The organism is Prevotella sp. C0026C3, assembly GCF_056590795.1.
Map to the genome: position 1 here is coordinate 57,672 of NZ_JBWPWW010000006.1, position 57,671 is coordinate 115,342.

At 45.3% G+C, this 57,671-nt stretch carries 45 protein-coding genes and 1 pseudogene (2 of these 46 cut by a window edge); 25 read left to right on the plus strand and 21 right to left on the minus strand.

Translation table 11 applies throughout. The features are described from left to right. The 5 genes from AC1EK4_RS05385 to AC1EK4_RS05405 all read right to left on the minus strand — a co-directional run. Positions 1 to 1,403: the 5' portion of a carboxypeptidase-like regulatory domain-containing protein gene (locus AC1EK4_RS05385; protein ID WP_036896338.1), read on the minus strand. The gene continues 1,273 nt to the left of window position 1, outside the view; the window shows 1,403 of its 2,676 coding nt (coding positions 1-1,403); it begins with the start codon at positions 1,401 to 1,403; the stop codon falls past the left edge of the window. A gap of 470 nt (positions 1,404 to 1,873) precedes the next feature. Continuing rightward, positions 1,874 to 2,917 carry a DUF4831 family protein gene (locus AC1EK4_RS05390; RefSeq protein ID WP_036896394.1) on the minus strand — a complete coding sequence of 348 codons (1,044 nt, stop codon included), beginning with the start codon at positions 2,915 to 2,917 and terminating at the stop codon, positions 1,874 to 1,876. 10 nt (positions 2,918 to 2,927) lie between these two features. After that, on the minus strand, positions 2,928 to 4,445 hold the full coding sequence (locus tag AC1EK4_RS05395; RefSeq protein WP_480357318.1) for an NAD(P)H-hydrate dehydratase: 1,518 nt from the start codon (positions 4,443 to 4,445) through the stop codon (positions 2,928 to 2,930). Positions 4,446 to 4,506: 61 nt separating this feature from the next. Further along, positions 4,507 to 4,731 (minus strand): hypothetical protein, encoded by a 225-nt coding sequence (locus AC1EK4_RS05400; RefSeq protein WP_036896336.1) that lies wholly within the window; start codon positions 4,729 to 4,731, stop codon positions 4,507 to 4,509. A gap of 42 nt (positions 4,732 to 4,773) precedes the next feature. Then, entirely contained in the window at positions 4,774 to 4,941 is a 168-nt protein-coding gene (locus AC1EK4_RS05405; protein ID WP_156431051.1) for a hypothetical protein, read from the minus strand. Positions 4,942 to 5,529: 588 nt separating this feature from the next. Here AC1EK4_RS05405 and hpt point away from each other — a divergent pair. From hpt to AC1EK4_RS05430, 5 genes are all read left to right on the plus strand, one after another. Further along, complete coding sequence (hpt, locus tag AC1EK4_RS05410; protein ID WP_036896333.1) at positions 5,530 to 6,066, plus strand: hypoxanthine phosphoribosyltransferase; 537 nt, start codon at positions 5,530 to 5,532, stop codon at positions 6,064 to 6,066. 29 nt (positions 6,067 to 6,095) lie between these two features. Beyond that, on the plus strand, positions 6,096 to 6,668 hold the full coding sequence (locus AC1EK4_RS05415; RefSeq protein WP_036896331.1) for an adenylate kinase: 573 nt from the start codon (positions 6,096 to 6,098) through the stop codon (positions 6,666 to 6,668). A 348-nt stretch (positions 6,669 to 7,016) separates the two neighbouring features. After that, positions 7,017 to 8,198, plus strand: coding sequence for a GTPase ObgE (gene obgE / locus AC1EK4_RS05420; protein WP_036896330.1), 1,182 nt, complete (start codon positions 7,017 to 7,019; stop codon positions 8,196 to 8,198). Between the two features lie 10 nt (positions 8,199 to 8,208). Further along, entirely contained in the window at positions 8,209 to 8,997 is a 789-nt protein-coding gene (gene pgeF / locus AC1EK4_RS05425) for a peptidoglycan editing factor PgeF (RefSeq protein ID WP_480357320.1), read from the plus strand. Between the two features lie 19 nt (positions 8,998 to 9,016). Further along, positions 9,017 to 10,204: a peptidoglycan DD-metalloendopeptidase family protein gene (locus tag AC1EK4_RS05430; protein WP_480357321.1), complete on the plus strand. Its 1,188-nt coding sequence runs from the start codon at positions 9,017 to 9,019 to the stop codon at positions 10,202 to 10,204. Between the two features lie 8 nt (positions 10,205 to 10,212). Here the strand turns inward: AC1EK4_RS05430 and AC1EK4_RS05435 are convergent, their stop codons facing one another. From AC1EK4_RS05435 to dnaE, 4 genes are all read right to left on the minus strand, one after another. Continuing rightward, positions 10,213 to 10,401 carry a hypothetical protein gene (locus tag AC1EK4_RS05435; protein WP_036896327.1) on the minus strand — a complete coding sequence of 63 codons (189 nt, stop codon included), beginning with the start codon at positions 10,399 to 10,401 and terminating at the stop codon, positions 10,213 to 10,215. A gap of 163 nt (positions 10,402 to 10,564) precedes the next feature. Then, positions 10,565 to 11,746 (minus strand): phosphoribosylaminoimidazolecarboxamide formyltransferase, encoded by a 1,182-nt coding sequence (locus AC1EK4_RS05440; protein WP_480357322.1) that lies wholly within the window; start codon positions 11,744 to 11,746, stop codon positions 10,565 to 10,567. A gap of 153 nt (positions 11,747 to 11,899) precedes the next feature. Continuing rightward, on the minus strand, positions 11,900 to 12,214 hold the full coding sequence (gene trxA, locus AC1EK4_RS05445) for a thioredoxin (protein WP_062433955.1): 315 nt from the start codon (positions 12,212 to 12,214) through the stop codon (positions 11,900 to 11,902). Between the two features lie 106 nt (positions 12,215 to 12,320). Continuing rightward, positions 12,321 to 16,028: a DNA polymerase III subunit alpha gene (gene dnaE / locus AC1EK4_RS05450; protein ID WP_062433957.1), complete on the minus strand. Its 3,708-nt coding sequence runs from the start codon at positions 16,026 to 16,028 to the stop codon at positions 12,321 to 12,323. Between the two features lie 205 nt (positions 16,029 to 16,233). Here dnaE and AC1EK4_RS05455 point away from each other — a divergent pair, with 205 nt between their 5' ends. Next, on the plus strand, positions 16,234 to 16,929 hold the full coding sequence (locus AC1EK4_RS05455; protein WP_480357323.1) for a phosphatidylserine decarboxylase family protein: 696 nt from the start codon (positions 16,234 to 16,236) through the stop codon (positions 16,927 to 16,929). A gap of 342 nt (positions 16,930 to 17,271) precedes the next feature. Here AC1EK4_RS05455 and AC1EK4_RS05460 read toward each other — a convergent pair whose 3' ends face one another. After that, positions 17,272 to 17,730 (minus strand): nucleoside deaminase, encoded by a 459-nt coding sequence (locus AC1EK4_RS05460; RefSeq protein WP_156431052.1) that lies wholly within the window; start codon positions 17,728 to 17,730, stop codon positions 17,272 to 17,274. A gap of 80 nt (positions 17,731 to 17,810) precedes the next feature. On the opposite strand from AC1EK4_RS05460, the gene AC1EK4_RS05465 reads away from it, so the two are divergent. From AC1EK4_RS05465 to pyrH, 4 genes are all read left to right on the plus strand, one after another. Then, positions 17,811 to 18,611, plus strand: a complete 801-nt coding sequence (locus AC1EK4_RS05465; protein ID WP_480357325.1) for a hypothetical protein — start codon at positions 17,811 to 17,813, stop codon at positions 18,609 to 18,611. A 3-nt stretch (positions 18,612 to 18,614) separates the two neighbouring features. Next, entirely contained in the window at positions 18,615 to 18,989 is a 375-nt protein-coding gene (locus AC1EK4_RS05470; RefSeq protein ID WP_036896321.1) for a YraN family protein, read from the plus strand. Positions 18,990 to 18,998: 9 nt separating this feature from the next. Further along, positions 18,999 to 19,730 (plus strand): biotin--[acetyl-CoA-carboxylase] ligase, encoded by a 732-nt coding sequence (locus AC1EK4_RS05475; RefSeq protein ID WP_480357327.1) that lies wholly within the window; start codon positions 18,999 to 19,001, stop codon positions 19,728 to 19,730. Positions 19,731 to 19,802: 72 nt separating this feature from the next. Continuing rightward, positions 19,803 to 20,513, plus strand: coding sequence for a UMP kinase (pyrH, locus tag AC1EK4_RS05480; protein ID WP_480357329.1), 711 nt, complete (start codon positions 19,803 to 19,805; stop codon positions 20,511 to 20,513). Between the two features lie 177 nt (positions 20,514 to 20,690). On the opposite strand, the gene AC1EK4_RS05485 is transcribed toward pyrH, so the two are convergent. After that, positions 20,691 to 20,972: a DUF4834 family protein gene (locus tag AC1EK4_RS05485; protein WP_062433972.1), complete on the minus strand. Its 282-nt coding sequence runs from the start codon at positions 20,970 to 20,972 to the stop codon at positions 20,691 to 20,693. Next, a complete protein-coding gene (gene pssA / locus AC1EK4_RS05490) occupies positions 20,973 to 21,686 on the minus strand; it encodes a CDP-diacylglycerol--serine O-phosphatidyltransferase (protein WP_480357330.1) in 714 nt (237 codons plus the stop codon). It lies immediately after the preceding gene. Positions 21,687 to 21,965: 279 nt separating this feature from the next. On the opposite strand from pssA, the gene AC1EK4_RS05495 reads away from it, so the two are divergent. The 10 genes and pseudogenes from AC1EK4_RS05495 to AC1EK4_RS05540 form a co-directional block, all read left to right on the plus strand. Then, positions 21,966 to 23,867 (plus strand): LptF/LptG family permease, encoded by a 1,902-nt coding sequence (locus tag AC1EK4_RS05495; protein ID WP_062433977.1) that lies wholly within the window; start codon positions 21,966 to 21,968, stop codon positions 23,865 to 23,867. 23 nt (positions 23,868 to 23,890) lie between these two features. Next, positions 23,891 to 25,102 carry a bifunctional 3,4-dihydroxy-2-butanone-4-phosphate synthase/GTP cyclohydrolase II gene (locus tag AC1EK4_RS05500; protein WP_062433981.1) on the plus strand — a complete coding sequence of 404 codons (1,212 nt, stop codon included), beginning with the start codon at positions 23,891 to 23,893 and terminating at the stop codon, positions 25,100 to 25,102. A 109-nt stretch (positions 25,103 to 25,211) separates the two neighbouring features. Continuing rightward, on the plus strand, positions 25,212 to 26,405 hold the full coding sequence (locus AC1EK4_RS05505) for a pyridoxal phosphate-dependent aminotransferase (RefSeq protein ID WP_480357332.1): 1,194 nt from the start codon (positions 25,212 to 25,214) through the stop codon (positions 26,403 to 26,405). Between the two features lie 302 nt (positions 26,406 to 26,707). Then, positions 26,708 to 27,544 (plus strand): MotA/TolQ/ExbB proton channel family protein, encoded by an 837-nt coding sequence (locus AC1EK4_RS05510; RefSeq protein ID WP_036896313.1) that lies wholly within the window; start codon positions 26,708 to 26,710, stop codon positions 27,542 to 27,544. A gap of 30 nt (positions 27,545 to 27,574) precedes the next feature. Further along, the gene (locus AC1EK4_RS05515; RefSeq protein WP_036896312.1) at positions 27,575 to 28,186 is read left to right on the plus strand and encodes an ExbD/TolR family protein; all 612 of its coding nucleotides are present in this window, start codon (positions 27,575 to 27,577) and stop codon (positions 28,184 to 28,186) included. A gap of 3 nt (positions 28,187 to 28,189) precedes the next feature. Further along, complete coding sequence (locus AC1EK4_RS05520) at positions 28,190 to 28,837, plus strand: ExbD/TolR family protein (RefSeq protein WP_036896311.1); 648 nt, start codon at positions 28,190 to 28,192, stop codon at positions 28,835 to 28,837. Between the two features lie 34 nt (positions 28,838 to 28,871). Then, positions 28,872 to 29,705: an energy transducer TonB gene (locus AC1EK4_RS05525; RefSeq protein ID WP_062433987.1), complete on the plus strand. Its 834-nt coding sequence runs from the start codon at positions 28,872 to 28,874 to the stop codon at positions 29,703 to 29,705. A 7-nt stretch (positions 29,706 to 29,712) separates the two neighbouring features. Further along, the gene (locus tag AC1EK4_RS05530) at positions 29,713 to 30,675 is read left to right on the plus strand and encodes a PstS family phosphate ABC transporter substrate-binding protein (RefSeq protein ID WP_036896308.1); all 963 of its coding nucleotides are present in this window, start codon (positions 29,713 to 29,715) and stop codon (positions 30,673 to 30,675) included. Positions 30,676 to 30,762: 87 nt separating this feature from the next. After that, a complete protein-coding gene (locus AC1EK4_RS05535) occupies positions 30,763 to 32,175 on the plus strand; it encodes a tetratricopeptide repeat protein (RefSeq protein WP_036896306.1) in 1,413 nt (470 codons plus the stop codon). A gap of 327 nt (positions 32,176 to 32,502) precedes the next feature. After that, positions 32,503 to 32,616: pseudogene (locus tag AC1EK4_RS05540) on the plus strand (IS982 family transposase); the annotation flags it as partial. A gap of 117 nt (positions 32,617 to 32,733) precedes the next feature. Here the strand turns inward: AC1EK4_RS05540 and AC1EK4_RS05545 are convergent. The 8 genes from AC1EK4_RS05545 to AC1EK4_RS05580 form a co-directional block, all read right to left on the minus strand. After that, a complete protein-coding gene (locus AC1EK4_RS05545; protein WP_062433990.1) occupies positions 32,734 to 33,066 on the minus strand; it encodes a DUF2149 domain-containing protein in 333 nt (110 codons plus the stop codon). Then, the gene (locus AC1EK4_RS05550; protein WP_480357334.1) at positions 33,063 to 33,665 is read right to left on the minus strand and encodes a MotA/TolQ/ExbB proton channel family protein; all 603 of its coding nucleotides are present in this window, start codon (positions 33,663 to 33,665) and stop codon (positions 33,063 to 33,065) included. Before AC1EK4_RS05550 ends, AC1EK4_RS05545 begins: the two co-directional genes overlap by 4 nt. Further along, positions 33,662 to 34,387: a hypothetical protein gene (locus AC1EK4_RS05555; protein ID WP_480357335.1), complete on the minus strand. Its 726-nt coding sequence runs from the start codon at positions 34,385 to 34,387 to the stop codon at positions 33,662 to 33,664. The genes AC1EK4_RS05550 and AC1EK4_RS05555 overlap by 4 nt, the downstream gene beginning before the upstream one ends. A gap of 6 nt (positions 34,388 to 34,393) precedes the next feature. Beyond that, positions 34,394 to 38,617, minus strand: a complete 4,224-nt coding sequence (locus AC1EK4_RS05560; RefSeq protein ID WP_480357336.1) for a cobaltochelatase subunit CobN — start codon at positions 38,615 to 38,617, stop codon at positions 34,394 to 34,396. Positions 38,618 to 38,645: 28 nt separating this feature from the next. Next, positions 38,646 to 40,874: a TonB-dependent receptor gene (locus AC1EK4_RS05565; RefSeq protein ID WP_480357337.1), complete on the minus strand. Its 2,229-nt coding sequence runs from the start codon at positions 40,872 to 40,874 to the stop codon at positions 38,646 to 38,648. A gap of 35 nt (positions 40,875 to 40,909) precedes the next feature. Next, positions 40,910 to 41,578, minus strand: a complete 669-nt coding sequence (locus AC1EK4_RS05570; protein WP_480357338.1) for an HmuY family protein — start codon at positions 41,576 to 41,578, stop codon at positions 40,910 to 40,912. Between the two features lie 570 nt (positions 41,579 to 42,148). After that, positions 42,149 to 44,326, minus strand: a complete 2,178-nt coding sequence (locus tag AC1EK4_RS05575) for a hypothetical protein (RefSeq protein ID WP_480357340.1) — start codon at positions 44,324 to 44,326, stop codon at positions 42,149 to 42,151. Next, the gene (locus AC1EK4_RS05580; protein ID WP_156431095.1) at positions 44,301 to 45,278 is read right to left on the minus strand and encodes a hypothetical protein; all 978 of its coding nucleotides are present in this window, start codon (positions 45,276 to 45,278) and stop codon (positions 44,301 to 44,303) included. Before AC1EK4_RS05580 ends, AC1EK4_RS05575 begins: the two co-directional genes overlap by 26 nt. Positions 45,279 to 45,617: 339 nt before the next feature. Between AC1EK4_RS05580 and AC1EK4_RS05585 the strand changes: the two genes are divergently transcribed. The 5 genes from AC1EK4_RS05585 (at position 45,618) to priA (ending at position 56,301) form a co-directional block, all read left to right on the plus strand. Further along, positions 45,618 to 45,884, plus strand: coding sequence for a hypothetical protein (locus AC1EK4_RS05585; RefSeq protein WP_480357342.1), 267 nt, complete (start codon positions 45,618 to 45,620; stop codon positions 45,882 to 45,884). A gap of 325 nt (positions 45,885 to 46,209) precedes the next feature. Continuing rightward, a complete protein-coding gene (locus AC1EK4_RS05590) occupies positions 46,210 to 48,780 on the plus strand; it encodes a zinc-dependent metalloprotease (protein WP_480357343.1) in 2,571 nt (856 codons plus the stop codon). Positions 48,781 to 48,784: 4 nt separating this feature from the next. Beyond that, positions 48,785 to 51,871 carry a SusC/RagA family TonB-linked outer membrane protein gene (locus tag AC1EK4_RS05595; protein ID WP_480357345.1) on the plus strand — a complete coding sequence of 1,029 codons (3,087 nt, stop codon included), beginning with the start codon at positions 48,785 to 48,787 and terminating at the stop codon, positions 51,869 to 51,871. Between the two features lie 28 nt (positions 51,872 to 51,899). Beyond that, a complete protein-coding gene (locus AC1EK4_RS05600) occupies positions 51,900 to 53,660 on the plus strand; it encodes a RagB/SusD family nutrient uptake outer membrane protein (protein WP_480357348.1) in 1,761 nt (586 codons plus the stop codon). Positions 53,661 to 54,033: 373 nt separating this feature from the next. Beyond that, positions 54,034 to 56,301 carry a replication restart helicase PriA gene (priA, locus tag AC1EK4_RS05605; RefSeq protein ID WP_480357349.1) on the plus strand — a complete coding sequence of 756 codons (2,268 nt, stop codon included), beginning with the start codon at positions 54,034 to 54,036 and terminating at the stop codon, positions 56,299 to 56,301. A gap of 130 nt (positions 56,302 to 56,431) precedes the next feature. Here priA and AC1EK4_RS05610 read toward each other — a convergent pair whose 3' ends face one another. Beyond that, positions 56,432 to 57,671: the 3' portion of an OmpP1/FadL family transporter gene (locus AC1EK4_RS05610; protein ID WP_036899547.1), read on the minus strand. Its footprint extends 437 nt past the window's final position; only the last 1,240 of its 1,677 coding nucleotides appear in the window; its start codon lies beyond the right edge, outside the window — the gene reads right to left on this strand; the stop codon is at positions 56,432 to 56,434.

Sequence of the window (57,671 nt, forward strand, 5' to 3'; positions counted from 1 at the left end):
TCGCTATAGGTGTAGTTCGACCTGTTATAAGAGTAAATACCAATGAAATTGGCGAAAAGTTTGTGCGAAAATTGGTATCGCCAAGCCACTGTGGCGTTGAAATTCCCCCATGTTAATTTCGATTTACTGATTTCCCGATCCCATTCGGTCAATATGGCTGAAGCCACATTGTTGTCTAATCGTAGCATATCGCGCCCCGAATAGAGGCTCAATGCCAATTTGCTTCGGTCGTTAAACTTATGTGTAACCTTCGCATTGACGTCATGGAAGATATAGTTGACAGTGGTCTTTTTGAATTCTTTACTATGACTGATAATCGAAGAGATAGGCTTGGAGAGCAGGTCTATCCATGAACGTCGGATGCCAATATTGAATGAAGTCTTGCCTTTCTTGATAGGTCCTTCGAGTTGGAACCGTCCGTCTATCAGTCCGATAGAGGCAGCTCCGTGTATTTGTTCCATATTTCCTTCGTTGGTACGGACGTCGATAACCGATGACAGTCGGCCACCGTAGCGTGCCGGAAAGCCGCTTTTATAGAAGTCTACATTGTTTACTATGTTTGTATTGAAGGCCGAGAAGATACCTAATGTGTGGTTTGAATGGTAGAGTGGGCTGCTATCCAGCAGGAATAGATTCTCATCATTGTTGCCACCATGTACGTAAAGTCCGGAGGCAATCTCTACACCTTCGGCCACACCGGAGACTCTTTGTAATGTCTTTACCACATCGGGCGAACTGAGTAGTGAGAACTCTGTCTGTAGATCTTTGCGTCCAAACGAACGTTTACCTGTCTGTGTGGTCAGCAAAGGTGAGTTCAAATCGCCCGTGACAACAATCTCCGAGAGGTGTGTATTCTCCTTGAGAATGATAGAACAATTGTGGTTGCGCTTGAGTTCAAAGCTTCTTATTTCATCAGAGAAACCTATGTAAGAAATGCGAATCGTATGTTGCCCACTTGGCAGTGTGAGACTATAGAAGCCGTATTCATTGGTCATGGTGCCTGCACCTGTATCTTTATCGTAGATGGTTGCATTGATAAGCACTTCTCCATGTTCGTCGTGTACGTATCCACTAATTGTATATAGGGTAGGTGGTTTGGGCTGGTTTTTGACGACTTGTAACTCTTTGGCTGTCAGTATTACGTATTGTCCTTGTATCGACCAAGCTATATGGGTATTGCCAAAGAGTTGTGTTAAAGCTTCAGAGAGTGTCAAGCCTTTTATAGAAGCCCCATTGTAAGCTTGATTGATGGGTAGTGAAGAGTCATAAATGAAGTGTACATGCCTATCTTTCTCAATGAGAGCCATTTGTTGTTTGATAGAGGTTAGATCTTTTCCAAGACTCTCCATCGAAACAAAACAAATAAGTGCTATTGTTATATATATGGTATGAATGAACTTCATTCTACAAAAATACGCAAAAGTTTGCGTATTTCTTATTCCATCAAATCTTTTTCTTAGAAAACATGAACAGAGAGGAGAGACTTTAAATCGTGTGAGTTGGCGTGTTTACCGCCATCGTAAAGTTGAGTGTCTAAATGTGTGTCCGTTATATGAAAGTATATTGCTCTCCTTCTGTTTCATGCATATATATGTCCAGTTGAGATTTCATGGCTAGCCGAGAATGTCTTTATTCCCTTGGTTGTCAATCACTTTACTGTCTTGTAGAGAGAGATTCTACTCGTTAATTCATCTATATGACGAGAAAAAAAAAAATCCCCCTATCCGCTTAAGATATTTTTTTATTTTCTTTTTCCAAATGATTGAAATAGAATATAGTCCTTGTTAGAAATCCATATAAAAGATATGCCATGCACGACTCGTTCAAAGTCCTGCATGACATATTATATAATAGTACGCGCGTGTGCGCGAGTTTACTGTGGTTGCATATTGATACTCTCCACGTTTCCTGTGATACCGTTCAATATAAGATTTGTATTGAACTTCTTACCAAATAATTCTCCGCTCATAGTTTCCATGCGTCCGAACTGCGCTGCATAAAGTTCAAAGCTCGCCCATTGTTCATCTGCCTTGAATAAGGTGAGGCGGATACGTCCCGGCAGATTGACATTCAGGCCTATATCATCCTTGGATTTCTTCTCTTTCTCGGTTCCCAGCTGAATCGTAGCGATGTCGTGCAAGTCCTCAACCTTTACAAGATAAGGTCTGCCGGCAAGATCGTCAATGTCTACCATGCCCAATTTTTGAGAGAAGCGGAATAGTAATTGTTTATCAACCTCTTTTTCTGGAACGAATGTTATCTCTGTCTCAACGGTGTCTTTTTGCGTTGTTCCTTCGAACACCTGCATCAGTGCACGCTCCTGTTTGTCTAGGTTCTCAAACATCAATTTGAGTTGTTCTCCATCTTTGGGCATAAAGTCGGCCTCTCCACGCGACAGTTGGTTGCGGCTATCGCGTATGTCGTATATCTCACGTGCAATGAGTTCGGCCATTTTCGCAGAACTTCCGGCAGCCAAAATGTCCTCAGTCATATAGTTGTGGGCGTCTATTGGAGTCGGTTTGCGAGCCGGTTTGAAAGCCTTATAAGGTCGTTGTTTCTTCGGTTGGGCGTTGACAGCCAGCAGCACGCCGTTCTCATCTCTGTTCACACTATAGATGACATGCTTCTTGTCCAGTTGCAATGTGAACTGCTTGGTAGAGTCGGGTAGACCCACCGAACGTGTACTTACGCTTACCAATCTGTATGTAGTGGTTGGTTTTTGCGGTACGTCGCGCATTCTCATATATTTGTCGGCATAGAGCGCCAGTTGCCCCGGAGTGGTGGTAGTCTTCTCTATGAGCACGTTGAACTTGATGGCCGTTTTAGGCAAGAAATACGTTGTTCCTTCCACAGGCTGTTGGGCTTGTAGATTCATGGCAGTCAGTATAAGGGCTGCCGGTAGCAAGATTTTCTTGATATTCATAGTTTCAGTCGTTTAAACGTTTAAAAGCTTGCGGCAGATACTCTATCAAATCGCTGGCTATGAGGCTCTCTATGCCTTTGTCGCGAACAGCGATGTCGCCGGCCAGTCCATGTAGATACATGCCTAATAGGCATGCTTCGCGCTGCTGATAACCACGAGCTAACAAACCTGTGATGATACCTGTGAGTACGTCACCGCTCCCCGCTGTGGCCATACCGGCATTTCCTGTACTGTTGAAGAGGATGTTACCATCGGGCAAGCAGAGTGCCGAGTAGTGTCCTTTTAGGATGATGTATGCCCCCAAATGCTCAGCTAAGTCGCGTGCTTTGGCCAATCGTTCGTAGTCTCCGTTACTTGCTCCGCCCGATAGACGGTCGAACTCTTTGGGATGTGGTGTCATGATGATACCCTTAGGCAACTGTTGCATCCATGCCCGGTGGTTGGCCAACATGTTCAAAGCGTCGGCATCGGCCACGATAGGGCACTGAGTACGACGTAATTGGGCAATCATAGCGATGGCTGTACTCTCCTGTAGCCCCATACCGGAACCTATACCTAGTACATCGAAGTCGGCAGTATCAACAGGTTCGGAGAAGAAAGTTTCGTCTTTATCTAGTTGCATCACGGCTTCCGGGACGCTGATTTGCATGATGTCGTAATTGCGTTTTGGCGTGTTTATGGTTACCTTTCCTGCTCCCGAACGCATACAAGCTTTGGCAGCGAGTATCGCTGCTCCCGACATACCGTAGCTTCCGGCAATGAGTAAAGCATTGCCCATGTTGCCCTTGTGTACGAAGTCACCACGATGTTTAAGCAGTTTTCTTACGTCGGTCTCATCAATAAGTGTGTAGGAAGCTTCTGTTTTTGCGATGTATTCGGATGACAATAGGATGTCGAGTACCTGTATTTCGCCGAGGTATAGTTGGTTATCGGGCAACAGCATCGACAGTTTTTTCTGCTGTAAGGTGAGGGTGACGTTGGCTCTTATGATGTTCATACGAACATTATAAGTATTGTCTTCGGTCATCAACCCCGACGGCATGTCAATGCTTACCACCTTGGCCGGTGACTGGTTGATGTATCTTACGAGCGAGGCAAAGCCCCCCGCCAGTGGCTTGTTGAGGCCAGAACCGAAAAGTCCGTCGACCACTAAGGTGTCGCTAGTGAGTTTGGGAGGATCAAAGTTGACGGATATTTCGTTGAACTCCTTGACACGTTTACAGTCAAGCAGTCGCTGTTTGTTGATGGTACAATCCTCGGATAGATAGTTGTGTACGTTGAATAAGTACACGTTTACTTGGTAATCGTGCTCGGCTAACATGCGTGCTACGGCCAATGCATCGCCTCCGTTGTTACCCGGGCCGGCAAAAACCATCACTTGCATACGGTTGGTCCACCGGTCGGTGATGGCTCTTGTGATGGCTTTAGCAGCACGTTCCATCAAGTCAATCGACTCGATGGGTTCGTGCTCTATAGTATATTTGTCGAGTTCTTTGATTTGAACTCCGGTAAAAATCTTCATATCCCTGCAAAAATACAAAAAATGGCGGATATGAGAGTGGTTTGTCCTACTTTTTATTTGGTTATTGTATGTTGGCTTTACCGGCAAACTCGCCCTTTCGCTTCTGTTCTCCGCCACGAATAGTCTGCTTCAAATTGAAACGAAGTTCTATATTTTCTTTGCCCACCCTCTTTACAAATACGGAGCTTGTAGGGTCAAGTAAATTGTCTTTGCCATTGGCTTTGATGTCTTTGCTATCTACAGTCCAGTCTCCATTTTTGCTGAGATCAATCTCTTTACCGTCCATATTGCTGGGTACGGTGAATGTGATGTCTGCTTCGGGAGCTTTTCATGTGCTGTATTTGAAGATGTATTTACCGTTGGCTTCTTTAAATGTGAGCATCTTGGAAAGTACATTCTTGTCGAACTCGTCGTCTTTGCTGCACGAGCTGAAAACAGTTGTTGATACTAAAGTAATTGCTGCTAAAAATAGAATCATCGAGATTCTTGAAATCATTTTCTTGTCCATATAGTTATAATCCTGATTAAAATAAAAACTTAAATAATTGGTGCAAAGTTATACATTTGTCTTGATAAAACTTTCAGTTTATACATTTTTTCAATGTTATTTTTGGTGTTTTGGGAAGTTGGATAGGGCGTTTTGAAGGCATGTGTAAGTGGCTGAGCCGACAACAACTACTCAATCAATGACCGATGGTTTCCCAAAAGGGAGGGAGAACAAAGAACTTATCAGCTTAAAACTCATGAACTAACAAGTTCACTCGATAACTCATCTACTCAAAAACTGATGAACTCAATTTGTTGCAGTAGTTTCTCAGTACTGCTGCCAAGCCCATTCAGCATTGCTGCAAGGGGGAGACAGCAAAAATGCCAAGACGCTGCAGTGGACTAGTTGACAAATTGACGAGTAGACAAGTAGACGAGAGGGGGAACTAGAAGTGAGGAGTTAGGAGTTAGAAGTGATGAGTTGGTGGGGGTGAAAGAGACAATTTAACGATGTTGACTACGTAATATCTATGTGGAAATGTACTATTATTCATTTCTTTTTCGTATTTTTGCAATCAAATTTTTTATTCCAAGTGCAATGGATAAAGTAACTATTAAGGACAAAACGTTTAGGACGTTTATCCCTGAAGCAAAGATTCTAGAACGTGTGAAAGCAGTGGCTGAAAGGCTCAATCGTGATATGGCTGGCAAGAATCCACTGTTGTTGGCTGTGCTCAATGGCTCGTTTATCTTTGCAGCTGATTTGATGCGCAACCTCACGATACCTTGTGAAATCTCATTTGTGAAGTTGGCTTCTTATCAAGGGACGACTTCTACGGGTACAATCACAGAGATTTTTGGTGTCAATGAAGATTTGACGGGGCGCACAGTTGTCATCGTTGAAGATATTGTGGATACCGGATTGACCATGAAGCGCATGGTGGAACAACTTGGAACGCGTAAGCCTGCGTCTATCCATATTTGTACGTTGCTGTTGAAACCCGGTAAGTTGCAGGTTCCACTCAATATAGAGTATGCTGCAATGGAGATTCCCAACGACTTTATTGTGGGCTATGGACTAGATTACGACCAGCAAGGTCGCGAGTTGAGAGACATTTACACGCTGGACAGCTGATAAGAGAGAAGAAAATAATAAGATAAAAAATGAAGAATATTGTAATTTTCGGTGCTCCCGGTGCTGGTAAAGGTACACAGAGCGATAAGTTGATTGAAAAGTACGGATTAGGTCATATCTCTACTGGTGATGTGCTCCGTAGCGAGATTAAGAACGGTACAGAACTTGGCAAGACTGCGAAGGGATATATTGATAACGGCCAGTTGATACCCGATGAATTGATGATTGACATCCTCGCCAGCGTATACGACGGCTTTGGAAAAGACCATGCAGGTGTGATTTTTGACGGTTTTCCCCGTACAACTCCACAAGCTGAGGCTTTGAAGAAGATGCTCTCTGAGCGTGGACATAAGGTGGCTGCCATGCTGGAACTATCTGTTCCGGAAGACGAATTGATGGCTCGACTCATCAACCGTGGTAAGGAAAGTGGCCGCTCCGATGATAATGAAGAGACTATCAAGAAGCGTTTGAATGTATATAACACACAGACAGCTCCGCTTATCGACTGGTATGAGCAGGAGGGTATCCATCATCATATCGAAGGACTTGGCACCGTTGACGAGATTTTTGCTCGTATAGCAACAGTAGTAGACGCTCTATAATAATATAAGGTGTTTAAGTTTCGCATGTATGCTCAACTTAGGAGTTATCGGGAATTAAAGGGAGTTAGCAGGAGTTATCGGACAAATGTCTGTTATCTTCCGCTATCTCCCGTTACCTCCTACTAACTTCTATCTATACATCAACTTGTAAAAGCAGAGTAAGGTATAGGAGTTAGTGGGAGTGGATGGAAGCGTGAGCCACGGGCTTATGACTTTGCTGAGAACTCGAATCCTACTAACTCTTGTTCGTTTTTAATAGATGGAGGTCTCTCCATGGATTTTTAGAAGGCATAAAGAATTGACTCCTAAACATCTGAACAAATTCCCCAACGTGTAATCTAACAATATATGGCCGATTCAAATTTCGTAGACTACGTAAAGATACATTGTCGCTCAGGTAAGGGCGGAAGAGGTTCTATGCACTTACGCCACGTGAAATACCAGCCCAATGGTGGACCCGATGGTGGTGACGGTGGGCGTGGCGGTAACATCTATCTGCGTGGTAACCACAATTACTGGACGCTATTGCACTTGAAATACCAGCGCCATATATTTGCAGAGCATGGTGGAAACGGTGGAAGAGACAAGTGTCATGGTACCGATGCTAAGGATGTGTACATTGATGTACCGTGTGGTACGGTGGTCTATAATGCTGAAACGGGTAAGTATATCTGTGATGTGATGGAAGACGGACAGGTGGTCATGCTGCTGAAAGGTGGTCGTGGCGGACTTGGAAACTTTCAGTTCCGCACCGCAACCAATCAGGCTCCACGCTTCGCACAGCCCGGAGAACCGATGGAAGAGCTCACCGTAGTGATGGAGTTGAAACTTTTGGCTGATGTGGGATTGGTGGGATTCCCCAACGCGGGTAAGTCTACGTTGCTTTCATCGTTGTCGAGTGCACGCCCGAAAATAGCCAACTATCCTTTCACAACGCTAGAACCGTCGCTTGGAATTGTGGGCTATCGCGATATGCAATCGTTTGTCATGGCCGATATTCCGGGAATTATTGAAGGGGCAAGTGAGGGTAGAGGACTCGGTTTGAGATTCCTTCGCCATATAGAACGAAACTCATTGTTGCTCTTTATGGTGCCCGGTGATACAGACGACATCAAGAAAGAGTATGAGATTTTGCTGCGCGAATTGGGTAATTTCAACCCTGATATGCTGGATAAGCATCGTGTATTGGCCGTAACGAAGTGTGACTTACTAGACGAAGAGTTGATGGAGATGCTGAAAGAGACGTTGCCCGACGACCTACCAGTGGTGTTTATCTCGTCGGTGACAGGGCAAGGACTCATGGAATTGAAGGATATTTTGTGGCGCGAACTGAACAGTGAGAGCAACAAACTGCAAGGAATCATGGCCGAAGATACACTCGTACATCGCGACAAAGACATGATACGCTTTGCCGACGAGATGCATGATGAAGGTGCCGATGAGGATGTTGAGGAACTGGAAGATGCTGATATCGAAGACTTCGACGAGTTGGATGACTTCGAATATGAGGATGAAGACGATATAGAATAATAACAAGCCCATGACAAAGCCTATACTCCATACTTATAAACTGGCCGAAGGTGTTGTGGCTTTTAGCACGACACGGCATGGCGGAGTGAGTAAAGGCGATTATGGAGAGTTTAATATCAACCCCTATTGTGGGGATGATGCGGAAGCGGTGGCTGATAATAGAGCCGCGCTTTGTGCGACATTAGGTATTGACGATGACAGGTTGTTGTTGCCGCATCAGGTACATGGTACGGAGAATCGGGTGGTATCGGCCGACTTCTTTACCTTGCCCACTGGTGAACGTCGCATTATTCTCGATGGTGCGGATAGCATCATGACCGATATTCCGGGTGTTTGTATCGGTGTGTCGACAGCCGATTGTATCCCGGTTTTGCTTTACGATCCTGTGCATCGTGCCGGTTGTGCTGTTCATGCCGGTTGGCGTGGCACTGTAAAGCGCATTGTATTGAAGAGTGTCGCCGAGATGGTTGCAGCCTATGATACCAAACCTTCTGACCTATTAGCAATCATTGGTCCCGGCATTTCACTGGAACATTTCGAAGTTGGACAGGAAGTTTACGATGAATTTGAGCAAGCATCGTTTGACATGTCTGCCATTACGCGAAAGTTAAATAAGTGGCATATCGACCTGCCGGAGTGTAATCGACTCCAGCTACTACAGGCAGGCGTGGCTTCACAGTGCATTCGCATGAGTGGGATATGCACGTATGCTCATTCCGATGAATTCTTTTCGGCTCGTCGACTGGGTGTCGAATCCGGCCGAATATTCACCGGGATACTTTTGACAGAGACTATATAACAATTAAAACCTAAACAAAATGAATACACGACTCAGACAGACTATCATGAGCCTGACGCTTATTGGTATTACAACGGGATTTATGCCTGCTAAAGATACATTTAGTGCGTCGGAACAACAACAAATCAGTATCAGCACACCGGGGCTGTTCAGTCGTTCCAATGCTTTCAGTGTAGACTTCAGTATACTTAAGAATAGCGATTATTCTTTCCCACTTCCGGTGGGAAAGGCAGAGGTGGTGAATCAACAAGAAGTGAAGATAACGACCACGCAGGGCGATGCTGTAAAGGCTATGTTTGAAGGAGTAGTCCGTTTATCGCGTTCGGTGAACCGCTTCGGAAATGTGGTTGTCATTCGCCATAATAATGGATTGGAGACTGTGTACAGTCATAATGCGCAGAATTTGGTACAGGTGGGGCAGCACGTTCAGGCCGGACAGACAATCGCTATTGTGGGGTATGACGGTGCACAAGCTTATACCTTGTTTTCCATTATGGTGAATGGAGCGCGTATTAATCCCGAAACAATTCTGGAAATAAAGTCACATCGATTGCGTAAACAGACTTTGTTGTGCAAACGTGTAGGCCAAAGAGTGAGTGTAACGGTATCGCAACCGGAGCCATCGAATGCAGGTTCACAGAGTTTGGCTATGGCTAATAAGGGTGGAACAAGCAATAGTATGAGCGGAGATGTGGACAAGAATCCGTTTGAAGGAGGCAATACGATTAGGCTGAATTTGTCTAATCTGTCGAAGATGGAGTGGTCTTATCCACTGTTAGGAAGTAAAGTGATAAGTCCGTATGGCGGAAAACGTCGCCATTCGGGTGTTGATTTGAAGACTAGACCGAACGACAATGTGCGTGCAGCATTTGATGGTGTGGTTACTCGTTCGGGGCCTTTCTCAGGCTATGGTAACTGTATCGTTATTAAGCATGCCAATGGCTTGGAGACACTTTATAGTCATCAATCAAAGAATCTAGTTAAGGCTGGGCAGCGAGTGAAAGCCGGAGAGGTGATAGGATTGACTGGTCGAACCGGTCGCGCCACCACGGAGCACTTACATTTTGAGGTGCATTTTCAAGGTCGAAAGGTGAATCCGGCTGTTGTCTTCGACCATGCCAACCGTTCTTTGCAGCAATGTACGCTCGTATTGTCAAAGAACGGGAATATCAAAAGCGAACGTAATTATTTCGCAGAGAAGAAGTAAGATGATGATTACTTGTGCCGCTTAGCTCGTTGTTGTCTGTATTTAGCCTTCTGACGAGCTGAGCCTGAGCCGTGAGCTCCGGTGATATATTTCTTCTTCTTAGCTTTGGTCTTTACTTTATCATCATTCTGCCCGCTCTTATTGGATGCGGCCTTAAAGACCATTCCTGTTTCTATTATCTCGTTGATGTCGTTCATTGTGGTTTGAGTTGACGAGTTAACAAGTAGACAAGTTAACAAGTTTATTTTTGAATAAATAATTAAGTAGGCAAGTGAACGAGTTTACAAGTAGATTAAAAGTTGTTGGTTGTGTTTTCTAACTAGTCTGCTTGTCAACTCGTTTACTTGTTAACTTTAACTCTTAGTGATGGAACAATCTCACTCCAGTGAATGCCATAGCAATGCCATATTTGTCGCATGTGTCGATAACATGGTCATCGCGGATGCTTCCACCGGCTTGTGCGATGAATTCAACGCCACTCTTATGGGCACGCTCGATGTTGTCTCCGAATGGGAAGAAAGCATCGCTACCGAGAGCAACTTTCGTGTTTTGGGCAATCCAAGCTTTCTTTTCTTCCATCGTAAGTACCTCCGGCTTCTCGGTAAAGAACTGCTGCCATACGCCATCTGCTAATACATCATCGTGCTCTTCGCTGATATAGACGTCTATGGTGTTGTCTCTGTCAGCGCGACGGATACCCGGTTTGAACGGAAGATTCATAACCTTGGGACATTGGCGCAACCACCATGTGTCGGCTTTGCTACCAGCTAAGCGCGTACAATGGATGCGACTTTGTTGTCCGGCACCTATTCCTATGGCCTGACCATCCTTGACATAGCATACGGAATTGCTTTGGGTGTACTTTAAAGTAATCAATGCGATGATGAGATCGCGACGAGCTTCGTCGGTGAAAGTCTTATTCTGAGTGGGGATATTCTCGAAAAGAGCAGGATCATCGAGCTTGATTTCATTGCGTCCCTGTTCAAATGTGATGCCGAATACTTGCTTATGTTCGATGGGATTCGGTCGATAGTTTGGATCAATCTTGATGACATTATAGGTGCCTTTACGCTTGTCTTTCAGGATTTCGATGGCTTCCGGCGTGTAATCGGGAGCAATAACTCCATCGCTAACCTCACGTTTTAAGAGGGTCGCGGTGACTGCGTCACAGGTGTCACTCAATGCAACGAAGTCGCCATACGAACACATTCGGTCGGCTCCTCTGGCACGAGCATAGGCACAAGCGAGCGGAGAAAGCGGTAGTTTAACGTCGTCTACAAAGTAGATTTTCTTGAGTGTATCGCTCAAGGGGAGTCCTACGGCAGCGCCGGCTGGGCTTACGTGCTTGAAACTTGCGGCTGCCGGAAGTCCTGTTGCTTCCTTTAATTCTTTCACAAGTTGCCAACTATTCAAGGCATCCATAAAGTTAATGTAGCCCGGGCGACCGTTAATGACTTCGATAGGTAGTTCGCCTTCTTCGATATAAATACGTGAAGGCTTCTGGTTCGGATTGCATCCGTACTTTAATGCGAGTTCTTTCATACAGCAGGATAAGTTGAATATCTTATGCAAAGATACTTGATTTTACACAAAAAGGGAAGAGATAAGGTCACATTTCCTATTCTTTGAGAATAAAAAAAGTGCAACGACATTCTGTCATGTCATTGCACTTGTATGTTTAAAACATTCTGTAGATTACAGAAGTACCTTGAATTTCTCTTCAATACGTTCTTTGCTTGCAGCACCAACAAACTTGTCAACCAGCTGACCTCCCTTGAAGAAGAGGATAGTTGGGATGTTGCGAACACCATACTCCATTGCGATTTCGTTGTTTTCCTCAACATCGCACTTGCCTACAACGATTTTGCCGTCGTAGTCGTTTGCCAACTCTGAGATGATAGGACCAACCATACGGCAAGGTCCACACCATGTTGCCCATAGGTCAACTACCAAAGGTAACTCTCCATTTTTGTAACTCTCAAAGTTCTCGTTTGTAATTTTAACTTCCATCTTTTCGTTCTTTAATATTCTATATGTATTTTATTATTCTTGTCACAATATTGTTATGAGCAAACTGTATGCCAAAAGTCGCGACCGATAGTAATTGCCATTTTTGTCAGTTCACGTGGTAACTCATGACTGGATTAGACTCTACATAGTTTACAAAGTCGCGAGTAAGGCCTATTTCATGAGCTCTTGAACGCAGTATTAAGTTTGAATTATGCTCTTTATCAACTACTTGTATGAAGAGCATTGTGTGTCCCGGACTGTCTGATACCAGTGTAGATATGTCGTTTACTATGGTCTCGTTGATGTCGTTGATGTCCATACTGATGGTGAATCTTTCGATGCGTGTGTCGCGAATAGTTTGCATATACTGGATGTCGGCAATCTTAAAGTCGACGTAGGTGCTTGTGGGATATCTCTTGCTACAGTTCGCTTTCATGAAGATGATGGCTCCCTGAATAAACATTCCGCTCCATCTGCCCCATTCGGCATCCATGATAAAGAGTTCACCACTGCCTTCGAAGTCTTCTAAAGTGACTACTCCATAGGGCTTACCTGATTTGGTGAAACCGGATTTTACGGCCGTTACCATACCGCCAATTGTTATCTCTTGCTTGCCAACGAGAGCTTCCTTGTCCTCTAATTCGGCACAATGTGTGTTGCACATAGAGTTCAAGATGATGCTGAATTCATCGAGAGGATGAGCCGACAGATAAATACCTACGAGGTCGCGCTCATGATTTAATTTCTCTATTGTGCTCCATTCTTCCACTTGAGGAATGGGAGGAGTGGCTATCTCTACGGCGTCTGAACCTCCAAACAAGGAGTTACGAGCCTCTGCCTGTTCCGCTTGATACAACTGACCATAGCGAACCAAGGTGTCCAAGAAGGCGTCACCTTTATTATTCTTGCCGAAATATTGCTCGCGTTTCAGCCCGAAACAATCAAATCCGCCACTCATGGCGAGCGATTCAAAGGCTTTCCTATTGACGTTAGAGAAATCTACTCGTTGTGCAAAGTCGAATATATCCTTGTATGGCCCATTCTCATTTCGCTCGTTGATGATAGCTTCTGCGGCCTGTTCGCCCATTCCTTTGATGGCTGCCAAACCAAATCTTATCTCGCCTTTTTGGTTTACACCGAAGTTACCATAGCTCTCGTTGACACTCGGTTCCAGCGTAGGAATACCCATAGACTTACATTCATCCATGAGTTTCGTGATTTCTTTGATGTCGCTTTTACGTCGTGTCATAATGGCAGCCATAAACTCTGCCGGGTAATGGGCTTTCATATAAGCCGTCTGGAAAGCCACCCAACTATAGCAAGCTGCATGAGACTTGTTGAAAGCATAGGATGCAAACTTCTTCCATTCTTCCCAGATATGATTCAAAGTCTTGTGGTCATGCCCGCGTGCTTCGCCTCCCTCGTAGAACAATTTCTCCAGTTTGTTCATCTGGTCAATCTTCTTTTTACCCATAGCTTTACGCAATGTGTCGCTCTGTCCACGCGTAAAGCCAGCCAATAAGCGGCTCAGAAGCATGACTTGCTCTTGATAAACGGTGATGCCATACGTATCTTTTAGATACTTTTCCATCTCAGGAATAGGGTAGGTGATAGGCTCTTTGCCAAGCTTACGGGCAATGAACGACGGAATATTGTCCATTGGTCCGGGGCGGTAGAGGGCGTTCATGGCAATGAGATCGCCAAATACCGTGGGATGAAGTTCGCGCAGATATTTTTGCATACCGGGCGATTCAAACTGGAAAGTACCAATCGTTCGTCCCTGTTGATAGAGCTGATAGGTAAGCTCATCGTCAATAGGTATGTTGTCAAGGTCTACTTCTACGCCCGTTGTCAGCTTTACATTCTTGACAGCTTCTTTCAACTCAGAGAGCGTCTTGAGTCCGAGGAAGTCCATCTTAATGAGTCCGGTAGACTCGATAACGTGCCCATCGTACTGCGTCACAGGCACTTTTAAGTCCTTAAAGTCGGGATCGTCGGCCGTTGAGATAGGCACCCAATCGCTGATAGGGTCGCGACAAATGATGAATCCGCAGGCATGGATACCCGTTCCGCGTACCGTTCCTTCAAGCATCTTTGCATACTTCATGGTGTTACGTTCGCGTGGGTCGATCGAAGCTTCCGCCTCGCGTAGCATGTCAACGCTCTTGATAGCGTTGGTAAGATTCATCTTCAAACCATTCGGCAGACGGTCGGGGATAGCTTTACAGAGTGCATTCGCTTTTTCCAACGGGAGTTTTTCTACACGTGCCACATCCTTGATGGAGTTTTTCGTAGCCATACTTCCGTAGGTAATGATATGCGCACAGTTCTCGTGACCATACTTATCCATCACCCATTGGAGCACGCGTCCACGTCCGTCATCGTCGAAGTCGGTATCAATATCGGGGAGAGAAATACGGTCGGGGTTGAGGAAACGCTCAAACAGCAAGTCGTATTTCAACGGGTCTATCTTCGTGATTCCTAAACAATAGGCAGCTACCGAACCCGCAGCAGAGCCACGGCCGGGACCTACCATCACTCCTAACTGCTCGCGAGCAGAGTTGATGAAGTCTTGTACAATGAGGAAGTAGCCGGGGAATCCCATTGTCTTCATCACGTGAAGTTCAAATCTGATGCGCTCTTCTACCTCTTTTGGCACCGGGTCTCCATATATTCTTTTGGCTCCTTGGAATGTCAATTCATCCAAATAGTCGGCTTCAAACTTGATTCGATAAATCTTGTCGTAACCACCAAGGTGTTTGATTCGCTTCTCTCCATCTTCGGCCGACATGGGATTTTCGCCATTCTCGTCGCTGCAAAATTCCTTATATAAGTCTTCTTCTGTGAATTTTTGACGCCACTGTTCTTCTGTTCCGAAGCTCTCCGGGATTGGGAAGAAAGGCATCACCGGGTCGTGGTCAATACTGTAGAATTCCACTTTGTCCAGAATCTCAAGCGTATTTCGCATGGCTTCCGGATGGTCGGGGAACACCTCGTTCATCTCTTCGCGCGTCTTAAACCACTCCTGTTTGCTGTAGCGCATGCGGTTCGGATCGTCCAGATCCTTTCCTGTGGCTAGGCAAAGCAGGTGGTCGTGCGCCTCGGCCGTCTCTTTATCTTCGAAGTGGCAGTCGTTGGTACAGACGAGTTTGATGCCCAATTCCTTGCTGAAGTCTTCCAATACAGCATTCACTTTCTGCTGTAAAGGATAGGCAGTACGATTGGCTAGCAGGGTAGGGTCGGTAACTTGATGGCGTTGTAACTCCAAATAAAAGTCGTCACCGAATAGATTCTTGTACCATAGACATGCTTCGCGTGCGCCGTCAAGATCGTCGGCCATAATCTTACGAGGTACCTCTCCGGCCAAGCAAGCTGTACAAATGATAAGTCCTTCGTGGTATTTCTCTAGGTCTTCGCGGTCAGTTCTCGGTCGGTAGTAGTAACCGTCTACCCACGAACGCGATACCAATTTAATAAGATTCTTGTATCCTTGATAGTTCTTGGCAAGTACAATGAGGTGATAACCCGAATTGTCACCATTCTCTTTCACCTTGTCTTCCTTGCGATGGCGGGCCACATACATCTCGCAACCCAATATGGGTTTGAAAGGTTCCAGTCCATCTGCCTTTCGTTTTTTGTTGACTTCGCTACAATAATCCCAAAATTCCTTAATGCCAAACATGACGCCATGGTCGGTAATGGCCATGCCTTTCATGCCGTTGCCAATGGCTTTATTGACCAAGTTTGAAATCTTGGACTGGCCATCTAGAATAGAATAATAGGTGTGAACGTGTAAATGAACGAAATCTTCCATGAAAAAACCACAATTAGGAGTTCAAAGTTACGGCTTATCCCCGACACAACAAAAGAAAAATAGTAATTTTTTGTGGAGCTAACAAAAAATCATTAACTTTGCAAATGGTAGGTAAAAGGCCTTCCCAGTATTATTGAGCATAAGTCAGAACAACCTTTGGCACCGGCTAACGCCTTGTTGAAATGTTCGCATATCCTTAGTTACTATGATTAAAAGAATCAATAAACTCAAAAAGATACGCATACACAGAGAAGGTACCGATACGCTTCTTTATGGTTTTATCGTAATGGCTTCCATTATATTATTATTATGGAGAGGCTTTGATACCAAGATCCCTTTTTGGGTGGTTTTGGTTGTTTTCTCAACAATCTATGGTATCGTACTGAACTTCTACCGCTGTCCCATTCGCTATTTCTCTGCCGAAGACAATACCGATAAGGTGGTTGTAGCTCCTGCCGATGGCCGAATCGTGGTTATAGAGGAAGTAGAAGAGAACGAATATTTCCACGACAAACGTCTTATGATTAGTATTTTCATGAGTCTGTGGAATGTCCATGCCAACTGGTTCCCTGTAGACGGTAAGGTGAAATTCGTATGCCATAAGGATGGAAACTATTATAAGGCATGGTTACCTAAGGCTAGTTCGGAGAACGAACATGCTGATGTGATGATTACTACACCCGATGGAGTGGACGTATTGTGCCGTCAGATAGCCGGCGCCATGGCTCGTCGCATTGTTACTTATGCCAAGGAGGGCGAAGATTGCTATATTGATGAGCATCTTGGTTTCATCAAGTTGGGTAGCCGTGTAGATGTATTCTTGCCTATAGGTACAGAAGTTTGTGTCAAGATGGGACAATCTACAACCGGTGACCAAACTATTATTGCGCGGTTGAAATAACCAACTCGGAAAATTATTCAATTTATTATATTCGATAAGTTGCTTCTCTTTATCTAAGAGGAGCAACTTTTTTTTATGCCGTAAATTTGACTTGTGATGTAGGGACGGATAGTATTTGCCCTATATTGGAAGTCTCTCTTGTCTTATAACTCAATAACTCGTCAACTTAAAAACGGCCAAACTTAATTTACTGCAAGGGTATGGCAACATTGCTGTTTCGCCCTTTCAGTAATGCTGCCAAGCCTAGGCAGCAATACTGGCAAGCCGTTGCATTTCGCTGATAGATAAGTTGACGAGTAGACAAGTTAACGAGTTGGGAGTGTGAAATGATGGGGATAGAAATTATCTTTTGCTTCTGAAGAACTCTTGCATCAAGGCTTTGCACTCCTCTTCCAGTATCCCTCCAACGATTGCTGCTTTGGGATGGAGGGCATGGGGAGCGTATTCCGTATATCCACGCTTCTCATCGGGTGCTCCATAGACGACACGACTCATTTGAGACCATCCCAAGGCGCCGGCACACATTACACAGGGTTCGACGGTGACATAGAGTGTACAATCTTGTAAATACTTCCCTCCGAGCGTGTTGGCAGCCGCAGTGATGGCTTGCATCTCGGCATGTGCTGTGACATCATTGAGCGTTTCGGTGAGGTTGTGCGCCCTGCTGATGATACGACCTCGGCATACCACGACTGCACCAATGGGTATCTCGCCCTCGTCTAAAGCCCGATGTGCTTCGTCTAGCGCTTTGAGCATGAATTGCTCATCTATCTTTTTTAGTTCTTCTTCCTTTGTTATCATGGCTGCAAAAATAAGGTATTTTATTGTAAGAATGGAAGAATTGTATTATTTTTGCAACTAATCAAACCCGATAGGAGGTCATGAAAAAGGTTAACGTTTTATTTTTCTTTCTGTTCATCATGGTCGGTCATCTCTATGCAACCGATGATTCTAAAAAGCCAATTCTAGGTGTCTTTACGCTAGGAATGACACCAGAAGTGTTTCAAACTCAATATCATGCGTTGCTGGAGAAATATGAGGTGGCACAGAAGGATGGCTATGAAAGTGTTTATCCGGTATCAATCGGTGGAGTATCGATGGATATGAAGAGTCTTGGCGAAAATATGTATGAGACAGATAAGATACTGAACGATTTATACAAGGTGTCTTTTCAAGGTGACGAACCTCTCTTTTTCTGTGGCTCTACCACCTTTTCCGAGAATAAACTAAGCGCTGTGACCATCATCGGATATGGCAATCAAGATGCTACCATATCTTATATTATAAGTAGAAATCCGCTGAAGATAGATGCCGAACCGGAGTTGGTGTGCTGTGACTATAAGGCTCATAACGACGTTTTGGAGGCTTGTAAATCGCTCACTGTTTTTCTTCAAGGAAAGTATGGGGTGCCTACAAAGACATACACTATACCGCAGATGCCCTCAAAACAAGAAGTGGGCGACCAACAGATACTCAAGGTGAAGTTCGTACAGGCGAATGTCTACGGTTCGGTTGTACCTTACGCTGAATGGAAGGTCGGAGATATGCAGGTGGTAGTAGGTATCAAGACGGCCGGGGCAGAACCGTTTATTATGTTCTACGATGCACATCGGCTCTCGCACTCATATCTTAACAATCTGTTGCAAGAAGAACCATTGCCGACAAAAGAACTCAATTGGTAGGCTATGGCTGCACACAACGATCTTGGTAAATGGGGCGAGGACTATGCCGCCGACTACTTAGTGCGTGAGGGATATGATATTATTGAGCGCGATTGGCGGTTGGGTGGAAAGGACATAGACATTGTTGCTCGGACACCGGATGGTACGACTGTGGTCTTTGTAGAGGTGAAGACGCGTCGCTCGGATGCCATCACCAAACCGGCTGATGCGGTGAATCGGCAGAAAATGCGGAATTTGGGACATGCTGCCAATGCCTATGTGAAGATGCATCTGCTGTGGGATGAACTGCGATTTGATGTGATTACAATTGTAGGATGTGATGAGGAAACGGTACGCATGGAACATATCAAGGATGCGTTCAACCCATTGCTACTTTAAAATACGGAAATGAAAAGAGAAATCATACGACTGAACGAGGTGGGCTCCACCAACGATTACTTACGTCAACATGGTGTTGTGGGCGATGAAGAAATGACGGTTGTTGTGGCCGATTATCAGACTTCGGGACGTGGGCAGGCTACAAATACGTGGGAAAGTGAGGCTGGGAAAAACCTGCTATTAAGCATCCTCGTGCATCCTTGGCACACCCCTACAGCCTATCAGTTTCTTTGGTCCATGGCCGGAGCGTTGGCATTGAAAGATACGCTTGATGCTTATACGGACGGAATTACGTTGAAGTGGCCGAACGATGTGTATTGGCACGACCGTAAGATTAGTGGTACGCTGATAGAAACATCGCTGAGTGGAGGTCGTTTGAAAGGGTGTATATACGGTATCGGACTGAATGTCAATCAACTGATGTTTGTGAGTGACGCGCCCAATCCGGTATCATTAGCCGGTATCGTAGGGCATGAAGTGGATCGAGAGCAAGTGTTGCAACGGTTGTTAGATAACTTTGAGAAACGCTATGAGCTTTTGGAACGAGGTGGAGCAGCCGATATTTCAGAAGAATACTATATGTCTCTTTACCGTCGTGATGGTTTCTATCCTTACGAAGATGCCGATGGACAGTTTGAAGCTAGCATCGTAGAGGTGGCGGATAACGGCACTATCGTTTTGAGAGACAAGGAGGGACGATTTAGGGAATATACATTTAAGGAAGTGAAATTTGCGAGGTAAGAGAATTTATACATACGACAATGATATTAAATCAAGTCTCTTTTAGGGGATGAGATTGCTACAAATAGAACTATGACAAAGTTTAAAAGAATACTGCTCAAATTGAGTGGTGAGAGTCTAATGGGCTCACAAAGTTTCGGTATCGACCCCGAACGTTTGGCAGATTATGCACGCCAAATTAAAGAAGTGCATGAGATGGGTGTACAAATCGGTATTGTTATCGGTGGCGGTAACATTTTCCGTGGTCTCAGTGGCAGTCAGAAAGGCTTTGACCGAGTAAAGGGTGACCAAATGGGAATGTGTGCTACGGTCATCAACTCGCTTGCATTAAGTTCAGCGTTGGGTGCTATTGGGGTGAAGACAAAAGTGCTTACGGCTATTCGTATGGAACCTATCGGTGAGTTTTATAGTAAGTGGAAAGCCATCGAATCAATGGAACAAGGATATGTTTGTATCTTCTCGGCCGGTACAGGCTCGCCTTATTTCACCACGGATACGGGAAGTTCGTTGCGTGGTATCGAGATTGAGGCCGACGTGATGTTAAAAGGTACGCGCGTGGACGGAATCTATACGTCAGATCCGGAGAAAGATCCTACAGCCACAAAGTTTACGGATATTACCTACGACGAGATTTATACACGCGGTCTTAAAGTCATGGATCTCACTGCAACTACGATGTGTAAGGAGAACAATCTACCTATCTATGTGTTCAACATGGATGTTGTAGGAAACTTGAAGAAGGTGATGGACGGCGAGCCTATCGGCACGTTGGTACATAATTAACGAAAAAGACGCACCTTTGAATAAAGGTGCGTCTTTTTTCATGATAAGGGATTAGGGGGAAAAGATGAGAAATTAAAAGTATACACTCTCTTTTGTTCTATTGTCCCCGGTTATGAATGGGAATCTCTTCAGGCTGTTTTAAGCTCACTCTCTTTGGAGAGGGGTATGGAGAGGTCTCTATTCCTCCTTAAAATCTACATATTCTCCCTCGTCTTTAGAGAATATTTTATGGTTGGCCTCGGCTGAAGTGCGATGGTCAACAACAGTTTCGCCTTTTTTGTTTGAATATGTTTGGCGTGTAGATGACGACGTTCTTGTTCCACTCGTATATCGCCCGTTCATTTGGTCTTGCATTCTTTTGGCAGACTCACGGAGCCGTCTAAAGAATGAATAAGCGATGAATACGAGGGCAAAAAGTCCTGCGACAAAAACGAAAAATATCAATTTGAGAATCACCATCTACTTCTTATTTTTAGCATTAATAATGGCCGACAAGATTACATACCACGCAATGATAACGGCAAAGGCCGATAATCGGAAGATAATCAGGATGGGTAGGCATGTGGCAAGGAAGATGTATTTTACTTCGTTACCTTTGTATTTCCACTGTTTGAACTTGAGTGCGAACATTGGAAGTTCTGCTATCAATAGCCAACTGCTCAAAGCTACCATGCCTAAAACGACGAATAGCATATACTGTGTAGACTCCAAGAAATTGCTCGCCCCTACTATCAGAGAGCCCCAGAAGAGGGCGTTGGCAGGCGTGGGTAGTCCGATGAATGAGGTGGTTTGCCGTTCATCCAAATTAAACTTGGCTAATCGTAGAGCCGAGAAAGCCGCCATGATATAGGCAGCATAAGGCAGCCAATCTCTTAAAGGTTCTAACCCTGCCGGATAGTCCATAATGTAGAGCTCATTGAAAACCATTGTAGCAGGAGCTACCCCAAATGTAATGTCATCGGCCAGTGAATCCAACTCTTTACCAATGGGAGAAGATACATGCAGTAGGCGAGCGCTCATACCATCGAAGAAATCGAAGACAGCTCCCATTACTATCCATGCCAGTGCCCATGTAGGCTGGCCGTCTAAAGCACATACGGTAGCGATGCAACCACAAATGAGGTTGCAACAGGTTATCGTATTCGGAATATTCCTTGTTATAATATTAGCCATAACTTATAATTGTCTTTTGCAAAGATAACGCAAATGAGTACAATGAAAACTAGTTTCCAAATTGTCGAGTGCAGATTATCTTATGCAAAGATAGTGGAAACGTGCATAAATGCAAAATTTATTCCATACTTTTGAGATGTAAGTAGTTTAATTGCAGAAAGCATTGAGATTTGGGCTTAGATGTGGCGTGAGGCATAAAAAAATGAAAAAGACGGAGATTCTAACAAATTTATACTAATTTTGTATTCAAATCAATATGGTCACGACGGACAGTCAGTAATGTTTCGCATCAAGAAATTAGATATATTCATTGCCAAGCAGTTTGGTATACTTTTTCTGGGTACTTTCTTTATCAGTCAATTTGTGCTGATGATGCAGTTCCTTTGGAGGTATATCGATGAATTAATAGGTAAGGGGTTGTCTATGGAAGTGATGGCTCAATTCTTTTGGTACATGGGCTTGATGCTTGTTCCGCAAGCTTTGCCGCTAGCCATTTTGTTGTCTTCGTTAATAACTTTTGGTAATCTTGGAGAAAGTAGTGAGTTGACTGCTATCAAAGCTGCGGGTATATCTCTGATGCAATCGTTCCGTTCGCTCATCTTTATTTCGGTATTGATTTGTATAGGTTCATTCTATTTCCAGAATAATGTGGGGCCAACGGCTAATATGAAGATTGCGCAGTTGTTGATTTCCATGAAGCAGAAGAGTCCGGAACTGGAAATCCCCGAAGGTGTATTCTATGATGGTATCCCTAATAGTAATCTCTTTGTGCAAAAGAAAAATATGGATACCGGTAAACTTTACGGCATTATGATTTATCGTATGACGGGAAGTTACGAAGATCAAGCTATCATCTTGGCCGACTCTGGGATGTTGCAGGCCACGGCAGAGAAGAAACATTTGCTGTTGACACTGTGGAGTGGGGAATGGTTTGAGAATATGCAGTCGGACGAATTTGGTAACTCCGCAGCTATACCTTATCGTCGGGAGAGTTTCATACAGAAACGTATCGTCATAGATTATAATGGTGATTTCAATATGACTGATGCTACAAGCCTTTCTAATAACGCGAGTAGTAAGAGTCTTTTGGAGATCAATCATGCTATGGATTCGCTGAACGCCAGATATGACAGTATCGGTAGGATGTACTATCGAGATGAAAAGCAAGGAGAATATGCGGCGATAACATTGTCGAAGAAGGATTCGCTTGCGGCTGTAAAACTAGCGACGACAGATAAAGTGGATATAGACACGGTGTTTAACAAGCTGTCTTTAGACAGAAAACAACAGGCTGTGTCGATGGCTTTGAGCAAAGTACAATCCAAAGTAAGCGATTTGAACTTTAAAAGTTTGGTGACAAGTGATGGTGATTACTTCATCAGACAGCACGAAATAGAAGCTATCAATAAGTTTACGTTGGCTCTTTCGTGTTTGATATTTTTCTTCATCGGTGCACCGCTTGGTGCCATTATCCGAAAAGGAGGATTGGGTATACCGGTCATCATATCGGTTTTGGTGTTCATTATTTACTATATCCTCGATAATTCGGGCTATCGTATGGCTCGTGGTGGAATGTGGGCTGTGTGGTTTGGTAAAGGATTGGCTCCCGCGGTCTTGACACCTGTGGCTGTGTTTGTGACATATAAGGCAAATAATGACTCAATGGTATTCAACTTGGATTTATACATAGAGTTCTTCAGGCGCTTGTTGGGTTTGCGTGTGAAACGGCATGTGTTTGCCAAAGAGGTAATCATTAATGACCCGGATTATGAAAAAGATAAAGAGCGACTTCGCCAAATTAGCCGAGATGCATCGCGTTATTCGTTGAATCATAATTTGCGTTCGGCTCCTCATGTGGTGAATGTGTTTTTCAAATACCAGTCTGATCATGAGATAGAACGTATCAGTGGGGAAATAGAAGAGGTGATAGAAGATTTGTCGAATACGAAAGATAAACATATTTTAGGGGCTATTAGTAGCTATCCGATTCTTTCAGTAAGGGCACATACGCGGCCTTTTGCAAGAAAATGGATGAATGCGGTTGCGGCCATTATATTCCCGGTGGGTATCGTTCTTTACCTGAGAATGTGGCGTTTCAGACTGCGTTTGTTGCGCGATTTGAAATTGATTATGAGAACGAATCAACTGGTGGTAAGCAGAATTAACGATTTGAAAAAGTAGAATCACATATACATATATATAATATGGAAGACTTCAAGCTGAGTAGCATTAAAGATGCTGTACAAGATTTCAAGGATGGCAAGTTTGTCATTGTTGTTGACGATGAAGATCGCGAAAATGAAGGCGACTTGATAATAGCCGCTGAAAAGATAACGCCTGAGAAGGTAAACTTCATGTTGAAGAATGCGCGTGGTGTGCTCTGTGCGCCTATTACGTTACAGCGTTGTGACGAGTTGGATTTGCCACGTCAGGTTGTAGATAATACATCGGTGTTGGGTACGCCTTTTACAGTGACCGTAGATAAACTGGAAGGATGCAGTACAGGCGTATCGACGCATGATAGAGCAGAAACTATCAAAGCCTTGGCCGATCCGAATTCGGCACCGCAAACATTTGGTCGTCCCGGTCATATCAACCCCTTATATGCGCAAGATAATGGGGTGTTGCGTCGTAGTGGACACACTGAGGCGGCTGTAGATCTGTGTAGATTGGCCGGACTGTATCCTGCCGGTGCGTTGATGGAAATCATGGAAGAAGATGGTACTATGGCTCGTATGCCCAGTTTGCAGCAGAAAGCTAAAGAATGGGGTATGAAGATCATTACTATCAAGGATTTAATAGCTTATCGACTAGAGAAAGAATCTAGTATTGAGGTGGGTGAAGAGGTTGATATGCCTACTGTTCATGGGCATTTCCGTTTGATACCGTTCCGCCAAACCAGTAATGGACTTGAGCATATGGCTTTGATTAAGGGAGAGTGGAAGGAAGACGAACCGGTATTGGTGCGCGTCCACTCTTCTTGTGCTACCGGTGATATTCTTGGTAGTCGTCGCTGTGATTGTGGAGAACAGTTGCACAAGTCTATGGAGATGATAGAAAAAGAAGGTAAAGGCGTGATAGTCTATATGCAGCAAGAGGGGCGCGGTATCGGTTTGATGAATAAGATTGCAGCCTATAAATTGCAGGAAGAAGGGTATGATACGGTAGACGCGAATATACACTTAGGTTTTAAACCCGATGAGCGCGATTATGGTTGTGGGGCTCAGATGCTGCGTCATCTAGGCATCCATAAGATGAGACTGATGACAAACAATCCTACCAAACGTGTTGGATTGGAAGCTTATGGGCTTGAAATAGTGGAAAATGTGCCTATCGAGATAGAACCCAATGAAAACGATTTGAAATATCTCAAAACCAAACGCGACAGAATGGGACATATACTCCATATAAAATAACAAATGACACAAAATCGAGATAAAAGTGTAAAAACTGTTACGAATTCTTCGCTGTAACAGATAATATGCGTACTTTTGCAGCCTAACGAATAAACTGTAGAATAAAATTATGGCACAATTATCTAATCGATTGAACCGTCTGGCACCATCGGCAACGCTTGCCATGTCGCAGAAGAGTAGTGAGATGAAGGCTCAGGGTGTTGATGTAATCAATATGAGCGTGGGTGAACCTGATTTCAATACGCCTGATCATATTAAAGATGCTGCAAAGAAAGCTATTGATGAGAACTACTCTCGATATTCTCCTGTTCCCGGATATGCTGACTTACGCAATGCTATCGTTGCTAAACTCAAGAATGAGAATAGATTGGATTATACTGTCAATGAAGTCTTGGTGAGCAATGGTGCTAAGCAGAGTGTCTGTAATACGCTGATGGCATTGGTCAATGATGGTGATGAGGTGATAATCCCTGCTCCTTATTGGGTGAGTTATCCGCAGATGGTGAAGTTGGCTGGAGGTAATCCTGTGATAGTGAATGCCGGCTTTGATCAGAATTTTAAGATGACTCCGGAGCAACTGGAGGCTGCCATTACCCCCAAGACACGTATGTTGATACTATGCTCTCCCAGTAATCCTACGGGAAGCGTGTATTCTCAGGAAGAATTAGAAGCCTTGGCAACTGTCATAAAGGAACATGAGGATTTGTTTGTGTTGGCTGATGAAATCTATGAGCATATTAATTATATAGGTGAACATGCCAGCATAGCGAAGGTAGATGGTATGAAAGAGCGTACCATCGTTGTGAATGGGGTGTCTAAGGCTTATGCTATGACTGGTTGGCGTATTGGATATATTGCTGCTCCGGAGTGGATAGTTAAAGGCTGCAATAAGTTGCAGGGACAGTATACATCGGGGCCATGTTCGGTGAGTCAGAAAGCTGCTGAGGCTGCTTATACGTTAGAACAGGGCTGCGTGGAAGATATGCGCAAGGCATTTGAGCGTCGCCGTGACTTGATTGTAGCATTGGCAAAGGATATTCCGGGTTTAGAGGTGAATGTTCCACAAGGAGCTTTTTATCTGTTCCCGAAGTGTAGTAGTTTCTATGGTAAGACGGATGGCGAGCGTACTATTCAGAATTCTACAGATTTAGCTATGTACTTACTTGAAGTCGGACATGTCGCAACAGTAGGTGGTGATGCTTTTGGTGACTCAGAATGTTTTCGTATGAGCTATGCTACTAGCGATGAGAATATTTGTGAAGCCATGAGAAGAATAAAAGGCGTGTTAGGTAAGTTGAAGTAATAATGCAATCTTGTTAAGAAATGTTGTAACGTAGAATATTCGTGCTCTATTCTTTATATATATAATGTGCTATTCAAGTGGAGTTTTAGACCAATTTGCTTTCGGCTTTGTATAAAGGGAGACATTTAATATACTATCTCGTTAAAACTTCTTAATTCGGTTTGTAGTTATTCATAAATGATTATCTTTGCGATACAAAAAATGGGTATTCCTACGTGGTTTTCCTACATTTGCTAACCATTGACACTAAATCGAACAAATATTATAAATTTTCAATAACTAAAAATTAATTTTTTAAAATTATGGCAACTACACAAAAAACAGCCACCCCTAAGAAGGGACAGGGCTTCCAAGGTATCAGAGCAGCATTCTGGATCATCGTAGCATGTTTCATTATTGCTATTTGTATCTTTAACTTTATTCTCGGTAATCCTGCAAACTTCGTAAATAACGATCCTTCAGGTGCCGTTCTTAATGGTAACTTGATGGGTACTATCTATAAGGGTGGTATGGTCGTTCCAATTATCCACACTTTGTTGCTTACCGTTCTTGCTCTTTCTGTAGAGCGTTGGTTGGCTCTTCGTACCGCTTTTGGTAAGGGCTCTTTGACCAAATTCGTTGCTAATATTAAGGCAGCTTTGAATGCTGGTGACTTCGCTAAGGCTCAGCAGGTTTGCGACAAGCAGAGAGGTTCTGTAGCTAATGTTGTTGCAGCTTCTTTGAATGCTTACAAGGAAATGGAAGCTACTAGTGGTATTAAGAAAGGTCAGAAGGTTGCTAAAATCCAGCAGGCTCACGAGGAAGCAACTCAGTTGGAGATGCCTACTCTTCAGATGAACCTTCCGATGATTGCTACTATCGTAACATTGGGTACATTGACAGGTCTTCTCGGTACTGTAACCGGTATGATCAAGTCGTTCGCCGCTCTTGCAGCAGGTGGTGGTGGTGACTCTCTTGCATTGTCAACTGGTATTTCTGAGGCCTTGATCAACACTGCATTCGGTATTTTGACATCTTGGTTTGCAGTAGTTTCTTATAACTTCTTCACAAACAAGATTGATAAGTTGACATACGCACTCGACGAAGTAGGTTACTCTATCGCTCAGACATACGAAGCAAACCACACAGAAGAGGCTTAATTTTTGCTAACCCTTTAAAATTTTATCGCTATGGGTAAAGTAAAAATTAAGAAGAGTGACGTTTGGATTGACATGACCCCTATGTCGGACGTGATGGTGCTCTTGCTGACTTTCTTCATGTTGACATCAACGTTTGTGAAGAATGAGCCAGTAAAGGTTGTAACCCCCGGTTCGGTATCAGAGATCAAAGTTCCAGAGAAGAACGTTCTGAATATCTTGGTTGATAAGACCGGTAAGATATTTATGAGTATGGACAACCAAACACAAATGATGGATGTACTTGCTGGTATGACCGGTCAGTTTGGTGTGTCATTGAATGGTGAACAGGAGAAAAAGTTCCAGAAAGATGCAATGTGGGGTGTTCCCATGGATAGATTGGGTGCTTATTTGAACTTAGAAACAAGTCAGATGGCTGCAGAACTTCCTAAGTTTGGTATTCCTACAGACAGTATCGAGGGCAAGAAGAGTGAGTTCCAGATGTGGGTAGAGCAGGCTCGTACTGCTAATCCTGATATCAAACTCGCTATCAAGGCCGATGAGAAGACTCCTTATAAGGTAATCAAGAAGGTAATGTCCGAACTTCAGGATATGAGTGAGAACCGTTACTATCTCATCACTTCTTATAAAAAGTTGGAGGACTAAGGCATGGCTAAAAAGAAAGAAAGTAGACAGAAGAAGATAAATATCCGTGTAGACTTTACGCCTATGGTGGATATGATGATGCTTCTTATCACATTCTTCATGCTCTGTACATCTTTGGCAAAACCACAGACGATGGAGTTGAGTATGCCAAGTAACGATAAGAACATTCAAGATGAAGACAAGTCGGTTACCAAGGCTTCACAGACGATTACTATCTATGTAGGTAGTGGCGACAAAATCTACTATGTAGAGGGTATGCCTAACTACAGCGATCCCAATACGTTGAAAGAAACCACATGGGGTGCAAAGGGTATTCGTAGTGTGCTCATCAATCATGAGACTGAAGACGGAACAATCCCTGTTCAGGCTATTATGCGTGCCAAGGCTAAACTCGACGCTAAAAAGTTGAACGAGCCTAATAAGTATACTCAGGAAGTTTACGACAAGGAACTTGCGAAGTTGAAAGCTGGTGAAGTTGATGGTGAGAAGATTCCTACTTTGACTATCATTATCCGCGCAACAGACGGTGCTTCTTATAAGAACTTGGTAGATGTTCTTGATGAAATGCAGATTTGCAGTATTGGTAAGTACGTAATCGACAAGATCAATCCTCAAGACAAGGAATTGCTTGACAAGAAGGGTGTGAAATAAGTCTTTTACGCAAATGATTTAAAACAAAAAGAAAATGTCAAAAATAGATTTAATATCTGGTGAATGGACCGATTTGGTCTTCGCTGGTAGAAACCAAGCTTACGGTGCATACAAGCTTCGTAAGGGGACTGCCAAGAGAAATCTTATCGCCATCGCTGCCGTTTTCGTTCTTGCCATCGTTGCTTTCTCTGCTATAGCTATTAAGAATATCGTAGATGAGAATGCTCGTAAGGTGGCTGCCACACAGGTAAACGAACTTTCTGCTTTGAATCAGCCTAAAAAACAGGCCGAGGTAAAGAAGAAGAAAATTGAAGTTGAACCTGAAAAGGTAGTTGAACGTGTAAAGAGTTCTATTAAGTTTACTCCTCCTGTAATCAAGAAAGACTCTGAGGTTAAGCCCGAAGAGGAATTAAAGACACAGGATCAGTTGATGCAGACCAAGACAGCTATTGGTTCGTTCGAGGTTAAAGGTAACGATGAAGCTGGTGGAGAGGTGTTGAAGGCTAAGGAAGTAATTGCTCAGCCTGAACCTCCAAAGCAGGAAGAGGAAAAAGTCTTTGAAGTCGTAGAGCAGATGCCTATGTTCCCCGGTGGACCTACCGCATTGCTTCAATACCTTAGCAGTAACGTGAAATATCCTGTAGTTGCACAGGAAAATGGTGTACAAGGACGTGTCGTTGTATCTTTCGTTGTTGAGAGAGACGGTTCTATCACAGATGTTCGTGTCGTACGTTCGGTAGATCCCTCACTTGATAAAGAAGCACAGCGTGTCGTACGTAGCATGCCTCGTTGGACCCCCGGTAAGCAGAATGGTTCAGCTGTGCGTGTGAAATACAATGTTCCTGTATCGTTCAAGTTGCAGAACTGATAAGTAAATGAAGAAAAGAGTATCTTACATATTCGTAGGATTAACACTACTGTCTGTCAGCCTTCTTGCTTCTTGTGGACAAAAGAAGCATAAAGGTGGCAGAACAGACACATATTCGTCAGGGGTGATTAGTTTCGCCTCTGACGAAAGTTTTAGTCCCATTATCGAGGAAGAGCGACAGATATTTGAGACTATTTATACTCAAGCAAAGGTAAAGCCCATTTATACTAACGAATCGGATGGTATGAATATGTTGCTGAAAAATAAGATTTGCTTGATGATTACAGCTCGTGACTATAAAGAGTCGGAATTAAAGAATTTAAGAGATCGCACTTTTATGCCGAAGGCTCTCAAGATTGCCTATGATGGTTTGGCTCTCATTGTCAACAAGGCAAATCCTGATACCTGCATAACTGTGAAAGACATAGCTCGTATCTTAAGTGGCAAAGTGACACAATGGAATCAGATTCATGCTGGTTCTAGGAGTGGGCAGATTACTGTTGTCTTTGATAATCGTAAATCTAGTGCCGTGCATTTTGCCGAAGATTCCATCTTAGGTGGTAAACCTATTGCCAGTCCGAATGTGTTTGCTACGCAGAAGACTGCTGATGTTATCAGCTATGTAGAGAAGACTCCCGGTGCTATTGGTATCATCGGAAGTAATTGGCTGAATGACAGTCGAGACACTACCAATCTTACTTTTAATAAGAATATTCGTTTAATGTCGGTAAGCCGTAAAGATAAAGCTACTCCTATGAATAGCTGGAAGCCTTACCAATATTATATATATAATGGAAATTATCCCCTTATCCGTACCGTTTATGCGTTGTTGAACGACCCTATTAACGGACTTCCATGGGGATTCGCTCATTTTTTGGCATCACCTAAAGGCCAGATGATTATTCTCAAGTCGGGTTTGCTACCTGTACAAGGGAATATTACCATTCGAGATGTTAATGTAAGCGAATAATAATGTGATGGATGTTACATTTAGTATTGTTATACGTCTAATAATTAGCATTCAATACTTGAATTAATAACAGTAAAAGAAGAAATTATGAAAGCAATTAAATACTTATTAGTCGGAGCATTGATGATAGGATTTGGTGCTCCTGTGATGGCTCAGAATGAGAAAGCTGCCATTGAGCAAGTGAATAAGATTCTTCAGTCTAACAGCCCTGATAAGGCTAAACAGATGAAGGACATTGTGAAGATGTACAAGAAGAATCCGGAGGTTCTTGTTGGTATTGGTCGTGCATATCTTGATATTCAAGACACGCTCAATGCTCAAGTCTATGCCGATATGGCTCTTAAACGTGACATGAAATATGGTCCAGCTTTCATTTTGAGTGGTGATATTCAGGTTATCAAGGACAATGGTGGTGCGGCTTCTTCTTGGTATGAGCAGGCTACATTCGTAGATCCGAAGAATCCCGAAGGTTATCGCAAGTATGCACAGATCAATAGTAAGGTTAGCCCTTCTTCTTCTGTGGCAATGTTGAATAAGCTTCATGAGAACCTACCCGATTATCCAGTAGATATTGTCTCTGCACAGATTTACGATAAGGCCGGTAATTTGAGCAAGGCTATTGAGTATTATGATAAGGTAGATAAGAACAAGATGGAAGCTACCGACTTGGTAAGTTACTCTTTGGATAACTTCCTTAAGGGTGACTTTGAGAAGAGTTTATCTATTTCTCAGTTCGGTAACAACAAGTTCCCACGTCATCCGGCTTTGAATCGTATCTCGTTCTTTAACCTTACCAACTTGAAGCGTTACCCAGAGGCTCTTACTTATGCTGACCGTTTGTTCAATCAGAGCGACTCTACTAAGATTACAGAGAGCGACTATCTCTATTATGGTTATGCTTATCAAGGTAACAAGGAGTATCAGAAAGCTATTGATATGTTTAGACAGTCTTTGGCAAATAACAAAGATAATGATGCCGATAAGTCTGACGCTTTGAAGAATATTGCAAGTGCTTACTCAGAGATGGGCGATATTGCTAATGCTACTAAGACTTATGACGAGTATCTCAAGACTTTGAAGCAGATTACAGCTATCGACTATAATGCGTTGGCTAACATGTATATGAATCAGGCTACCAAGACCACTGGTGCTGAACAGAAGGAAGCTTATGCTAATGCTGACCGAGTATTCGGTGAGATGGCAGAGAAGTTCCCAAGTGCAGCTGACTTCGCTACCTATCAGCGTGCTCATATCGGTTATGCTCTCGACCCTGAAACAAAGACCGGTGCGGCTAAACCTCATTATGAGAAGTTGATTGAAATCATTAAGAGTCATACCGAGAAAGGCGACCGTGACGATGCTCGTCTGTTGGAAGCTTACCAGTATCTAGGATACTATTATACGCTGAAGAGCGATAAGAGTACAGCAGATAGCTATTGGAACAAGATGTTAGAGATTGATCCTAACAATGAAACAGCTAAGCAAGCTCTTGGTAAGTAGTAAATTGAATTAATTCTTAAATAGATATATATCCTCAAAGGCAGCAATGCTTTTGGGGATTTTTTTGTCCATGTATGTGAGAGAACCGTTCGTCTCCCATGGCTTAATTTCTTGTATAAGGCTCGATGATGGGGAAGTCTTATCAGACTTTATCTCCGGTATATACTCATACCGGAGACTATCTTCGTTTAGCTCGACAGTTCCCGGCTATTCAAGGCTAGCCCTCCGGGCTATAAATCCCATTTGTTTGCGGATGTTGCATATTCCCTTTATGATGAAAAGAATTTCATAGGAAGCTATGCAAGGGTAGTTCTTTCAGTTTATAAATTTGATAATTTTATCGTCAATATGCTTGGAGCATTGGCTGCATATTGTTTGTTTCCAAAGAAGCCGTGCGTCAATGTACAAAGGACATTTGACACACAGCCTGCACTATTTTAAATTCGTCGAACTCACATTATTTTTCTACATTGCAATAACATTTAAGCAACATCTATCATATACCTATAACCTTACAACGCAAACCTGCTGGATTTGAATTAACGAAACAGGGACTGTTCATTCCTCGGGAATGTAGATAATCTCGCCATTCTCCAGTTGGTATGCCACACCCACGCGACGGCCTTTGTCGCCCTTGACATTCTGATTTTCCGACGGTGTGTAGCGATCTATCTGCTTGCCTTTCTTAGAGATGATTTCCATATTCTCCTTCCCAGGATTTTTCACCACGGTGAAATCCTCGGTGCTGAACATCTCGGTCATCTTGTAGTGGGTAACGAGTGCTACCATTAGTGCCACAGCAAAGACCATTGCTGCGTCGAAGAGGTTGCCCACTACGCTCATCGGGTCGTCGTCCTCGTCATGCCCAATTCTGATTGGTCGTCTTCTCATGATGGATTGTCGCTGTTTTCGTTCAACATATCGGCAATGTAGTTGAGCGCGCTCATGTCGCGTCTGTACCAGCGTTGCCTCACCGATTTGACCACGAAGCCTACTCCTCCTGCAAATAGTCCGATGACGGTAGTGGCAAACGCCACCTGCATATTGTATGCCATAGAGGCTATGTCGCCCGATGATAGTCCCACCAGTGCGGGACCCATTGGTATGAGTGTGCCCATGAGTCCTGTCATTGGCCCCATCTTGGCAAACATCTTAGAGGTTTCAAGTTCACGCTCCGCCATGCATTCGTATTCGTCGATTAGGTGGTTAATCTTGGCTGCGCTCCCTCGTTGCTCCACCATCTTTTCCATGTAGGTAACTATGGGTAGCCTTCCCTTCGGTAGGCGTTCGGGGAGCGTCATAAGATTATCAGCCGTGAGCGTTTTCATCTCTCTGTGTAGCATGACTCCGCTCTGTCGCATGGTGAGATACTGATTGAAGAATCCACCCAGCAATAGCAACGAGCGGAGGAAGAAGAATATGAGAATGAGGATAACGGGAACGAGGAGTCCCGACGAAATCCAATAGAGTATGTCTGTTATGTAATTCATTGTTTTATATCCGTTTGTTTTTTTCTATTCATTTGAATTATTTGTTGTTTGGTGCGCCACCGATACCACGCCATACCTGCCACTATCGATGTGGCTATAAGAACCAGCGTGCCGACGAGGGATTCGAGGTCGACGCTGTCGGTTCCCGTCACGGTTGTCTTGCCGTTAACCGTTGCCACGATGCCCATTAGCGCGATGAGCAGACTGCTGAGGAAGAGCAGTTCGAGGCGTAGGAAGGTTTCGGGCAGCAGGCGTTTCAGCGTATGTGTGAGCAACGGAATGGCTACGGCGAATACGCCACCCAGCGTCCATGCCACGAGCGAGAAGTCTTCGCCAGGAAATGCAAAGATGACTTTGACGAGAATCCCAAACATTGCCGGTACGACCATGATGCCGGGGAAGAAGCGTAGAAAGACGAGGAGCCAGTGTGCCCTACGACCCACCTGCCCCGATATTTCCATGTCGGTCGCCAGCAGGCAGAAGGCCATGGCTAACAATACATCGAGGTTGAGCAACACGGAGATGTCGCGCACCAGCTCGGTGTTGGTAAGCCAACCTGCAATCTGTGTAGACGACTGCAATATCGCGCCACGCCATGCCAGCCCAGTAAACAGCCATGCCGCCATCGCCGTGATGCCCATCTGCAACGGACGTACAAAAGTCTGTTTCAGCACGAAGCTGAAACAGACAAGTATGAAGAGTATGACAACTAAGGTTTCCATAGCGTCTTATCGTGTACGGTTTTTGCGGCGCATGCGGATGACGAACATCAGCAGAGCAAGGAGAATAAATATCGCACCGCCAGCGAGCATGCCTTCGCTGATCTTCTGTGTATGTTCTTCCGTCTGCGACATATCCTCGTGCTTCATCACCGTGCCCTTGCCCGTGTTTGTCGCCGCATTGCGCAGTCGGTCAATCTGTTGCTGGTATTCCTTGCCACGCTCAGCATCTACCTTTGAGGCGATGAAGTTGCACAGTTTGGCATTGTCGCCCACGAAGCCAGAGCCTGACGGTTTGTATTTCTTCACCATATCGACATGCAGTTTGGCAAGGTCGGCCACCTGCTGTGGTGTAGCATTCCACATTCCCTTTCGCACGGTTTCGAGCATTACAGCGGTAATCTGCTGCAATGCTGCAGGATTTTTCTGCTCGAAGAATGCCTGTGTGCCAAGGTTGTACTTGTCTTTTACGTACACATCGTAGATGTCGTCCCAAAGTTCCTTGTCTATCGCCTGTGGCTTCATCACGTTCCACCCGTAGGTGTTTTCCACGATTTCGGCAAAACCTCCTGCTGCGCTCGCGCCACCTTTCATCTTCTCCTTTATATATACGGGATTTAGAATAGTGGTGCGACTCTCCACACCTATTGCCTCTTTCACCTCCTGCATGCGCACGTTGTGGCGGTTGCGGTAGTCGCTCAGATAGGCATCGGGGTCTTTGCCCGTCACATGTCGTACGGCAAGGTTCAGTCCGCCCATAAACTCGTAGACATGGTCGAGGCTCAGTGCTCCCCATGTGTTGCTCTGGCGAGGCTGCACCACAACGTCGGTGCGGGTGAGGGCGGCCTCGAAAGCATGCTTGCTATACTGCTCCCAGTCTTTCTCGCTGCCGTAGAAAGCACCCATATTGTTGATGTAGGTGTTGGCAATCTCTTCACGCTTTTCCCAGCGGTCGCCACTCATCACCATGCCCTGTATGCCTGTGCCGTAGTTGCCGTTCATACCTCCGAAGATGCGTTGCGATGCCAGTTTGCGTGCCTCCTTGGGCGACACACCTTTCTCTGTGAGGTAACGTTCGGCCTCCTTCATGCCAATGGATACCTCGTTCTCGAAGGCATCGTCCTTGGCATTAGCTGCCATTTCCACCGCTCTGTTGATGAGGAAAAGGCGTGACGCTGCAAGGTCGCGGAGCTGTCCGGAGGTCTGCACCACTACATCGATACGCTTTCTTCCCAACTCTTTCGAGGGAATCAGGCGTAGGTCACTCACTCGGCCGAACGAGTCTCTGATAGGCTCAACACCCAGCATATAGAGCACCTGCGCTATCGTTGCACCCTCGGTCTCTATAAACTCGCCACTCCATAGCGTATAGCTCACCTTGTGTGGCATTTCGCCGTTGTGGCGACGCTGGTACATCTCGATGGTATTCTGTGCCAGTTGCTTTCCTTTCTCCCATGCTGCCTCGCTCGGTGTGGCCTCGGCATTGATACCGTAGAGGTTTCTACCCGTTGGCAGGGTATTCGGGTTTACAATCGGGTCGCCACCTGGCGATGGCGCTGTGTAGCCACCGTTCATAGCATTGAGCATGCTTTCCAGCTCGCACCGTGGACTTTCCGCAAGATATTGCCTGTACTTGTCGATGCTTTTCAGCGTGCGCTCAAGTTCTCGCACGGCAAAGGCAAAAGCTTTCTCCTCCCTGCTATATGATTTCTTTTCTTTTTTCATCATCGCAGACATAGCCGACATTCCTTTTGAAGGCATTCCTTTTTGAGGCATACCTGTCGACGGCTTTCCGTGCATGGCGTTGCCCATACCTTTCGGCATGCCACTCTTTGGTTTCTTGCCCGTTGCGCCCATGCCCATCATCATTTTCATCATATCCGACGGTGCTGTGAGGTCTTTATAGATACTGTGTGCACGTTGTAGGTCGGACGGTGAGAGTTGTCCAACTTTGCATACGAAGGCGTCGGTGACTGTTGCCGGACTATTGATGACCGACTGCACCAGCGATTTGGCAGGATAAAGATAACGACTGTTGAATTCGGAGCGACGTTTCAGCATTGCCTCGCTTGCTTTTCCTTTCACCTTGTCGAGCGTAAAGAGCGAGTAAGCCACGGGGTCGGTACACATTTCGAGTAGGCTACTGTTGATACGAGCCGGCTCGTAAGAAACGCCAAGGGTATAGAGCTGACCAGTAATCTTCTCGGTCGAGAGTTCTTCGGCAAAGTTGTCGATGCGCAGAATGTCTTCCTCTGTGTAAGGGCGTGATATTATGCTATCCAATCCCAAATCACGATGGAATCCCAAACGCACCACGAGTTTTTTGATGTCGAGCGAGGTGCGATGCAACAATGCTTTATCCTTGCCGATGTTCTGCGTGTAGAGTTTCAGTTTGGAAGAGAGTTCGCCGTATTTGCCACGCATTCCGCTTTCCATGAACGGTGGTGTGAGATACGACTGCAAGCCTGCATACGAGCGACGTTTGGCGATAAGACCTTCGCCTACGTTGCCGATGGTGTATAAGTAGAAGTGTGGTATTGCGCCCACCAGTCGGTCGGGCCAGTCGAGATTACTCAATGCCACCTGCTTCTTCGGTGTAAACTCAAGACTACCATGTGTGCCGAAATGTATCAGCACATCGGCTTTGAAACCGTGCTGTGCCCATAGGTAGGAAGCTATGTAGGTGTAGGGTGGGGTAGCTTCGGTGCCATGCACTATCTGGAATGAGTTGTCGCCCTTGCCTGCGGCATTCTGAGGAAGTAGCACAATATTACCAAACTGCACACGAGCCACGGCTAGCTTGCCGTCGGGTGTTGCCATATACTCACCTGGAAATTCACCGTTGGCTTTCACCACCTCCTTGTATTTTTCGGGGCGGAGTGTCTTTTTTACCCAGCTGTCGTATTCGGTCTTGCTGACGAGTGCAGGTTTTCCGTTTTTCATAAACTCGTCAAAAGCTCCTTTGGCATAAAGGCTGAACACTGCACCCTGCCGATGAATGGCTTTCTCCAGTCCTTCGGGCGATTCGGGCAGTCCTGCCACGTTGTAGCCCTCCTGCTTGAGGCGCACCAACAGGTTGTAGAGCGAAGGTCCAACCTCCATGCCACCTGCGGTCATGGCATTCTGCCCCGGACCTTTATAATAGTAGATGACCACACGCTTTTCGCTGTTTGGCTTGTGTTTTAAACCAATGTAGTTGTTCACTGTCTGCACAAACGTGCTGAGGCGTTCGGGCATCGCCGCCACATATTCCAGGTCGTCTTTACCAACGTAATGAGCGAAAAGGGCGAATGGTCGCAATGCACCGTCTATTTCGGGCGTTACCACGCTCTGCGACAGGAAACCACCATTCATTCCCATCTTATCGTCTTCCCATTTCTTTTCTAGCCTTCCCACGTTCAGCGGAGCAAAGAATGGTACGTTGACATGCTTCAAATAGTCCACGAAACCATCGCCGAGACGACCGTGCGCCATGTTGATGATGGCCGACACGTTGATGCTGTCGGCATGGTGTTCCTCCACGAATTTATGGATAGAGTTGACAGGGAACACCACATTGCCCGTCTTTTCCAATTCGGCAATAAGTTCCTCTGGTTCGCCCATCGAGCCTGTGATGACAATGGCAGGGGCCTTATCTTTCCACAAACCTTTTTCCATAAGGAATTTCTTGTATTCCGACACGGAGTTGAATTGTAGGTTTTCACCGTCAGCATGATCGGGGTCGGTATGGTAAAGCAGTCCGTATATGCGTTCTACGACCTCGCCTGGTTCGGGAGCATAGATAATTTTCCGGTCGATGTGCCTGCGCACATAAGAAAGCATATTGCAGTAGTTCTCGCGTCCGCCGTTGCCGATGTAGGCTTTCAGACGATTGGCTGTGGTGGTGTCTACCGAGCAGAAATCGTTGTCGGGATTAGTAATCATCGTACTCACCACGGGTGTTCCGCCCTGCATTGCCTTTTCCAACTTTTCGCGTTGCTCCTCGGTGAGACGCAGTCCCATAGCCTGCACGAAGACCATGTCGTAGTCGGTTGCATTCTTGATGTCGTCGGCACTAAGATTTTCTATCTTGATGAACGGATTATCATTAGCACGGGCTATCTGTCCGAGTGTGATTGTCTGATAATTCACAAAGGCTATCCTTGTAGTGGATAGCCATTTGTGCCATATGCCTATACCCATGAGTAGCAATGCTACCACGGCGGCTATGATTGATAATTTTCGTTTATTCATAATTTGGTTTTAAGGGTGTAAGGCATGATTACTTTCTTATCATGTCGGCAATGTTGATGCTGACTGTCGCCACATAACTGATACCGTTGAGCGGAAGCTGTACCGCTGAGTCGGCAGCCTTGTCCCGAAAGTTGAAAAGGTTGTCCATCATCAGTCCGAGGGTGATGCCTCTCGGTAGCTCCGAGCGGAGATTGATAGAGCAGACCGTACGCGGTTCAAACACGTAGCGCGTGTAGGCTTTGGCTGTGCTGTTGTACGAGTAGCGCGTGATGCGCGACATCCACTGGCAGTTGAATGCAATAGACTCGGTGGTCTTGCCGAACTTGTGCTTGTATATGGCGTTGAACTTTGCGCTGTGTGGACGTATCCACGACTGGTTGTAGCCGTCGCGCACATCGTAGTCGTTGATGTAGGTGTAGGCTCCCCTGAATTGGAGACCGCATGCCATACGGTAGTTGGCCGTAGCCTCAATACCCGTGGTCTTCACGTTCTCGGCATTGACATACCTCATATTATAGCTTTTACCAGGCTCCATATACTCGTATGAAATCTTGTTGCGGAAACGGTTGTGGTAGGCCGACACCGAAAGGTTGAAGCCTCCATAGTCATATTCTGCCGAAGCCGATAGCTGACTACCCTCTTCTGGTTTAAGGTCTTTATTGCCATACATCATGATTCCCATTCCGCCCATGTTGAATTCCTGATAGAGCTCTTTGAGTGTGGGAATGCGGTAGCCCTGTGAATAGCCGGCACGCAATGTGACATGCTTGAACGGACGATAGAGCATCGACACCTTAGGAGTGAGGTGGAAGCGGTAATGATAGCCTTTATCGCCACGCACGCCCACCACGAGGTTGAGGTTGTCGGTAATGCGCCAGTCTTCCTGAGCACAGAGCGAGAGTTGGGAGATGTCTACCGTACCCGTGTCTTTCATCATATAGTGTTTCAGGCTTTCGTGTATGCCCTCTATACCTGCACTGAAAGTATGGCGACCGAAGTTGCCCGTGTAGTAGAGACGCGTGCTGTGGTTGATGTTGCCATAAATCTTCTCAACGAGCTCCACACGGTCGAACACATCCTTCTTGACATAGTTGTCGAAGGTGTAAGAAAGGTCAAATCTGTTGTTGTCGTTTACCTGCCACTTCATCTTCGCGCCAGCTACGAGGTCTTCATATCGCTGATGCCACCGCTTGCCGTTCATTGTCGGACGTGTGTTGGTATAGAAGGTGCCGTATGCTTCAGCGCTGAGATGGTCATTGAAACGATACTTGAATCGCTGTCCGAAGTCCATGATACGGTAGCCATACATGATTAGGGAAGAGGGCTTGCTCTGCGACTTGCTAACACTGCCGTCGGGCTTGATCATCTCAACCTGCTTACCCTCCGTGTCTTTTACCGTATAATTGTCGCGATGGCGGAAGCCGAACGACGACTGCGAACTGAACTTGTTCTTGTTGATGCCCAATGACATGGCATAGTTCTCGCCGTTGTATCCTGCGTAGCGCATATTGACCCTAGCATCAAACGGTCTGATACTCTTCTTCGTGATGATGTTAATCACGCCACCTATGGCCCGACTGTCGTACAGTGTCGAAGCTGCGCCACGCACTATCTCGATACGCTCCACATTGTCGATGCTGATACGCGAGAAGTCTATATTATGGTCGGAGCCCTCGCCACTGATGCGCTCGCCGTCGAGCAGGAAGAGCACCGACTTGCTGTCCATGCCTTGATAGTTGAGCGTAGTGGTCTGGCTCATGCTGTTATAGTAGAACTGTACTCCGGGTAAGGTATATTCCAGCAATGTGTTCAGATCAACGGGGTTGACCATTCTTATTTCCTCCTGCGAGATAACACGCGTGATGACGGGCACGTCCTTTAGTGGCTTCTCCGTCCTCGCTCCTGTGACTACCACCTCGTCGAGCTTGGTGTGCGACTGTGTCATCTTGACCGTGAGCGACGGATGACCCGTGGCGGGTACATGCAATGTGCGGGCTACATAGCCCATATAGTTGACATGAATGGTATACACCTTGTTGTCCTGCACGTAAATGGTAAAGGCACCCTTGCCATCGGTGCCAGCTACAATATTCGTTCCCTCCACAGTAAGTCGCGCACCAGGCATTGCCGTCCCGTCACCGGCATCGACAACCTTTCCCGTGATGGCATATTTCTTTTCAAGTGGGGGATTGTTATTGGCACAAACGGTGGCAAAAGCCACCGTAAGCAATACTAATATGGAAAGTAGTCTTTTCATAATTGTATCTATCATCATGAAATGTGAAACTATAGTTATTTATTCATAACTCTATAGTCGAAACTCACGATTTTCTTCTTGCCTGTGGCATCAACATAGTCCTTAAACTTTAAGAGCATCATCTTGCCATTCTTAAACTTTACGGCAAACACCTTGTCGCTCACAATCTTCGGCTGGCCCATGCCCGTACTCTTGAGCCACTTCTGCAGTTCTTTATTAATCTGTGCCTTTGCATAACCGATGATACCCTTTCTCATTCGACTAATATCCACGGTGATGAGACCAGGTACGTTGCCCTTGTATTCTCCGCTAGGCATTTGGGTAAATTTCATGATGTCAGTCTCTTCGGTCATCAGCACCTCGCCGTCCTTCACGCATGGATTGTATACGTTGAAGGCGATGTCCCACTTCTGAGGCTTGTCCTTCTCCGTGCCTGTGGCAGGTTTCGTATCGATGACTTTGGATAAATCCTCACCTTTCTCGTTCTTCTCATATTTGCGGTATGTCCACTCGCCGAGTTCTTTCTGCACGGTGGTCTTCCCTGTCTCAAGGTCAATATACAGCCACGAATCGAATCCAGTTGCCGGAGCCTCGAAGTGCTTGGCCGTTGTATTAGGTTTTGGATCGGTGTCACCGGCGTTTTTATCGCATGACGTAAAAACACATAACATTAAACAAATAGTTGCGAATAATTTTGTCTTCATTTCTATAAAAAAAATAGGATTAATAAAATATTTTTCAACGCTTGCAAAATTAATACGAATTATAAGTGCCTACAATACCTAAATCTTGTGATTTAGAGAACCTGTTTATAAATGAATTTAGGCGTATTTTTTTTTATGTTCTGTGACAAAGCATAAGAGAATACCCTCAAATCCGCAACTAAGCCCTTGAACGTCCTTATTGCGTTTACACGGCGGTGTTTTGCCCCGTCCGCAGGCGCGGATTGCGTTTCGCGGCGGCGTCTTGCCCCATCCGCAGGTGCGGATTGCGTTTTGCGGCGGTGTCTTGCCCCGTCCGCAGGTGCGGATTGCATTTCGCGGCGGTGTTTTGCCCCGTCCGCAGGTGCGGATTGCGTTTCGCGGCGGTGTCTTGCCCCGTCAGGGTAGAGCTTGACCACCGCGCCGTCCGCCCACCACCATGAGAAGTGACGGCCTATCTGTAATATCTTGCAGAGGCCATCTTTAACGCCTGCGTTCCATCCGGGAAAGGGCAAGAAGAGGCAGCCCTTCTCGGTGACGGCAACCGTGCATTGGCGGAGTAGTCATCATGGGTCAAGTGGGAAAATCGCCTTGCATGAATCTTTGCAACACGTCGCAGCGTGTGATAATTGGGTCTAAGAAGAGCGTACTTTGTCGATAGAAGTCAGCCAACTGCGTGTAAGCGTCGTGCAGGTCGGGATATTTGAAGACACTTTCTATACCCTCCCAAAAGTAATTAGGCGATTGGCCATACACATTGAACAGCACAAAGGCCTTGGCATAGAGACATTGTTGTTTCATTTGAAAGTTGTCGTGGGCACTGCGTAGGCACTCGTCGAGCAGTCGAACGGTCTCTTTGGCAAAGTCTTGTTCGTAGCTTTTGGCACTGTCGTAGCAACTAAAGTCGTCGCGAGTGATATACCAACAATCTCCATAAGGCGATGCCTGATAGTAGCGTTTGGCCAGTTCGTAGCCGAAATAGCAACGGTCGGCATCGGTCCCAGCCAGCTTGTAACGGCTTTGTAGTTGCAGCATATCCTCACAGAATGCCACCTTATAATTCTTCGTCAAGGCCGGAACCTCGTAGCCGTCAAAATCATTACCGTTGCGTTGGCGTACAAACCAGCGTGGAGCGGTAAAGTCACGATGATATAATACATAATTACTTTCATCGCTATTGATATAGAGCATCGGTAGTTTTCGTAGATAGGGGAGTGCTTCGGCAAATCGTCCTTCGCGCAGAAACTTACTTCCTATTAAGTTGTTATAGTATTCCCGGTCGTGCGTCGTGTGCTTTGTCACATACCGAGCCAATGCATCTTCTGGTTTGGAATAAACAAACTTGGTATAGGCTATAGCTTCTTTTGCTGTAAGACTATCCATCTTCGAGCCCAACTCCCAACCCAAAGATTCTTTGACATTGTATGTGTAAAAAGGGAATGGATAGGCTTTTGTTGTTTGGTTGTCTATATCCATCAGGGCTGTCTCCATGTTTTTGTTACCCATAGTCTTATAACGAGGTACGAGCACGGTGTAGGCCAAGCGGTCTTTTACCCTCCAAAAGTAGTCGTCTTGCCAGTCGTAGGCAGTTTGGGGAGCTATCTTTCGATCGAGCCATTCCATTTCTTGAGCAATAAATTTTGTCCCGTTGCCATGGAGAGGTAATAGTTTGGCCCGTGCCATGAGTCTGATGGCTCGTGCCACATCGTGCGAACGCGGCATTCCACGCATCATCATTGCATGCTCAGCATCGTTGGCTGCTTGTCGGTAGTTGCCCATGATGTAGTGCAACATGGCATTGGCTGCCTGCCACAAGCACGGGTCTTTCACCTTGCCTTCGTGCAGTACGCTGTTCGATAGTGCTACGAATTGCTTCATTTCTGCTGGATATGTCGGTATATATCCCACCCATTCTATGGCTTCTTTGTTCCCTTGCGTGTCGGCAGTCTCTTGCGCTCCGTTCACAAACTCTTGTATCAGATAGATGAGTGAAGGTGAGTTGGGCGTCTCGGCATATATCTTTCGGATACCCGGTACATTCCTGTATTGTTGCAATCTCCATCTCACGCTCTGCAAATCTCCTTGTTCGGCATAGATGTCGAGTGCCATTTGTATGTGCTTCTGCGCCTGTTTGTCATTGGGTAAGTTGTATAATGCGTTGGCATAAATGTTTCGACACATGTCTCGATACACTCCTTTGGACAGCGAACACCCTGTCTTTTCCCATACCAGAATGTTGTTGGCATATCGCTTCAGCATCATGTTGGCACGCATCAGCAGCAGGCAATACTGTGCTTTAAGACGTCCATGGAGTCGTTGACCGGCCGTTGTGGCAATGATGGCGAGTGTTTTGTTGGTACGATCAATGTCCTCCGGCGTCGGATAACTCCATTGGTTATACAGGTCACCGCTCACTTTGCTGTAGTCGGCTATTTGCTTGATGTAGGTCAACATCTCTCTGTCGCCTTTCTTGCGAGCCACTTCCTTTAAAAAAGCACAGTCATCTCCGAAGAAGAGGTCATTATAACTGTATTTATTAGGGTAATGATTAGAGACTTCATTTTCCTCGCACGTTACCCCTGTATATTTCTTCCAATATTCAAACAGTTGGTAGTCGAATGTGAAATAATTATATTTCTGGTCGTACACATCAAACAGATAGTAGTTGTGTACAGGTGCCATCGGGCCGCAAGCTGAGGCTTTTCCTACAATAAATAGCAATAAACTAATGACTATAAATCTCTTCATCATGGCGGTTGTTACGTTTTAAGTCGAAGATAATTGTTTCGTTGTTGATGTCATTGCGCTTCTGTTCAAGGGCATGCTTGGTCTGTAATACCTGCTCAAGAGCAGAGTGCCTCGTAATCATCGTGTCGCCCGGCAACATCGGGTATTCATTCTCGTGGTGTACAATGCCCACGTATTTATCGCCGCGAAACAGTAGTCGGTAGGTAAAGTTGGGATAGGCGGCCGATAAGGGCAGCTTATAGCCGGCTATATAGCGCAGATATGGTTTCACGTCGCGGTAGTCCAAGATAGGATGCTCGTTGTGTATATTGGTGAAATCGCCCGTATTATATACCATCAACACACCACGGTCGGCCGGTGGGGGCGTCTGTGCCAGTTGGTGAAGGCGAATGGTTGATGACAAGTGAATGCCTTGCTTGCTCAATAGTTTTTGCATCTCTTGCATAAAAGCATAGTATGTTTTGCGGGTTGTTCGTGTCCAGTCGCAGTCTATCTGTATCTCTTTCAGTGCTGCGATACCATGTGTTTGGGTCATTTGCATGATGCGTTGCGCAACCTTTTCGGCCAGTCCGTCTACGCGATTTCGCATCACATCGTTGACAATGAATACCACCGGAATCACTTCCACCGTCTTTGGTGGAGTCTGTTTAAATGATATAGTGGCATTGGGCATGGCTTCTCCGTCGGCATTTTTTACCACATCGAAGTAGCGGATGTAGAGTTTTGAAATGTGGTGTCGATTGATATAGGCCGTATCTACCGCAAAGCTGGTACTCCAATAATAGGCCGAGCGAACTTTGACAGGTTTCGGTTGCTCGTGGCATGCGGTCAATGCTGAGTACAGCAATGCTATCAATGTTCCGATCATCCATGTCCTACGCAATGTCCTAGCGCTGCTGTAGTCATGGTATAGTCCTGTTATTGTTTGCATCACTCCTTTCATAGCTATCTTCATAGTGTTGTTGCAAACTTATCAATTTTATCTGAATCAGCGGAGGATTAGCTTTGAATTATCATTATTTTACATAAAAATTGGTCGTCAACCATACTTTCTTGTCTTGTACCAATTTCTTACTTGACTGATTGCAGTGGCTAGGCAGTGTCGCTGCCTCGACTTTTCAGCATTTCTGAATAGGCTTGGCAGCGATGCTGAATAGGCGCTGCAGAAGCCCCACCCCGCACCAATCATTTTAGTAAACAAGTGAACGAGTAAACAAGTAGACAAGATTTTAGGTTGACAAGTAGATGAGTTTAGGGGGCAGTTTGTAAGTTTTTGAGTTGATAAGTTTTTAAATTGTGGGACGGAAAAGGTTTATTTCTTGCTCCCGCTCCTTTTGGAGAACCATCGGTCATCGACCGAGTAGTCGCTGTCGGCTCAGCCGGTACGACTAAAAACGAGGGAGATAATGACTGGGGAGAGGCTTCTGTAGGGACGTGGCATGCCACGTCCGCGGGGAAGTCCACAGTCATATTTGCTCCTAGATTTACAGTGTATATACAGTTCTCGGACGCGACATGTCGCGTCCCTACGAGTCTTTCCATGTACTTATGTATTGTCTAGTGTAAACAAATAGCATTTATACCGTATGACAGACCACGTTTTTAAGCGATAAGTACAGAGGCTTTACTGACCTGTAGGGGCGAATTGAATTTGCCTTATAAGGTATAAAACAATGGTGAAATGTATGGGAAGTCTTTTAGACTAGGCTTTCCTTAGTGCAAACTTTTATGAACAATAAATAGAAATAAAAGTATTTTTGTCAAAAATATGCCATTATAAAAATAGTAAAAATGGTTGTTTTTTATTATATTTGCACATTCTTAAATTATAATTCCATGTTTCTATACGGGAAGTAATACTCAATATCATAACAAAATATAACTTTATGAATAGAATTCTGCTGATTTTGCTATTGGCAGGTGCTGTGAATTTGCAGCCCACAATGGCAAAGAAAAAGAGTAAGGCAAAAGTAGACTCGTTGCTGACGGCCAAAGATAAGCCGGGCAAGTCGTTGGTAGCTGATTTCAACAAGGCTGTGAAAGAGGCTAAACTTGTCAAAGGTATGTTTGATACATACTTCACTAAAGACGGAAAACTGTATTTTAGTATTGCCGATTCGGCTTTCTCACGCAGTTATATCCTCTCTAACCGCGTGTCGTCTACCAGCAATACCAATGATTATGTAGCCGGACAGATGGTAGATGCGCCTCGTTTGATTCGCTTCTCTACCGATAGCGTGCGTGTATACTTGCATTTAGTGCAGAATACCAACGTCGTAAAGAAGGGCGATCCGATTGCTGCTTCGTTTAAAACAAACTTTGCCGACCCCATCTTGAAGGCCTTTAAGATAGTGGGAAAGAAAGATGGTAAGGTGCTCATTGATATGACTTCGTTCTTCGGAGGCAACGAGAAGAGTTTGAGTCCGATGAAGCCTGACAACCCTCTGTCGGTGCTTTTTGGAGGTAGCCGCAACTTAAAAGGCTCGTTTATCTCGGATGCTTCGGGTATCACCGATGTGAAGTCATTCCCTCGCAACATCGAGATTATCAGTTCGTTGAGCTTCGACCTGTCAAAAGAAAACATCCCTTACACCGTAGTCATGCATCGTTCGCTCTTCATGGCGCCCGAGAAACCGATGGCTATGCGCCTACAAGACAACCGTGTGGGATTCTTCAGCACCGATAAGAAAATCTATTCTTCGACATCGGATCGTGTAGATAAGAAGACTTATATACACCGTTGGCGTCTAGAACCCAAGGATGAAGACCGCGATCGCTACTTCCGTGGCGAATTGGTAGAGCCCAAGAAACCTATTGTTTTCTATGTAGACTCAGCCTTCCCCGATAAGTGGCGTGGCACCGTAAAGCAAGGTATAGAAGACTGGAACAAGGCTTTTGAGGCTGCAGGATTCAAGAATGCTATCATGGCAAAGGATTATCCGAAGAACGATTCGACCTTCAACCCTGCCGACATGCGCTATAACTGCATCAAATATGCCGTTACCGAGACTGCCAATGCGATGGGTCCGAGCTATGTAGATCCTCGAACGGGCGAGATATTGACAGCAGATGTCATTTGGTATCACAACGTTATATCGCTCTTGCACAACTGGCGATTTGTCCAAACAGGTGCTGTTGATGCGCGAACTCATAAGGCTGTGTTCGACGACGACTTGATGAAAGAGTCTGTACGCTATGTGGCTGCCCACGAAGTAGGCCACACGCTGGGTTTGATGCACAACATGGGAGCTAGCTATTCGTTCCCTGTAGACTCGCTACGTAGTCCTTCGTTCACCCAGAAATATGGTACTACACCTAGTATCATGGACTATGCACGTAACAACTTCATCGCTCAGCCGGGCGATTTGGAGCGTGGTGTGAAGCTCACTCCGCCTATCTTGGGTGTTGAGGATATCTATGCTATCAACTGGGGTTATCGTCTTATCAAGGATGCTGATACTCCCGAAAAGGAGAAACCCACTCTCGATGCATGGATTAAAGCTAAGAGTGGCGACCCTATGTATGAGTTTGGAGTGCAGCAGTTCATGGGTGCCGTAGACCCGACCGACCAGTCTGAAGACTTGGGTAACGACCATATCAAAGCCGGTAACTACGCTATCAGCAACTTGAAGATTATCATGCGTAATCTAGAGAAGTGGACCTATAAGCCCGGTGATACTTATGAAGCTGTGAAAGATATGTACAAACAAGTCGTATCGCAGTACACTCGCCATCTCTTCCATGTGATGCCTTACATCGGAGGTGTGCGTTTCGAGGAAATCAGACAGGGTGATAACAAGGGCGCTGCACGCCATTATATCGACCGAGCTACCCAAAAGCGTGCCATGCAATGGCTTATCGGACAGGCTCGCAGCTACAATTCTTGGTTGTCACCACAATCACTTTTGAATAAACTAGACTTGCCTTCTAATGTTAATGAGAGGTTGCAGTCGTCGGTAGTAGGTGCACTTTATGCCGGTACTCGCTTGTTCCGCATCAGCGAAGGATACAAGATTAATCCTGCAAAGAATTATAGTCTTGATCAATATATGAATGATGTGTTCAACACATTATTTGCTCCTACGATGCAAGGTCGTGCTTTGAGCGAAGCCGATTTGAGTCTACAGTCGGGCGTTCTCTCTGTTTTCAAGATTACAAGTGGCTTGCAACTCAAGCAAGGGAAGAAGGGACTGCTGTTGACAGAGGCTGAATTGGCTGAAAATTTGGCAGCAGAGACTACCGAATTGGCATGTTGCAAGGCTCATCAGGGCGATTCATTCATGCGTATCAATTACGGTTTGCCATCATTACCCAGCGATGTGCTCTCTCCATTGATGTTGAGTCAGCTGAAGAAAGTACGCAATTTGTACATTCGGAAGCGTGCTACAGGCGATAGCAAGACACGCAACTTCTATGAGTATCAGATATTGATGATTGATAAACTCTTAAAGGAATAAATTTATGAGGAGACTTTTTTGTTTATTGACTTTGCTGTCTTGCCTCTTCTCTGTCAATGTTTTGGCACAGGATTTGAAAGTCAGTGGAAAGGTGGTTGACTCCACTGGTGAACCCGTTATTGGGGCTAATGTAAAGGTAGAAGGTGGAAAATTGGGTGTCATGACCGATAAGGATGGTAACTTTACTATCACGATGCCTAATGGAAAATCTACTTTGGTGGTGTCTTATATCGGTTATAAGGCATCTATAGTACGTGCTGTACTGGGCAAATGGTTGAACATCAAACTCGACGAAGACGCTCAGAACCTCGATGAACTCGTAGTTGTAGGTTACGGAACGCAGAAGAGATCGAACCTTACCTCGTCTATTGAGGTGGTGAAAGGTACCGATTTGGCTCGCGTCCCTACACCTAATTTGGATGAGGCTCTGAATGGTCAGGTGGCCGGTTTACAGGTTATGTCGGTGTCAGGTGACCCCGGTACGGCTCGCGAGGCAAATCTTCGAATCCGCGCTGTCACCGGTGCTTCATCGTCACCGTTGCTTGTTATTGATGGCGTTCCACGTTTCTCGGAGAACACAAGCGATGGAGAACAACGCTTATCCGACCTGAACCCCGATGATATTGAGAGTATCTCAATTCTCAAAGATGCTGCTGCCGCTGCCGTTTACGGTGTGCGTGCTGCCAACGGAGTCGTTTTGATTAAGACAAAGCGTTCAAAAGGCGACTCAAAACTACGCATCAACTATCGCGGTCAGTACAATATTCAGAAAGCAACCAAGTTCCCCAAGTTCTTGAACAGCTACGAATTTGCCAAGTTATACAACAAGGCTGTAGAGGGAGAAGCCAATGTGAATCCCTATACCGACGAGGAATTGGAGATGATTCGTACACAGTCCAATCCTAATAAGTTTGCCGATACCAATATCATCGACTATTTGAACAGCCATGGATATTCTACTACGCATAGCGTTTCGCTCTCTGGTGGTAATCAGTTCCTGCGTTATTATATCTCAGGTTCGTACACCAAGACGGCCGGTTTGTATAGTGGAGTAGGGCGCGATCGCTTCAACTATGCTGCCAAATTGGATGCTACGCTGGCCAAGGGACTTGTCCTTTCGCTCGATTTCAATGGTGTTCGTTCCGGTTATAAGAACACTAGCTTTACCACAGTAGACGCTGCTTACAGCTATTCTCCCGTTCAACCGTTCACTCTTACGAACGGTGAGCTGGCTAGTATCAATGGTGGTAATCCATTGATTAATATTCGTGGACTCGGCGGATATACTCGTAACCGTGTGAAGATGAACACTATCACGGCCAATTTGAATTGGGATATCCCTTGGGTAAAAGGTCTCTCGGTTTATGGTAAGGTGACGATGGACAACAACAACTCTATCCGTAACGAGTTTAATTCGCCTGTTGCGCTCTACACTTACGACGAAGCTAGCAAGGAAATCAAAGTAGATAAGACCACTGTGTATCCGAAAGCGAAGATTTCTATGTACCAGATGGATCAGTTTGTGGACAATACTTTGTTGGAAGCTGGTATCAATTACGCTCAGACTTTCAAGGAAAAGCACAGTGTAACAGGTATGATGGTTGCCAACTATCAGATGTATAAGAACAAATACATGGATGGTAGAAACAGCGATTTGCCCGGTGTTTATCCTGAATTTATCGGTAATACTGAAATTGGTTCGCTTCATGGAAAAGAAAGCGAGATACAACGTGCGTCGTTGATTGGCCGTGCTACCTACGCTTACGAGAATCGTTACTTCGCTGAGTTCAGCTTCCGTGTGGACGGTTCTGCCAAGTTCCATCCCGACCACAGATGGGGTTTCTTCCCCACAGTATCTGCTTCGTGGATGCTATCTAACGAAAAGTTCTTCAAGAACTGGAAACAGCGTGTCATCAGTAATGTGAAATTCCGTGGTTCAACTGGTATCCTCGGACGTGATGGTGGTGTACAAGACTACTCTTATTTATTGAGTTATATCTACTCACCTGTCAACGGTTACAATCTCGGTGGATTATTGAAGCCCGGTATTGTGGTGAATTCTGGTAACTATCCTAATGCTAGATTGAAGTGGGAAAAGAGTCGTGACTACAACTTCGGAATCGATCTTGGCTTCTGGAACAACCGTTTTGGCATCACTTACGAGTACTATTTGCGCTATAAGACCGACATGCTTTCAAATGCTCCCGATTATATGTATCCTCCTTCGACAGGTACAAATGGAGCTGTTCCTTATATGAACTATGGTAAAGTAAAGGCTTGGGGATGGGATTTAACCCTCACTCATCGCAACTCAATAGGCAAGTTCCGCTATGACGCATCGTTCATGTTATCGCTCGGGCGAGACAAAGTGCTCGACTATGGAGACGAAAGCAACCAGTTGGAGAACCTTCGTCGCAAGGGACATAGCATCGGTACATCGTGGATGTACGAAGCATTGGGACTCTTTCAGACGCAAGAGGAGATTGATAATTGGAAGTTGAATCAGGACGGAAGTTACAATGGTAAGAACAAGACTGTGAAGCCCGGTGACATCAAATATAAAGACCAGAACGGTGACGGTGTGCTCGATAAGAAAGACGAAGTGGCATTCAAGAATTCGGCTTATCCCGATTTCACGGGAAGTTTGAAGTTGGGTGCTAGCTATAAGGGCGTATTTGTCAACGTAATGTTCCAAGGTGTGGCCGGTTATAAGCAGTATATCACAGAGGCTTATACGCTCGAAAAAGGTAGCTTACCACGTTTCCAAGATTATCATCTCACCGATTGTTGGACGCCGGAGAACCCCAATGCGGAGTATCCTCGCGTCAAGTTGGCAACCTCAATTGATAACAACCGTTTGGCATCTTCGTTCTGGTTGCGCGACAATAGCTTCATTCGTTTGAAGTCGCTCAATATCGGTTACAGTCTGCCGGCATCTACCTTGAAGAGCCTGAAACTCAGTTCGCTCACCATTACTTTGATGGGTGGTAATCTGTTTACATGGAGTAAGCTGAAGCACATGGACCCTGAATCACGTCGAGGCTATCCTATTCAGCGTACATACGGCTTGAGTTGTAACATCGGTATTTAATGGTTTTACTATAAATAATTGTACGACAATGAACAAAATACGAACATATTTACTGAATGCGGTCGGTCTGTTGACACTCGCAACAGGCTTTACCGGCTGTAACAATCTGTTCCACGACGCGCCAGTAGACAAGTTGGCTGAGCCTAGTATATGGAAAAGTCCACTCTTACTCGATGAGTATACGATGCCTTGGTATCGCAATATGCATAACGGTTTCAACATCCTCATGTCTACCAGTTGGCTATTGCGTAGCATGTCTCAGCCTTTCCCGGCTTGGTATAGTGACCAGTTGACCTACTCAATGAGTACTTGGGGACGTACCGGATTTGCCGATGAGCAGGCTGGAAAAGAAACTGCTATCACGCGAACAGCCGGCAGTTCATGGGGTAGTTGTTACGAAATGATTCAGCACATCAACCGTTTGCTGGCCAACGAAGGAAGTATTGCCAATGGAGCTTCCAAGCAACGCATCTTGGGTGAGGCTCATTTCTTCCGTGGATATTATTATTATATGTTGTTGAGACGCTTCGGCGCACCTCTACTGATAGACCATTTATACGATCCACTCAACGATAATGAGAAGTTCCCGCGCTCGTCTTATGAGAAGATGGCGGAGTTTATAGTTTCCGAAGCTCAGCAGGCTGCCGAGTTGTTGCCTGCAAAATATGAGTCGCAAGATGTAGGTCGTGTGACTAAGGGAGCTGCCATGATGCTCAAAGCGAAGGTGTATTTTTGGGTTGGTTCGCCACAGTTCCAGAATAAGGATAAAGAATATTATGGCTTTACCGGCGACCGTTCGAAGGAGATGATGCAGAAAGCAGCGGCTGCTTATGAGGAGTTGGTGAAGTCGGGATTGTACAGTCTCGTGCCCGTAACAGGTAGTACAGAGACTGCTATTGCCGATAGCTACACCAAGATATTCCTCACGAAGAACAGCGTTGAGTCTATCTTGGAAGTTCATCATAGCGATACCGGTATTGTAGAAGACTTCGGACATCGTCTGGACGAGGATGCTGCGCCTCCTTTCCTCAATGGTACGCGATGCGCTTATGTCCCCACTCAGAACCATGTTGATGAATATGGCATGCGTGATGGAAAGACGTTAGATCCTCAACATCCCTTTGAAAATCGCGACTATCGCTTCTATGCCAACATCCTTTATGATGGTTCGTCGTTCCGTAGCCACGTGATGGACATCCATTATACAATGGAGGGTGGCAAGAAGAAGGCTGGTGTAGACCTCACGAAGCATGGTACCGACCGCAATGCAGGTGTTACCCGCACGGGATATTACATGCGTAAGTTCCTTGATCCCACAGCTTCTCTCTTTGGAGACAGCAAGTATGGTAGCAAGCAGAACTATATTATCTGGCGTTATGCTGAGGCTTTGCTCGACTATGCCGAGGCTTCTTTCCGCTCAGGTAATACTGCTGTGGCTCTCAATTTGGTCAATCAGGTGCGTAAACGTGTACACATGCCGGAATTGACGAGCATTACCCTCGACCAGATTCTCAACGAACGTCGAGTGGAACTAGCCTTCGAAGAGACTACATACTGGGATTATCTGCGTCTAGGTACGGCTGTTGCCAAGCTCAATGGTTCGGAAAATCCATTGCGTGGTATGGAGATTGTGAAGGGTGAAGATGGTAAGATGACTTACAAAGTGTCTTCCCTCAAGTCTCAGAAGACCGAACGTGTGTTCAGAGCTAATCAGAATTATTACCCCATTCCATGGTCTGAAGTGCGCTATCATGAAATAGACCAGAATGCAGAATGGAACGAGAAGTAAACTAACATTTTTAATATGATTGTACTCCCTCTTTCTGTCGACAAGGCAGGAGGAGGGAGTTTGCTTTGTGTGGAGTTAGAAGTGAGGAGTTATGAGTGAGTAGTTAAGTTGTAGAAATCAATATTTCTAATCCATTACTCTGCGACTCTTCGTTTACTGCAAGGCTGCATCAGCATTACTGTTCGGGCTATGCAGTAATGTTGAAGAGGCTTTGCAGCATTGCTGCCTCGGCCTTGCAATATCCTCATCCCGACTCTTTAAGCCTCATTCTAGCGATTACTTACCTTGTTAATCGCTATATCTTCGCATATAAAAGCAGTGGTTTTATTTTGAAATCAAGGCAACTTCCATTAACTTTGTGTGCCGAATGCAGATGTATGTAGACGTCATATTGCCCCTACCTTTGGAAGGATTGTTCACCTATTCCGTGCCCGACGAATTGTCAATGAGAGTAGGTGAGGGGATACGTGTGCAGGTGCCACTAGGCAAAAGCAAACGGTATACGGCGATGGTGGCTAAGGTTCATGAGACGAAACCGGATTTTGAAGTACGTCCCATCCTTGCCGTTCTTGACGAATCGCGTATGTTGTTACCACAACAATTGAAGTTGTGGCAATGGATAGCCGACTATTATCTGTCGCCGATTGGCGAGATTTATAAAGCAGCTTTGCCCTCCGGTCTGAAAGCAGAGGATGGTTATCGACCTAAGACGGAGGTGTATGTGGGATTGGCAGAGCCTTTTCGTACTGAGCAAGCATTACATGTGGCGCTGAATATTTTGGCACGTGCCACCAAGCAAGCCCATGCTTTCGCGGTATTTTTGGCTTTGAGTCATTGGGATTCGTTGCAAGGCGATACACCGCAGCAACCGATAACCGAGATAACGCGCGAAGAACTGATGAACGAAGCGCATGCCACGTTGGCTCATGTGCGTGCCCTCATCGACAGAAAGATACTTTATCTCTATGAAAAAGAGGTGGGACGACTGAATGGAACTGTCCGTCCTATGCCCGAAAATATCAAGCCGCTCAATGATGTTCAGACAGTGGCGTATCGCGAGATAGCCGCTCAATTCCAAAAGCGACAAGTAGTTTTGTTGCATGGAGTGACGTCGAGTGGTAAGACAGAACTCTATATTCACTTGATACAAGAGGCTATCGACCGTGGCGAACAGGTGTTGTACCTGCTTCCGGAGATAGCTTTGACGGTGCAGATGACCGAGAGATTGCAACGCGTCTTTGGCAATCGACTGGGTATCTATCATAGTAAATATAGCGATGTCGAGCGTGTTGAGATTTGGCAGAAGCAACTATCAGACCATCCCTACGATGTGATTCTCGGTGCACGCAGTGCTGGCTTCCTTCCATTTCAGCGGTTGGGGTTCGTCGTTATAGACGAAGAACATGAGTCAAGTTTTAAACAACAAGACCCAGCACCGCGTTATCATGCACGAAGTGCGGCTATCGTGTTGGCACAGATGTATGGTGCGAAGACCCTGTTGGGTACGGCTACGCCCTCAATGGAGAGCTACTACAATGCGCAAACGGGCAAATACGGACTGGTAACGCTCCAAACCCGCTATCAAGGCATACAACTTCCGGAAATACAGGTGGTCGATGTGAAAGACTTACGACGTCGCAAGATTATGCGTGGGGCGTTTTCTCCGGTGCTATTGAAGGCTATTAGAGAGGCTTTGGCAGCCGACCAACAAGTGATACTCTTTCAAAATAGGCGTGGATTTGCACCGATGATAGAGTGTAAGGTGTGCGGATGGGTGCCTAAATGTGATAACTGCGACGTGTCGCTCACATTGCATAAGAATATGAATCAACTGTCGTGTCACTACTGTGGATTTACTTATTCCGTGCCCGAAGAGTGCCCTAATTGTGGTAATACCGACCTGCATGGGCGTGGTATTGGTACCGAGAAGATAGAAAGTTTGATTACTGAGGAGTTCCCCGAAGCCCGAGTGGCTCGTATGGATCTTGATACTACACGTACGAAAAATGCTTATGAACGTATTATTCGCGACTTTGCTGCCGGACGTACCAACCTCTTAATTGGTACGCAGATGGTGACCAAGGGGTTGGACTTTGATCGTGTGAGTGTGGTGGGAATATTGGATGCCGACTCGATGTTGAATTATCCTGATTTCAGAGCCTACGAACATGCTTTTATGATGATGGCACAGGTGAGTGGAAGAGCAGGCCGAAAAGGTACTCGCGGACGTGTTATCCTACAAACGAAGAATCCTGATTTGTCGGTTATCAATCAAGTGGTGCATCACGATTTCAAGGGGTTCTATACCGATTTGATGGAAGAACGCCGTCTATTCCGTTATCCACCATTTTTCCATTTGGTGTATGTCTACTTGAAACATCGCAATGCAGATGTGGTAGAGTCAGCCGGATTGGAACTTGGCGGACGCTTGCGCCAGTATTTTGGTGATCGGGTTTTGGGGCCCGATAAGCCGGCTGTAGCACGTGTAAAGCAACTTCATATTCGCAAATTGATGCTGAAATTAGAGAATGGTATCGACCAAAAGAAGGTGAGAGAGGTGTTGAGATGGGTGCAGGTAGAGTTGATGAAGGATAAGCGCTACGCCCTCTTGCAGATATATTACGATGTAGATCCTATGTAAAAAGGTATTGTCCGTTTGGAACAATACCCTTTTACACTGTTAGAAGTGAGGATTTAAAAGTTAGGAGTCAATAGATCATAACTGAAAACAAAAAGCCCCTCACATGGAATGAGGGGCACGAGAGAATTATTTAAAAATCTATATCTAGTCCGATACCAAATACTCGGTTGGTACGAGTGAAGTCGTCTGCACCGTAAAGCAAGCTTTTGCCATCGCCTTGAGGGGTGGTAAGCAGACCTTGGGTAGTTTGTAAAGCTGCTTTAACTTTGCTTTCGTCCATGCCTAATGCACCTCCCAGCTTGCCAACAATGCCTCCGGCCAAATTTGAAAGATTATTGTAGTTGTTGGTATTACGCTTGTAATGTGTATAATTAGTTTGGAAATAAGCGAGGTTCAAAGTCATCTTCTTGTTGAGATGTATGCCGACACCGAATCCGAACGAGTAGCTATTCACATTGAAGCTGATGTCTTCCATATACTCATCTGTCATTTGATAGCGTGTAACCTGGGTACCACCACTCACGGTAAAACGTTTGTTGATGTCGTATTCAGCACCGAAGAGATACTCGTTGGTATCACCTCCGAGCAGTTTTTGCTTATTATTATAGAGATGGGCATTCTTGTCGAAGTAGTGATGCCAACCGGCATTGAGTCGCAATGTGGGTAGTACAGACCACTGGGCGCCCACAGTGAGTAGGCTGGGAGAGTCTTCTTCTACTTCTTTTCCATCTTCAAATTTTGCCAATTGTTTAAGGTTCTTGGCGCTCTCGCTATTTGCCGATTTGTTTTTCAAGCGCATACTAGTCTTGAATTCGTATTTAGCTGCGAAGTTGAAATCTCCCGTTTTGTAGTCGATACCCAAGATAGGAGCGAGTCCCCAACCTGTTTGGTCGCAGTTGAGGGTTACATCTTGTGTCGCAATACCGAGTGCACCGAGGCTGGCTCCTTTGATTTTGTAATCCTTAGCCGAGGCAGCGGCTGCTGTGGCAGCGGCTACATTGCCTGCTTTTGCATATTGTTCGGCTGCAGCGGCATATTTACCTGCTGCCTCGAAAGCGGCTGCCGACTGTGCTGTAAAAGCTGATGGTGCATTGACAAATTCTGTAGAACCGGCAGTACGCACCTTGATGTTACGCACATAACCATAATAGTTGGCATTGCCATAGAGCAGTCGCAGACCACCATATACAGAGAGATGGTCATTGATTTGGTATGCTGTTCCGAGTGTAAATCCAAAGTAATATTGTCTACCACGCATGTATGTATCCATGTCGTATTGCTCAATAGCGGGGAGTCCAAGTGCTCCTAAACCGAGTTTGGTAGTCAATGCGTCAAGGTGACCGGATAGTAATGGCAGCATGGCAACGCTA

What these genes read in the sequence shown, in the direction of transcription:
- pgeF (WP_480357320.1), top strand. Translation starts at nt 8,209, where the DNA reads ATGACAAAGCCTATACTCCATACTTATAAACTGGCCGAAGGTGTTGTG.
- AC1EK4_RS05435 (WP_036896327.1), bottom strand. Translation starts at nt 10,401, where the DNA reads ATGAACGACATCAACGAGATAATAGAAACAGGAATGGTCTTTAAGGCC.
- AC1EK4_RS05550 (WP_480357334.1), bottom strand. Translation starts at nt 33,665, where the DNA reads ATGAATTACATAACAGACATACTCTATTGGATTTCGTCGGGACTCCTC.
- AC1EK4_RS05395 (WP_480357318.1), bottom strand. Translation starts at nt 4,445, where the DNA reads ATGAAGATTTTTACCGGAGTTCAAATCAAAGAACTCGACAAATATACT.
- AC1EK4_RS05590 (WP_480357343.1), top strand. Translation starts at nt 46,210, where the DNA reads ATGAATAGAATTCTGCTGATTTTGCTATTGGCAGGTGCTGTGAATTTG.
- priA (WP_480357349.1), top strand. Translation starts at nt 54,034, where the DNA reads ATGTATGTAGACGTCATATTGCCCCTACCTTTGGAAGGATTGTTCACC.
- AC1EK4_RS05440 (WP_480357322.1), bottom strand. Translation starts at nt 11,746, where the DNA reads ATGAAAGAACTCGCATTAAAGTACGGATGCAATCCGAACCAGAAGCCT.
- AC1EK4_RS05580 (WP_156431095.1), bottom strand. Translation starts at nt 45,278, where the DNA reads ATGAAGATAGCTATGAAAGGAGTGATGCAAACAATAACAGGACTATAC.
- AC1EK4_RS05460 (WP_156431052.1), bottom strand. Translation starts at nt 17,730, where the DNA reads ATGATAACAAAGGAAGAAGAACTAAAAAAGATAGATGAGCAATTCATG.
- AC1EK4_RS05600 (WP_480357348.1), top strand. Translation starts at nt 51,900, where the DNA reads ATGAACAAAATACGAACATATTTACTGAATGCGGTCGGTCTGTTGACA.
- dnaE (WP_062433957.1), bottom strand. Translation starts at nt 16,028, where the DNA reads ATGGAAGATTTCGTTCATTTACACGTTCACACCTATTATTCTATTCTA.
- AC1EK4_RS05510 (WP_036896313.1), top strand. Translation starts at nt 26,708, where the DNA reads ATGGCAACTACACAAAAAACAGCCACCCCTAAGAAGGGACAGGGCTTC.
- AC1EK4_RS05495 (WP_062433977.1), top strand. Translation starts at nt 21,966, where the DNA reads ATGTTTCGCATCAAGAAATTAGATATATTCATTGCCAAGCAGTTTGGT.
- obgE (WP_036896330.1), top strand. Translation starts at nt 7,017, where the DNA reads ATGGCCGATTCAAATTTCGTAGACTACGTAAAGATACATTGTCGCTCA.
- AC1EK4_RS05515 (WP_036896312.1), top strand. Translation starts at nt 27,575, where the DNA reads ATGGGTAAAGTAAAAATTAAGAAGAGTGACGTTTGGATTGACATGACC.
- AC1EK4_RS05500 (WP_062433981.1), top strand. Translation starts at nt 23,891, where the DNA reads ATGGAAGACTTCAAGCTGAGTAGCATTAAAGATGCTGTACAAGATTTC.
- AC1EK4_RS05475 (WP_480357327.1), top strand. Translation starts at nt 18,999, where the DNA reads ATGAAAAGAGAAATCATACGACTGAACGAGGTGGGCTCCACCAACGAT.
- AC1EK4_RS05545 (WP_062433990.1), bottom strand. Translation starts at nt 33,066, where the DNA reads ATGAGAAGACGACCAATCAGAATTGGGCATGACGAGGACGACGACCCG.
- hpt (WP_036896333.1), top strand. Translation starts at nt 5,530, where the DNA reads ATGGATAAAGTAACTATTAAGGACAAAACGTTTAGGACGTTTATCCCT.
- AC1EK4_RS05530 (WP_036896308.1), top strand. Translation starts at nt 29,713, where the DNA reads ATGAAGAAAAGAGTATCTTACATATTCGTAGGATTAACACTACTGTCT.
- pssA (WP_480357330.1), bottom strand. Translation starts at nt 21,686, where the DNA reads ATGGCTAATATTATAACAAGGAATATTCCGAATACGATAACCTGTTGC.
- AC1EK4_RS05430 (WP_480357321.1), top strand. Translation starts at nt 9,017, where the DNA reads ATGAATACACGACTCAGACAGACTATCATGAGCCTGACGCTTATTGGT.
- pyrH (WP_480357329.1), top strand. Translation starts at nt 19,803, where the DNA reads ATGACAAAGTTTAAAAGAATACTGCTCAAATTGAGTGGTGAGAGTCTA.
- AC1EK4_RS05415 (WP_036896331.1), top strand. Translation starts at nt 6,096, where the DNA reads ATGAAGAATATTGTAATTTTCGGTGCTCCCGGTGCTGGTAAAGGTACA.
- AC1EK4_RS05520 (WP_036896311.1), top strand. Translation starts at nt 28,190, where the DNA reads ATGGCTAAAAAGAAAGAAAGTAGACAGAAGAAGATAAATATCCGTGTA.
- AC1EK4_RS05595 (WP_480357345.1), top strand. Translation starts at nt 48,785, where the DNA reads ATGAGGAGACTTTTTTGTTTATTGACTTTGCTGTCTTGCCTCTTCTCT.
- AC1EK4_RS05555 (WP_480357335.1), bottom strand. Translation starts at nt 34,387, where the DNA reads ATGGAAACCTTAGTTGTCATACTCTTCATACTTGTCTGTTTCAGCTTC.
- AC1EK4_RS05455 (WP_480357323.1), top strand. Translation starts at nt 16,234, where the DNA reads ATGATTAAAAGAATCAATAAACTCAAAAAGATACGCATACACAGAGAA.
- AC1EK4_RS05485 (WP_062433972.1), bottom strand. Translation starts at nt 20,972, where the DNA reads ATGGTGATTCTCAAATTGATATTTTTCGTTTTTGTCGCAGGACTTTTT.
- trxA (WP_062433955.1), bottom strand. Translation starts at nt 12,214, where the DNA reads ATGGAAGTTAAAATTACAAACGAGAACTTTGAGAGTTACAAAAATGGA.
- AC1EK4_RS05525 (WP_062433987.1), top strand. Translation starts at nt 28,872, where the DNA reads ATGTCAAAAATAGATTTAATATCTGGTGAATGGACCGATTTGGTCTTC.
- AC1EK4_RS05470 (WP_036896321.1), top strand. Translation starts at nt 18,615, where the DNA reads ATGGCTGCACACAACGATCTTGGTAAATGGGGCGAGGACTATGCCGCC.
- AC1EK4_RS05570 (WP_480357338.1), bottom strand. Translation starts at nt 41,578, where the DNA reads ATGAAGACAAAATTATTCGCAACTATTTGTTTAATGTTATGTGTTTTT.
- AC1EK4_RS05505 (WP_480357332.1), top strand. Translation starts at nt 25,212, where the DNA reads ATGGCACAATTATCTAATCGATTGAACCGTCTGGCACCATCGGCAACG.
- AC1EK4_RS05535 (WP_036896306.1), top strand. Translation starts at nt 30,763, where the DNA reads ATGAAAGCAATTAAATACTTATTAGTCGGAGCATTGATGATAGGATTT.
- AC1EK4_RS05465 (WP_480357325.1), top strand. Translation starts at nt 17,811, where the DNA reads ATGAAAAAGGTTAACGTTTTATTTTTCTTTCTGTTCATCATGGTCGGT.
- AC1EK4_RS05400 (WP_036896336.1), bottom strand. Translation starts at nt 4,731, where the DNA reads ATGGACGGTAAAGAGATTGATCTCAGCAAAAATGGAGACTGGACTGTA.
- AC1EK4_RS05565 (WP_480357337.1), bottom strand. Translation starts at nt 40,874, where the DNA reads ATGAAAAGACTACTTTCCATATTAGTATTGCTTACGGTGGCTTTTGCC.
- AC1EK4_RS05405 (WP_156431051.1), bottom strand. Translation starts at nt 4,941, where the DNA reads ATGATTTCAAGAATCTCGATGATTCTATTTTTAGCAGCAATTACTTTA.
- AC1EK4_RS05575 (WP_480357340.1), bottom strand. Translation starts at nt 44,326, where the DNA reads ATGATGAAGAGATTTATAGTCATTAGTTTATTGCTATTTATTGTAGGA.
- AC1EK4_RS05560 (WP_480357336.1), bottom strand. Translation starts at nt 38,617, where the DNA reads ATGAATAAACGAAAATTATCAATCATAGCCGCCGTGGTAGCATTGCTA.